Below are 57,032 nucleotides of genomic sequence, written 5' to 3'. Positions count from 1 at the left end.
GCTTTCTGAGCGTTGTAAGCCCTCACTCTTCTTCTTCATCCCATTTGCCCTGTTCTTCGCAATATTGCGGGGTTTCTATAGTGGTCCCGAAGGAGATCTAATTGTTGCGGTATTGCCCTTCAGCGTTCACAAGGTGCTACCATTCCTTGTTGGATGGATTGGGTTTCCAACAGCTGCAGGATTTGGAATGACCTTCTGGGGATTTTATCTGCTGTCAGGACTTGGACTATCGTCAATCCTTCAACGGATTATGGGAACTCGAGTGATGTAAGACAAACTTGCTCTTACTAGAGGCAATGTCACAGCTTACCCACTTCAAAGAAAAGAGCTGTGGACCATTGCCCTTAAAAGATGAAAACAATGCTCGTGAACAAAACGAATAACGGTGATTAATCATGCCAAGACCAGGAGAGTTGACAAGAGGTAGAGCAAACAGGAAAAAGACCACGCCAGGCGGACGTCACGTAGTGCATAGAGAGAAATTCTATTCACCAAAAGGTCGTTGTCCAATTACCGGGACGAAACTGAATCTTCCAAAAGAGGCCAAACACAACCTGAACAGAAAATCAAGCAAGTCATCAAAGCGACCAAATAGACCCTATGGTGGTGTCTTGAGCCCCAAAGCATTACGAAGACTGATCAAAAGACAGGTAAGAGAATAGTAGAATGGCTCTTGTAGTAACTCTTGGTGGCCTTCATGGTACCGGCAAGAGCTCCGTTGCAGACAGACTAGCCAAAGAATTCAATCTTAGAAGAGTCTCTGCAGGGCAAATTTTCAGGGGATTAGCTGCAGAGAAAGGAATGGATCTTGAGGAATTCAGTGCTTATGCAGAAGATAACAAGAAAGTGGATATGAAGCTGGATGCAAGGCTCAAGGCTGAAGCCAAGAAAGGAAATGTTATTCTAGACGGTCAATTGGCAGCATGGATGGCGGGAAAGCATGCTGATTTGCGCATTCTACTAACAGCGCCGTTGGATATTAGAGTGCAGAGAATAGCGGACCGAGATGAAACAACTTTTGAAGATGCAAAGGAAGAGACACTAACTAGAGAAGAGAGCGAACGTGAGAGGTACAAAGACTACTATGGAATCGACATAAGCGACCATTCTGTATATGACCTGATTTTAAACACAGAAATATATCCTCTTGAAGGCGTTGTTTCAATTCTCTCAACGGCAATTCGCCACTTGGATTCATATAAGTAGCCTCACATCCGGGCCTAGCACAAAGCTGATATTTGCCCAGTAAACTAGCCACATAATTCTCCCCTTCCAACGGAATGAATCCCCGAGGTGACTTTGGATTCAGATTGACGAGGGAGGGGTCGAGGATTGGTGAAAACAAATGCAATTATACGAAACAGGCAGAATCTGTGTCAAGACTGCTGGCCGAGAGGCTGGCAGCTACTGTGTTGTTGTTGATGAGATGGACGAGAATTATGTAATGGTCACTGGGCCGAAGCATATATCCAGCGTCCGAAGACGGGCCTGTAATATCAAGCATTTGGAGCCCTTGGAAGAAATGCTAGATATCGAAAAGGGAGCAGATGATGATGAAGTCCTTGAGGCCTTAGAGAGTGCCGAGCTAATTGAACAGTTCCGTAGCAAGATCAGAATGCTCTAAATGGAGTCAGATTCAGGACGGGAAACATATGGGCATCCTGCCGGCAGATCGCCCAAGGGACATCATAGTCAAGGCGACTGATTCTACAAATCCAGCATATGGATTCGAGAGTCCGAAAGACATACCAATTGAACATCTATTGGACAAGGGAGTTGTCAGTCTAGACAAGCCAGCGGGACCAAGCAGTCACGAAATAGCAACGTGGGCACGAAAGATACTCGGATCAGACAAAGCTGGCCATGGTGGAACTTTGGATCCAGCGGTAACAGGGGTGCTTCCATTGGGAATTGGAGATGGCACCAAAGCTATGCAAGCTCTACTTTCAGCTGGTAAAGAATACATTACAATACTGGAGCTCCATGCAAGCACACCAGAAGCGGAAATCAAACGGGTTATCGAGGAATTCACTGGTAAAATATACCAGAAGCCGCCATTGCGATCTTCCGTGAAAAGAGTACTGCGGGTTAGAGAAATATACTATAATGAGGTCCTTGAAATCAAAGGGCGTCTTGTTCTTATGAAAGTAGGATGTCAGGCAGGAACATACATCCGGAAGCTCTGCCACGATTTGGGAGACGCTTTGGGGACCGGAGGTCATATGAAAGAACTCCGAAGAACCAGAGTTGGACCCTTCAAAGAAGAGAAACGCACTTGCTCACTGTATGATCTCAAAGATGCCTATTGCTTCTGGAAAGATGATGGTTACGAGAAAGAACTGCGCGAGTATCTTCTCCCAGTTGAGTATGCTCTTCAACATCTTCCATACCTAGAACTCAGAGATAGTGCTGTTGATGCCATATGTCACGGAGCTGATTTGGCTGCAAACGGCATTGTCAGGCTTACAACAGGAATCAAAGAGGGAGACATGGTACTTCTCAGGACGATGAAGGGTGAAGCTGTTGCCCTTTCCCGCAGCCAAGGGAGTAGCAATGAGATAGCAAAGAAGAACACGGGAATTGTTGCAGTGACGGAGCGCGTATTGATGGAACGAGGGCGGTATCCTTCAATGTGGAAACGGGACTAGGCAATGTAGAATCGTTCTATGCATAGATAAGATTAGCAAGTGCTACTAGGTCAAACCCTTTATGTTCAGATTACATCATTACCAATAGCCTTGGAGCGAAAGAGCGACTGACGGTGTTCGTCCATTGGACAGAACGCTGAGGAAACTCCCAACTCCGTGTCGATGCCAGTCCTGCGAAAGCAGGGAGGTGAGAGCCTCGCTCTGGGAGCAGAAACGACACGTCCAAGCAAGAAACGACCATGATGCGGAGCTTCATTGCTCTGCTGAGGATCTACTTGGAAACGATGAAACGGCCCAACACTGGGGAGCAATCTCAAGAGTGCGCCTGTGACGAGTCGACCTGAGGCGCCGGGTAGAGAGCGATAGTTCGATGTCGCGAGGTCAATCGCTGGTAACATGATTGACGGAACAGAATTGGGGTTACTGCTTCGGACCAAGGCCATTTTTCTTCATGAAGTTGATGAGTTTTCTTTGTCGAAAGCCAATCTATGTCGAAGGGTACGACATGATTTGTCAGAAAAATCCTGAAAACTGAACCGAATCTGGCCACTCTTCAAAATTAGTAGGTCATTTTTTATGAAATTCCATGATTTCAGATTGAACCTCCACAACCTCTGAGCTGGTACGGCATTCAGCATAAGCATCCAACCATTCTTTGTTCAGAACTATGAAGTTGGGACCCCACTTGAAAACAGATAGCAAATCTTCAGCTCTTTCCTTCAGACCTGCTATATATAGGGCTGCAGCAAGGGCCTCAGCTGTTGAAAGCTTGATTGGCTTGTACGTATTGATGGGATTAGCTGCAAGAAGATAGGGCAGGGCGCGCTGGATACCCTGGCGTGCCTCACGAAAAATCGATTCTGCCTGACGCCACGAACAATCAAGCGCTACAAGGCCACGACGAAACATGGATTGACGGTCTGCGACTGAGAATGCCACTTCGGAAATGGGATTAAGGACAACTGACCCATGGGGAATCTGACGTATGTGATTGAGGGTCTTCGCTTTCTTCATCCGCTCAAGCCTCAAACCCGTGCATTTCTTCGGATCGCATTGTCCGGTGTGATAGATGAGCACTTGAGGGCGCCGCTGTTCAACTTCTGCCATGATACATACAACCCATTCCACAACAAATTTCAGGTTTGTCATTCAGCTTTTCATTTGTGAATATCATGCTGTTTAACCCGGGCGAGTCATGTGAAATCTGTGGAGACTCTGACTCCACACTAACACAATGCAGCATGTGTGGAGCCTATGTCTGTAGAGATGATGTGTTGGAACAAGAAGGGATTTGTCTGGTATGCATGGAGGCCCGTTGCTATATCTGTGAGGAATACTTGGCTTCACGAGCTTGTGATGTTTGTGGTCGACTTGTATGTGAAGATCACGGGGTCAAAGATGGTGAAGCCACCATTTGTGACAACTGTCGAGCGGATGAATAATGACTCGCAAAACGCTGCATATAGGTTTCGATGACATTGATAGTCCCCGGGGAAGATGTACGACTCATTTTGGTAGTATCATTGTCGAAAAGCTAGATGCCCTCGAAGTAGAGTGGCTCGACTACCCTAATCTCATCAGGTTGAATCCTAACATACCCTATCGCACACGAGGGAATGGTTCGATTGCGCTTCGATTCAAGACAGAAGAAAAGCACATTGATAGCATTCAAAATATCCTCCAGAAGGCCATCGAGGAATACATAGATGAGGAATACTTGAATACAAACCCCGGAATTGTGCTTGTAAAAGGGGAAGTACCATCCATGCTCGTAGCTCTATCAAAACGGGCACTCTGGCGAGTAATTCCAATAACCTTTGTCCGCCGCCTCATTGAGGAACTGGAAGTGGATGTTCATGCCTATGGGAACAAACGTGGACTCATAGGAGCCCTTTCCGCAATTGGGAATCAACTCTTTGATGATTACACTTACGAATTCATAGCCTACCGGAGTCAAGAGGATCACTCCCGGGATAGAGGTGTCGAACCCAAATCTGTAAGAAAGATGGACAAGAAAATGGACAATACTGTTTTTTCCAACATTGATCGTCGAACAGGAAGGGTCCTAATCGCTCCTCATGGTCCAGATCCCGTTGTTTATGGCGTACGAGGTGAGAATGCCGTTGACACAGTTACAGCTGGGAAGATGGTGCAGAGTACTCCAAATAGAGAAAGATGGTTGCTTTTTAGAACCAATCAAGGAACGGGTGAACACCTCCAACATAGGGTCGAAATCGAAAATCTAAGACCCTATATGGCTGCAACCGTTTTCTGTGAGGTCAAATCAAAACCAGAAATGATAGAGGGAGGGCATGCTATATTCCAAGTGTCAGATGCTACTGGAACTATCGATTGTGCAGCATACGAACCAACCGGGGATTTCAGGAAGACCGTGCTGAAACTGATACCCGGGGATAAACTGATACTGCATTCAGGGATACGTCCCGCTTCACGAACTCATGGTATGACTGTTAATGTGGAAGGAATGGAAGTCATTGAACTAGCAGAAAAAGCGAAGTATCACAATCCAATATGTCCGGAATGTTCTCGGCGAATGACAAGCGCCGGACGCAATAAGGGCTACAAGTGCAAAAACTGTGGTTTCAGGGCTCGTGATGGGAAGAAAATCAAAGAAGTGATACCTCGAGAACTCTCAAAAAAGCTATACTTACCGCCGCTCAGAGCCCAACGGCATCTAACTAGACCTCACGCCAGAGTAGGAAAGCAAAACAGCGGTAGACCTAGTGAGCTTATCAAGAAATGGCACATGCCCTAATGTAGGGACTGCAAGCAATTGAAAGCTTGATCAGACTCTGCGGCCTCGTCGGCCACCTGGTTTTCGTGTACCATCGTGTGGAATGGGAGTAACTTCGTCAATAATACCAATCCTGAGCCCTGCTCTGCTTAGGGCACGAATAGCTGCCTGTGCACCAGGTCCAGGAGTTTTTGGACCGTGTCCCCCAGGAGCACGTACACGAATGTGGATACCATAGATTCCTTTGTCCTTTGCTTCTCGAGCAGCTTGGAAAGCAGCCTGCATCGCAGCATGAGGCGAGGATTCGTTTCGGTCTGCCTTAACAACCATTCCACCAGATTTGCGTGAAATAGTCTCGGCACCAGTGATATCCGTGAGATGTACAATAGTATCGTTGTATGAAGCATAAATGTGGGCAATTGCCCATTTATCCCGATTGTCTTTCTTGCTCATTTCTTATTATCTCCTAATCGGGTTGACCCGGTTCATTATATCTGTCGCGTGAAGGCCCCCCTGTCTCAGCCATCATTTCGGCTGTTTCAGCAGCTGCCACTCTAGCAGGATGTGACTCATCATTGAGTGGTGAGCCGGGGGCATAGTCAATTAGCTCTTGCTCGGAGGTTTTAATGATTCTGCTCGGGGTCATTACCCTTGCTCTATCGAGAGCAATATGACCATGAGCAACTAGTTGCCTAGCATGGTGCAATGAAGAGGCCATTCCCTTCTTGAAAACAATTGTCTGAAGCCTCCGCTCTAGGAGATCTTCAACTGTAAGATCGAGTACCGTGTCGAGTGTAGCTTCGCCCGACAGAACACCAAGACGCTCTAGTTTCTTAATCAATTCTTTTGTCGGTTCATGTCGCTCTTCTGGTGGAAGAGCTAGGATATTCCGAGCTTGTCGTCGGTAGTCCGAGAGCTTTGTTCTATGAATCCAAAGCTCCTTCTTATTTCGCAAGCCATATGTTCCAATTAGCTGTAGTTCGCTTTCGAAGCGATCCGAATCAAAAGGTCGCTTGGGTATCACATAGTGCTTCTGTTGTCGTCTTGGATCTCCCATAGCTTATCTCTCCTACTCTTCTTCCTCGGCTTCTCGTCTCTCTCGCTTGATTCGCTTTCTGGATACACCAACAGCCATACCACCACGACCGGTAGTCCGTGTTCGTTGACCACGTACCTTGAGGCCCAACTGATGACGTACACCTCTCCAGCATCGAATCCGCTTCAATCGCTCAATATCTGTTCGCTGTGCGAATCTCAAATCAGACCCAAGAAGATGTAGATTCTTTCCGCTGACTCGATCCCGTTGTCTGTTCACATACCATTTGGGAAAACCTTTGCTAACTGGATCGTCGAGCATGTCCTCTATCTTCTCAACTTGTTCTTCGCTCACAAAACCGATCCGTGTTGATCCATCAAGTCCTAGGCGGCGAGTTATACCTTTCGCCACTCTAAGACCTACTCCGGTAATCTGGGTTAACCCTTGGAGGATATCCTCCTCTCCAGGAATGTCTGTACCGGCCAATCGGACGATGTGTCTATACTTCTGTTCGGACATGGTCTACAGCCTCATTATTATCTGGTCTGATTCACTCCGGGGTGAATGAAGTGACCTTATAATAGTTATCATGAAGCGGCGCACTTTTGGTAAGAGAAGCGCCCGGAGTGCGATTCGAACGCACGCGTCCACAAAGGACAGCAGCTGCCCGTAGGGGTTGTATATTGAAGACACCCGTTCCAGGCTGCCGCCGTTTATGGACCTGCAACGAAATGTGACAGGCCAACCACTTGGCTATCCGGGCTTACTTCCATACTGTGAATGCGCTACGCATCCATTGAACAGGCAAAGGTCACGGTGATGGCGATTTAAAACTGACGTTTCACCGTTTTTCTTGATTAGGTTCCGCGAAGGCCAACCGCCCCTGAGAAAGAAATTTCGCCTACATAATTGGTGGTCATCATTTCTTCAATCTCCTCTAGGTCTTTTGTGTGACCAAGCACCCACATGAGTTTGACAACAGCGGCTTCCGAAGTCATATCATGGGCACTCAAGGCTCCTACTTCGAGTGCCGCTTTACCAACTTCATAGAGCGACAAGTCGGCTTGTCCAAATGCACATTGGCTACTGATAAAAACCGGATAGCCGCCTTGAACAACCTCTCGAATGGCACTAGTAAGAGAATTCTCTTGTGTTGGAATGTTTCCGGAACCGAATCCTTCTATCACAATGCCCTTGTAGCCAAGCTCTACGATTTTTGAAAAAACATCAGGATTCATGCCCGGGAATGTCTTCAACAGAAATACACGCTCATCCAAGGCGAAATCATACTGTGGAGAAGGATCTGTTCGTCTCATACGAGATTCGTAGAGCACTATTTCCCGTGCCAGCACACCTAGTGGGGTTTGGTCGAATGTATCGAAGGCGTCAAGAGCACGTTCCCGGATTTTCCTTGTTCGGGTTGCACGGTGTATCTCGCCATTGAATACGATGCAAACTTCACCGATATCACCCCAAGCCGCTACCCTAAGTGCATCAAGAAGGTTCCTTGGACCATCACTCCAAGGTACACTGGCCGCAATCTGAGAGCCAGTAAAAACAATTGGGCGGCCGAATTCTTGGATGAAGAAGCTTGTTGCTGACGCTGAGTATGCCATAGTATCAGTACCGTGAAGAACTACAATACCATCAAGGTTCTCAATGGACTCATCAGCTTCCTTTATGGCAGCAGCTATCTCAACCCAATGATGAGGTTGAGCATTTGCTGAATCAAGCTGAAACAAATCCTGTTTGATTACTTTGATATCACTCGTTCCCTCAGGAAGGGCTTCAAGCAGTTTCTCAGCAGACAATCCCGGGCGATATGCCATAAGCTCTTCATCGTATATGCTAGAGATGGTGCCTCCAGTAGAAATAAGGCAGACGCGCGATTTTTTCTTTGAATTGATTGATACCAACTCCGAGTTGCAAACTCATGAATGGGTTTTATTGATTCCGAAGAGGTTGTCTCTGCGATAGCCAGTTTAGGGATGAAGGGTGGAATAGTAGTTAAGTTCCGATGTAATCTCCAATCAATGTACACATCTATACAACAATGCTTATATGTCGTCATACGCCCGCAGAGTTCAGGTGAAGTGCATAATGAGGTATTGTGTTCATCTGTGGCGATTGTGTTCATCTGTAATGCACAGGTCATAGACGTCAACAGCAGACAACCTCTAGTGGCTTCTCCGCGAGTATTGTTTTTCAGGACAGACAATTTGAGCTTCAGAGCAGAATATACTCCACATGTTGAGTTGCTCCGAACCTCTAAAAATCCTGACGTAATTCTAGGTGATTTCTTATGGAACAAGTAAGACTTGCATTGCCAAATGGACACTTGATGAAAGATACAATGAGAACAATGGAACGCGCCGGCTACAAGATATCTGGAGAAAAGCGCACGTACAGTCCATCAATAAATGATCACCATATCAAACTGAGAATTCTACGACCACAAGAAATCCCAATCTATGTGGAAGAGGGGTTGCAGGATATTGGGATAACTGGTAAAGACTGGGTTATCGAAACCGAATCTCAGGTAGAAACCCTATTGAATCTTGAATACAGCACCATTTCCCTAGTAGTTGCAGTACAGAAGCGAATGGATGATGTGTCATCGCTGTCAGATCTTCTCAAGAAATATGGAAAAGAAAAGAAATCTCTGAGAATAGCTACCGAATACCCCAATATCGCTACGAGGACAATACAAGAGAACGAGGTATATCGGAAGCATTTTGGGGACAAGAAGCCTCTGGTGGTGACTCCATGGTGGCGAACAGGGAATAACCCCAATGTATCTATCTACCTGTCGTTTGGAGCAACTGAAGCCAAGCCCCCAATTGCTGCAGAGGCCATTGTAGAGGTGGTTGATACAGGTACTTCTCTCCGGCGAAATGGTCTCAAGGTCATCGAGGTAATCATGGAATCCTCTGCAGTACTGATTTCAAATAAGGAATCTCTTGAAGATTCAGTGAAAGCCTCAAAAATCATGGATATTATGACTCTACTGCAGGGGGTCATTGACGGGAGAAAGAAACTTCACGTGTTTGTGAACGTGAAAAAAGAGAACCTCGATGATCTCTTAGAACGGCTACCTGCTCTCAAGAGACCCACTATATCCCCTCTTTCTGATCAGGACTGGGTGGCTGTCAATACCGTGATTGCTAGACAGCAGTATCTCAAATTCATTCCTATACTCCGGGAATTGGCACAGGGTCTTGTTGTGTATGAACCCAGGCAGGTTTTGCCTCTTGATGCGATTGGAGTTGGTGGAGGCGGTAGCCAATGACTGGTAGAAGACTGAATATCAGAAAAGTGAATTCTATTCCGCAGGATTTGCTAGAATCTAGATGGCCCTACATAAAAACACACAGAAGCGAATTGTATGGAAATGTCAAAGAAATTGTAAGCAGGGTCCGAAAGGAAGGTGACAGAGCAGTTTCTCGATATACCCAAAAATTCGATGGAATTGACCTAGATGGAAGGTTTCGAATTACAGGCCAAGAAATCGAAGATGCATACAATCAAGTAACCAAGAAGCAAGTAGCCGCCATCGAGGTTGCAATAAGTAGACTAGCCGCTACTAGCAGAAGATACCTCCAGCGAGCGGAATTCAGTTTCAAATCAGACGGTATTAGAACGTGGAGTAGAGTATGCCCAATCAGCCGTGTGGGTTGTTACATACCTGGTGGTCTTGCCGCATATCCAAGTTCGGTTGTGATGGCAACAGTTCCAGCAAGAGTAGCTGGTGTCAAGAGAATCGTTATCTGTACGCCCCCCAATGAAAAGGGGAACATACACCCGTTAACACTTGTAGCAGCTGACAGATGTCAGGTTGATGAGGTGTATAGCGTTGGTGGGGCTCAAGCAATAGCAGCACTAGCATATGGGACCGAGAGCATCAAGAAAGTTCAGAAGATTGTAGGGCCAGGAAACAAGTATGTCACATTGGCGAAAAGGATCGTCTCAGCAGATGTTCAGATAGATTTGCCTGCAGGCCCCAGTGAGCTTCTAGTGCTTGCAGATAACTCAGCGAAACCAGAGTTTATTGCCCTTGATTTGATTTCCCAAGCGGAACACGATATTGACGCCTCAGTTCTATTGGTAACTTCATCGAACGAGACAGCAAGCAAAGTTGAATCACAACTGCGAAAGAGGCTTTCTTCTGTAGCTAGAGCAGAGACCATTTTTGAAGCACTACAACAAAACGCCCTCATATATGTGTGCCAGAATATGGAGGAGGGAGTAGAGTTTGCCAACAAATATGCTCCTGAGCATGTTCAAATCATGGCCAAGAATGCAAAGGGAATAGCTGAGAAAATCACCTCGGCAGGAGTAGTTCTCATTGGAGATTATTCACCTGTTGCTGCAAGTGACTACTGCTTAGGAACAAATCATATTCTCCCAACTGGGGGGTTTGGGAATGCATTCTCGGGATTATCTGTAAACGACTTCATGAGATCATTCATGATTGTGGAAAGCAGCCGTTCCGGGTTAAAACAGGTTGCACCGCACATCCAAATTCTTTCTGAAAGCGAGGGTCTTCCTAATCACGGAAAGGCAGTAGAAGGGAGGTTCATTGAATGACATGCGGTAGTTCATCATGGCGAAGGAGGTTAGGTGATATATCTCGCCGAACACCAGTTTATCAACCTAGCAAGGACACTGGTGTCCTGTCGACACACAGAAAGGCAATGCTTTCCGCCAATGCAAATCTCTTCCTTAATCGCGAAACACTCAACGAAATCATGGTAGAAGCTGCAAGTAGTGTAGATCCGAGGATATACTTTTCACAGTCAGTACGTAAATTGGAGAAGCTGCTAGCAGAGAAGCACAATTGCAGTCCGGAGGGTGTTCTAGTAGGAAACGGGGGCGATCAACTGATAGACCTTCTTGTAAGGGCCATAGCCGGGCCAGGCAGTACGGTCGTTTCTGTCACCCCAACATTTTCCATGTACAAGAGATATGTGCGGGCTAATTGCGCCACATACCGAACAGTTCCTCTCAAGAACGATTTTACACTAGACGTCAAGAAGCTGCTTGCAGAACTCAATTCTGTATGTCAATTGGTGTTTCTTTGTTCTCCAAACAATCCAACTGCACGCACATTCGGCCAAAGCAGCGTTGAGAAGGTATTATCACAGACAAATAGCTTGGTTGTTATTGATGAGGCATATGCAGACTTTGCAGGTACCAGTTTCGTGGACTTCATTGAATCCTACGAGAACCTTGTAATCATTCGAACCTTCTCCAAGTCCTTGGGGTTAGCAGGACTCAGGATTGGATATGCTCTAGGAGAGAAGAACATCATCTCCACTATCAAGACATCAATGCAACATCCCTTTCCAGTTAGTTCTCTCGCTACAGAAATTGCCATTCGGCTTCTAAAACGGGATGAGTTGGTAAAGAAGGCGATTAGAGAGGCAATAAGAGAACGTAAGCATCTAATTTCGAGATTGAATGACCTATCGACAGTCAAGGCATTTGATTCCGAGACCAATTTCGTGTTATTCAAAACCGAGCAATCTTCAAGTAGAATCACTGCAGAACTGGCACAGAAGGGAGTAGAAGTCCGTAACATAGGGCGTGTTCTTGAACACAGAAACTGCATCAGAGCTACAGTTGGGCCTCAAGCAGTCATGGATTACTTCGTCAATGCTCTCAAGGAGGCTATTTCATGAGAAGGACAACACGGACAAGAGACACCCGCGAAACCAATATCTCCGTTGAAGTCAATCTCGATGGGACTGGAAAGCATGACCTCCAGGTTACACCTGCATTCTTCTCTCATATGCTAGCAACCTTCTCCACTCATAGTTTGATAGATATTACCATGAGTGCGAGTGGTGATCTCACACACCACATCATAGAAGATGCTGCCTTGGTCCTGGGGCAGGCAATGAACGAAGCCCTCGGTAAGAGGAAGGACATAGCGAGATTCGGCTTCGCTTTCACGCCAATGGAATGTTCACTTGCACGAGCAGCCATTGATTTGGCTGAACGGCCTTATGCTGTTGTTGATTTAGGATTCAAAGGCGAACGGATAGAGAAGACTGCAACAGAGGATTTGGTACATTTCATCAGAAGTTTTGCTTTCTCCATGAAAATCGACTTACACGTGAACATAGAATACGGTGAGAATGACCATCACAGAGCTGAAGCCGCATTCAAGGCCATTGCATTGGCCATCCGCCAAGCAATTGCGGAAAGGGGAACAGAGCAGTTGCCACAGAGTACAAAGGGGTGTCTATGATTATCGGCATCATCGATTATGGCGCAGGCAACTTGTTCAGCATGCGGAATGCGCTGGTGCGTCAAGGTTGCAACGTGAGAATCTGTTCTAAGCCCGAGGAAATAGGCAATGCAAAAGGGCTTGTGATTCCAGGCGTCGGAAGTTTCTCCGTTGCAGCTGAACGAATCAAGCGATTCAGTTCAGCCATCAGGGCGTATCTGGAATCCTCTATACCAGTACTTGGAATCTGTCTCGGTTTGCAATTGGTCTTCGAATTTAGCGAGGAGGGGAACAAAGAAGGCCTTGGTTTCATTCCAGGAAGAATTCGTAGGTTTCCAAGAACGATACGGGTGCCTCATATGGGATGGAATCAAATCAAGACGTTGACTGACAGCCCTATCTTGGAAGGGCTAGACGAATCCTCATGGTTTTACTTCGCACATTCCTACTTCGCCGAACCAAATGCTGACTCAGTAGTATTGGCGGAAACAGAACACGGAGTAAGATTTCCATCTATTGTAGAACATGGTACCTTTTTCGGTACTCAATTTCATCCGGAAAAATCAGGATCTGATGGTAGAAAAATCCTGTCCAATTTTCTTGACATTATGGAGGGATGAGATGATGGAAGTTATTCCTGCAATTGACATAATGGATAGAAAGGTTGTAAGATTGCAGAAGGGTAAGGCCAGCAAACGGTGTAACTATTCTCATTGGGGCACACCGATAGAAGTAGCGGCTAGTTGGGCTGACAGTGGTGCTGAGACGGTACACATAATCGACTTGGATGCAGCAACAGGACATGGGCACAACCGAGACATAATAAAAGAAATCATCGAAGAAATTGACTGCAAATTTCAAGTTGGGGGAGGCATAAGATCACGGGATATTGCCTCAAAACTGCTACAGAATGACAATTGTCGAATCATCTTAGGTTCTATGATAATCGGAAACATGCATGAAGCCATAGGTTTGTTGAGAGAATATGGTCCAGACAGTATAGTAGCAGCTTTGGACTATCAGCAAGAATGTGTTTGCATTGATGGATGGAGAGTAGAAACGGATACAACGGTTCTTGAGGCTATGGATTATCTCTCAGAGATTGGTTTCGTATGGTTTCTCCTCACTGCAATAGACAGAGATGGTACTCTTGAAGGGCCAGATATTGCAGAACTTGCCAATATATGTTCACGAAATGATGTCAATATTATTGCGGCTGGTGGCGTATCCTCTGTGAAGGATCTTTCATCACTTTCCCGCATAGGTGCAAATGCAGTAGTTGTGGGAAAAGCATTGTATGAAGGGCGATTCTCGCTCCGAGAGGCGATAAACACTCAGGAGGTGCAGAAATGACGCTTGCAAAGAGGGTAATACCCTGTTTGGATGTAGACCACGGAAGAGTTGTTAAAGGCATCAATTTTGTTGATTTGAGAGGCGCCGGAGACCCAGTAGAACTAGCTATAAGATACAGGGACAATGGAGCAGATGAACTTGTATTCCTTGACATAACTGCGTCGGTAGAATCCAGACAGATTCTTGGTGAAACGGTTACCGCGGTCGCATCCGAGATTGATATCCCGTTCACAGTTGGAGGGGGTTTAAGGAATCTTGATGATATCAGATCGATTCTGAAGAGTGGGGCAGACAAGGTCACGCTGAATACTGCCGCTGTGAAGGACCCCAATCTTATTGGGGCAGTAGCACGAGTTTTCGGTTCGCAGTGCGTCGTTGTTGCAATTGATGCCAAGCGGCTCGCGCCGGCGGATAGAGATGTAGAAAAGAACCGCCAACCAGCAGCGGAGGTTTACATCCATGGTGGACGGGAAGCAACTGGCATGAACTGTATTGAATGGGCAAAAAGGGTCGAGCGTTTGGGGGCGGGAGAGATCCTGCTTACCTCTATGGACAGAGATGGAACAAAAGAAGGGTATGATCTGGAACTAACTAAGGCAATCGTCGATTCAGTAGGAATACCTGTAATCGCCAGTGGTGGGGCAGGAGAACCCAATCATTTTCTTTCAGTTCTTAGAGAAGCTAATGCAGATGCAGCTTTGGCAGCATCAGTGTTTCATTTCAGCTCATATCCCATTCCCGTCATCAAGGAGTATCTGCATGAGAATGGAGTAGTGATACGAATATGATTAGAATCGAAATAGAAGACTTGGATTTCGCAAAAGGTAACGGTCTGATTCCTGTTGTTGTTCAGAACAACGAAAACAGCGACGTTCTCACCCTAGCATACGTCAACAGAAAGGCCTTAGAGAAGACGATCGAAACAGGCTATGCGCACTATTACCGCCGATCTCATGGTCGAGTTATGAAGAAAGGCATAACGTCAGGAAATATACAAGAAATAGTGAGGATTCTCGCTGACTGCGACAACGATTCTATTGTTTATGTTGTAAATCAAACGGGGGTCGCCTGCCACCTTGGTGAGGAATCGTGTTTCCACAAGGAAATCGCGATATGAAGCCCTGAATGAAGAGCTGAAATCTGGTATGTTTCATTCCAATTATCAATGCTAAAGCTACATAATACAAAAACGAGTTGTATGTTGTACATAGAGTAATCTAGTGCCTTAGCGTTGTTATTCTGGGAGCGAGAAGGATGTACGATTTGGTTGTAGTAGGAAGCGGTCCTGCAGGAAGCACATGTGCTAGAAAGGCAGCTCTTGCAGGGCTGGATACTGCAATCTTGGAGAAAGAGAAACACCCACGTGAGAAAATCTGTGGTGGAGCAATTGGTCCGCGAGTAGAACAAGAATTGGGTGTTCCCATTGACAAAATAGCGGAAAGGAAGTTCTACTCTGCAAGCATCCTTGGACCTGAAGGGGACAGTGTTGAACTAACTCTACAGAAGAAGAAGGGATACATGGTGAAGCGTTCCCGTTTTGATTCTTCCCTATTAGAGAGGGCTAAAGAAGCAGGTGTAGATGTTTTTGAAAATGTCAAAGCCGTAGCTTGTGAGCAGCTTCGAAGGGCGGTACGGGTTCTATGTGAAGGAGATTCCTTCAAAGCAAGGCTAATAGCAGGTGCAGACGGTTTTGAAAGTGTTGTTGCCAGAAGTATGAAGATACGGGACTGCTGGCAGCCAGATGAAGTAGCTATAGGGTTTGCCACCAATATACCTCTAAAAGAAAGGGTTATTGAAGAAATCAGCTACAAGGATTCAACCGGTCGGTTGGGCCTTGAGATTTATCCCGGTGCCATCAAATGGGGATACGGCTGGTTTTTCCCAAGGCGAGAGGAAATCAGCATTGGGCTTGGATGCAGATCAGACAAAGCTGAGAATCTTAAAGCTGAATGGGAATCATTCCTTCAACAAGTGCAGAAGAACAAGAAGATTGAAGTGGAAAAGCCAAATCAGCAAGGATTCAGGTTACCTTTCTACACTAGAAGTACGAAACTGGTCAGCCGAAGGACTATGCTTCTAGGTGACGCAGCCGGATTAGCATCACCGATAACAGGTGAGGGTATCTATTATGCCATACGCTCAGGCACAATTGCGGCTGAAGTAGCCAAAGAGGCTGTTGATATGAAACGGGCCGCACATGTCATATCATATCAAGAAAGAATAGCAGAAGAATTAGGAAAACAGCTGGAAATTGAAAGATTCATAGCAGAAACCCTGTTTCAATCTGAAGACCGTATCTCGCGGCTTATCAGATTACTCTCAGAGGACAAGGTCCTCCGCGGCTATGCAAAACAAATCATTTTAGGGAATAGCGGTGAATACTTGAAACGTAAAATCATACAGAGAATGATAACACGGCACCCATTGGAAGCAATTCGTTTCACCATCTGAGTATCCGTATCACGGACGAATGATTTGCTGATTGCCCTCGGTATCCATCTTGATTCGCATCAAGTCTTCAGCAACAATCGAATTGGAGAATATCGTTCTAGCATCATGTGCGATTTGTCCACCATCTTCGTAGCGTGGACTGTAATGAGTTAGCACCAATAGATCTACATCTGCTTCTACTGCTAGCTGTGCTGCTTCTGTAGCGGTCATGTGACCACGAGGCTCGGCTAAATCAGCATGCTCAGAGGTGTACATAGCTTCAGAAATCAGTACATCTGCGTTTTGAGCCGCTTCTACAAGTGTGTCGCAATATCGCGTATCACCGGAATAGACGATTTTGATAGGCGGGGGCTTTGGACCTGTAACCTCTTGTGGTTCAATAATCTGGCCGTTTTCCAGTTCAACAGCCTCACCAGAAGACAGCTTGCCCCACAAGGGGCCTTCAGGGATTCCTAAATCCCTTGCAGTTTCAGGAATGAAAGGGCCAGTTGGCCGCTGATAGGTGAGTGAATAGCCCAAAGCGAATCCGCGATGGTCTACCTCAAAGGCTTCGATAGACAGATCATCAACATCAAGAAGAGGGCCCTCTTCGATTGCATACACTGTTGTCTCAAAGGGTGTACCCAGGTGAATAGTCTCTTGACATGATTTTACGTATTGGACTAACGGTGGAGGTCCGTAGATAGAAAGTGGTTTGATTCTGCCAAGCAGAGAAAACCTGAGTAAGAGTCCTGGTAAACCAAGGATATGATCAGCATGCATGTGGCTTATGAATACAGCCATGTTCTTGTTAAGACCTAAGTTGGCCTTCTGAAATTGCCGCTGAACGTCTTCGCCTGCGTCAAGGAGGAAAATCCACCCTTTGAACCGCACAGCTACAGCAGGAAGATTCCGGCCTTCAGTAGGCATGGAGCCACCTGTTCCAAGAAACACTATTTCAAACATAGCCGGACGCCCTTTCTGCAAAACTGAATCAGTTCAGGCGCCCAAATATGGATTTTGATAGCAAGGTTACCAAGACAAGTCAAGAGGAATGCTGTCCCGTGACGCACTTCGTTTGATCGTGTTGTACCCGATAGCGTCGAACAGAGTGTTGCTGTAAATCCATTCCCCCTTCTTGGTATCATACATGGTCTCAACAGGGACGCAATCAGATATTCCACACTGCAGTCTGTGAACCACGACGTTATCAACAAGCGAAGTAGCACGTAATGCCAAGTCTTTCATCTGCTTTGTCAATCCGCCTCTGCAGTATGCTAGAAGCAATATCCTCTGTTCGGAGGTCTCTAGATTTTCAAGTTTCGAGCTGTAGGTTATGGGTAGATAACGAGACGTAGCAAACAAATCCCCAGCTGCATCAGACATATGAAAAAGAAGCATTTCCCGTAATGTCGGAATGCGTAAATGTGGGCGAGGGAGCACAATACGATCATTGAATAAACACAGGCGTGTTTCTACCACTGTAGTCTCTGAAAGGCCAGTCTTAGATGCAATCTGTGAAATGGACATGTTATAGGACTGTTGGAGAACATGAAGTATTTTCGGTTCAGAATTCGCGAGAATAACTTCGGTTTCATCAGAATGTCGTATTGGACGACCAAACACTAGCTCTTCACCTCCTTGTCGAAGCATCATGCCAAAGTGTAGTGGTTCGATTTCCCATGATCGTTTTTCCTCCGAGTAGTAGGCTGGACTGAAATGGAGAGAGCCTCTCGACAGCGAGTAGGCTGTTACACTTCTTGCATCTGTCCGGAGTGATCGCACCATATTTAGAAAATCAGCCTCCTTTTCTTTAGGAAAGGTGGCTACAACATACACTTTCTGAGCTGTAGTTGTGAACAAGAATTTGTGAAAATATGGTCCTGTGGGAATAAGGTTCGGCGAATCGAGCACAATGAGGTATCGCCGTAGTCCCAACAAGGACGCATTCAAAAGACCACGTACAGTATAGATGCCATTACTCTCTAACCTGGACATCGCTCTTCGTACTTGGTTATAGCTTAAATCTGTAATTTCCGTACTCATTCGTTTCATAGACATACCAGGTTTTTCTACTGCTACCGAAAGGGTGCTTAATTCTGGTTTCCGTAAGATTGACGCATTTGTCCTCACAAGCTCATTAACAATGGACGAAAGGTCGCTCTCGGTAACGATTTTCACACCGCCCGGTCTCAGTATTTCTTTAAGCCTTTGAACCAGTGCTTCATAGAGATTCCCTCTGAAATTCTCAACTATTTCGTAAAGGTGTTGGTGTTCATCTTCCACGCTGGCAATACCATTAGAAATCTGGAAATACTCTACTTTATCGAGAAATGCTTGGGCATTAGGCGTGAGCTTAGCTTCCAATCCATCCATTCTACAAACCCCTGAGATCCTCCAATAAACGGACCTCAGAGAATGGTCTTTGTTAGGTCTAAAAAGCTCCTGTATCACCCGAAATCAGTGCTTTCATCCCATAGCGAATCGAAGTAAGCATTCGCAATAGCTGCGAAAACGGCATGAGACGAATAAACGCCAACAAAACTGGTTTCATCCTCTCCGCCTGCAATGATAATCAGTGTTTGTTCAGAATCAACAACCAAGCCAGCACCAAAAACTCGATCCCTTGTCCGGACTTCATATTCCGATGGTATGACGGGTTCAATTGTTTCATCAACATCCGCGGTTAGAATCCGCACCCGTTTTGCCTTGAGCTCTAGAACCCTTTCAACAACAGCATCGAGATCTTCTAGTGACAAGTCAAGCCTCGGTAATGATAGCTTAACTTCATCTCTTGCTTGTTCTAGCATTTCCATTGCTTTTGCAAGAATTGCTGCTCGTCCGTGAAGTACCCAGACATCACGGGTTGTTGCCTGTGTATCCTTCTCAAAACGTGGCTGTAATTCTTCTACGACACGATCCCCGTGTTTCTCCAAACGTCGTTCCCACTCCAGTTTCACAAGGCGAACCACTTCAGTAGGGGCCTTGGCAACATAGATAGTAGGACGTCCACCTCGAACTTGAATGAATCCTTTGTCCTCCAGCCGATTCAGCACATCATACACTCTGCTGTACGGAACTTCAGAAGCAGAACTCACTTCAGAGGCGGACATTTCGCCACCGGATACCAGCGCCACATATGCTTGGAGCTCGTATTCAGTAAGACCGAGCTCCTTCAGCGCCTTTTTCGTAGCTTCACTGACAGACATATACCACCACTACTGATGGTGATAATTCTGGTGCTTTTAAGTTGTATACCATTTCAAGAATTTCTTGAAAGCGCGGGTACGATGAGAAATTTCTACTTTTTCGGAAAATGCAAGCTCAGCATATGTCTTCTCGAAACCTTCAGGCTTGAAAATAGGATCGTATCCAAAGCCGCCCCCTCCTGCTTCTTCATAGCCTATTTGGCCCTCCATAACACCTTCGAAGGTCCTACATTGATGGCTATCGCAATATCCAACCCCCGTAATGAATCGTGCCGTTCTGTCAGTGGCATCTTCCATGAGCTTGAGGATTCCTGCAGTGCCGATTGTATCGAGGACATAGGCTGCATAAGCTCCTGGGAAACCATCAAGATGCTCAATGTAGAATCCAGTATCGTCTAGGACTACCGGTCGGTTCAGTGAGTCATACGCGATTTGTGCAGCTTTCTTAGCAATAATCTCAACACTCTGAGAGCGGACCTCCGTTTTCTCTATTGGGGAGGTTTCGAAATTCACATCATATCGTTCGAACAGAGGAGTGAGTTCCTTGAGTTTATGTTTGTTTTGCGTAACCAAGATGAGAGGGGTGTTATCCTTTGACATAGGACAGAATTTGTTTCAATATGCTGTAAGAGTTTTTGGTCCGTTCCAAATCAAACATCCCGGTAGAATTCCAGAGGATGATGTGCTCAAGGCCTTTTTCCTGATAGTCTTCGAGCGCAGATATGATGTCCTCGGCTGAGCCGTACAGATAAAACTCCTTGAGAATGTCCATTGGTACTTGTTCAATCGCCCTGAGTGCAGTCTCGCGATCCAGCTCTTGGGGTACATAGTCCCTCAACGAGTAGAAATCGTCACCCAATGGATGAGAATATCCAAGCTTCTTCCATTCAGTTGCGGGATACAGAAGAGCAAATGCTTTGGCCAATGGAGTATCCATCATCTCTTCACAAATCGTCGGGTCCTGATCGAGGATACACCAGCTCCACAAAGCTGGCGTAAAATTCCCCTCTTTGTCCATTCGATCCCTATGATTCTCGATAATTCTCAACCGTTCACCATAATCGTGTGGCTTAAGCAATGTGGGTATCCAGCCATCCCCAAATTCAGCTGTTAACTCTAGCATCTTTGGTCCATGCGCTCCAATCCAAATTGGCGGTGGGTGACCTTCTCTAGCGGGTCTCAAAGACATTACTGCATTCTTCAGGTTCCAAAAGCGACCCTCAAAGGTGATAGGTTCGTGAGTTTCCCAGATCATCTGAATGATTTCTAGTGCTTCTCGAAGTTTCCCAACTTGGGCGGAGTACGATAACCCGTAGGGCTCGATATTCTCAACCTCCCCTGCACCAATGCCCATAATGGTGCGACCGTGGCTAATATGGTCCAGGGTCAAGAACATTTGAGCTAGTAAGAAGGGATGTCGTCGAATCGGTTCGGTAACAGCAGAAATCAACTTGACTCTCTCGGTTACGACAGCACAGGCAGACATTATGCTCCCCAGCTCGAAGTACGTATGAGGGGATTGTTGAACAAGGGCCAAAGGGGTAACATCAGGCGTCCATATGCTATCAGGTACAAATCCTGCAAAATGATCTGGGAATGCCATACTGTCATAACCCAATGAATCAATTAATCGAGCATTCTTCTCAACATTCTCCCATGGAGGAAGAAAGGGGCCCGGAGCCCCAATTTTTAGGTCTGAAAGCGAAGACATCAGGCACCAGTCTCTGCAAATCGGATAAGTAGGTTCTTCACTTTATCAAAATCAGCTAGCCGCATGAATTCATCAACTCCATGAAAATTACAGTCTCGAGCTATAACACCATAGCAAACAGTAGGTATGCCAACTTTCCTGAAGTAGGTTCCATCATTACCACCAAGTTCGCCACAAAGTGCAATATCTGGAGACACTACTTCTTTTGCAGCAGCATGGAAAGAAGTAACCATCGGATGTTGTGGATCCGTTGACCAGCCGTCAATCTTGTGCTTGATTTCCAAATCAGCATCGACAAAGGTTTCTTCTTTTACACTTTCGAAGAACGTCTCAAACTCGTTAATGATATCCTCAGATTTCTCCTCTGGAATCAAGCGCAAATCGAAACAGATCTGGGCCTTACCAGGAATCACGTTGGTTTTTGTTCCTGCGTTATACATGGTTATACTGAAACGACCCCAGAGATTTCGATGCGGTGACCCCGGAGGAGCAGGAACCATGGATTCGACATTTTGTCTTGCATCGGAGAATCGCATTATTTCATCCAGAAAAGGTAGTGACAAGTGTATTGCATTTCTGAACATAAAGGGATAACCAGCATGTCCTTGTTTACCCTTGATAGTGATTGCTCCTGCAACTACACCGCTAGCTCCTATGCTCACATATTCTGGACCACTATCTACAACTACCGCAAAATCACCACGGATGGTTGGCGGACCATTGATCAAATAGTCAATACCATATTCGCCGCCGACTTCCTCATTTGGCGAAATAAGTATCTTGAGATTCACTTTTGAAGTGCCATTTGCTATAAGCTCTTTTGCCGCACTGACAGCAGCAACAACGTTACCTTTGTCATCACTAACGCCTCTACCGTATGCCTTTCCCTTCTCAACAGTTAAAGCAAAGGGATCTCTAGTCCATTCTTCTCTCTCTCCAGCAGGCACAATGTCATAGTGAGTACATAGCAAAACCGTCTTCTCGGCGCCTACATCCATAGTGGCAACAACATTTGGTTGGGATATGCCCCCGTCCTCGGAATCGAATACTTCAACCTCTAGACCGGCATCCTTACAATAATCCATCAATACTTCTGCGCACTGAGGGTAATTCAGTTTCTCAACGCTGTTGGTATCCAGTTCAACCAATTTGCGGAGGAACTCAGTTTCCCACTTATTCATCCGTCTTTTCAACCCCCTGAATGGTATATAATATGCAAGCCGGGCATAAATTAGTTGTGAGAGTACACTTGACTATCTTCGATTCCTACGAAGGGCTGTAATAGTACAACCAAGAATCATAATATGTGACATCTTCATTCATCCAATGGCCACTAGTATAGAATTTGTAGGTATAAGCCACAGTAACATTGTATTGAGCTGTGATATCAGGGTCCAGTGACAGCTCTAAAGTGACTGTCAATGCTTTGTCGTACTTCGTTGGCCAACCGTTAGCATCCCATGAATACCACTCGGAAGAAATTCTCCTCAGAAAGGCTCTTGCAATCATACTGGATGTTTGAATGTGAAGAAGTGGCAATTTGGAAGCTGAACATCTCATCCAAGGATGCGTCAATCGTATCTTGACCATAGTATACATCATCTACCATAACTTCTGGTGAGCTAGGTCCTTGAACTCTAACATGAAGCTCGAGAGCCGCATATGCGAACCAGGGCTGTTCTCCACCATCCACATTCATGGATACGCGGAATCCTGGATCGCTCTGATCAAGAGGACTACTAGCACTAGTTGCGGGGTATCGCATGTTGTAAGATACATTCGCAAATGGGGTTTCTTCATCCCACCAGAAGTAGTACTCATTCAGATGGTCGCTTTTGACACCGGTGTTTTGCCATCCGAGAACCGGGTGAATCAATATGAGCGCAATGGTACAGAAAACAATAATGCCAACAAGCTTTTTCTGTTGCATGCCATTCCCTCAATGAATTGTAGAGAGTTTTTCTTATCAATTTGCTGCAATTCTGGCTCCTAAGAAACAGAATACATGCATAAGCAGTTTTTACCAAGCAATCTATGGGATATAGCGCGGTTCACTTCACGATTCGTTTAGAATAAAACGAGTAGCAAATACTAATCAACGAAGGCAATCTTGAAGGGAATTGTTCATATATTCGTCCAATATCCGGACCATAAACAAAAGCCAGAAGATTGCAAATTTCAAAACGGGGATTCGAATGTCGGAAGCAGTTGTTTACTACATCATCAAGGGCAGGCTCATTCGCATGCCCAGAAAAGGAGCATTCGGAAAGAGAGACTGTTACTTGGTAGATGCAGATGACGAGCTATATCTCTGGGTTGGGTCTGAAAACGAAGTAGAAGAACATACATTGGGCCAAGCTGCCAGAGTGCTCAAACAGACAAAGGAAGAAGAAATCGAACTGCTTCGTCTTCCAGCAGGACATGAACCCCGAGAATTTCGTGAGCTATTTCCCAACTTTCGAGTGACTCGAGAAAGCGCAGAAAGTTTTGTACGAGAAGTTGCTACTCGAAGGCATGAACACAGACTATGGAAGGTCCACAAGGTAGAAGATGAAATCTGGTTTCGAGAAGTACCCGCACGAGAAGATTCACTAAAGAGTGACGGGATATTTGTTCTCGACACTTGGGAAAAATTCTACATCTGGAGGGGGAAAGACGCGGACAAAGCGAATTTAGACCCCATGGTTATAGTTAGAGGGTACGACGCTCGAAGAATAGGGCCCCGTGATGTGTCTATAGTGGAAGAGGGGGAAGAATCTGAAGAATTCAAGCACGGTCTAGTTACGGATCAGGAAGATAAGCTCTATTCCAATATGTGAAATTCGCTAGACTAGCCGGTAATGACCTGAGCGCGGTTCATAGACTACTGCGTCTTTCTTCATCTCTTCTAGTGTTCTTGCAGCCTTTTGAACCTCAACACCAGCCTCCTCAGCAATCTCCTGCAAAGTCGGTCCAAGTGAAGTGGCTTTGCCAGTATCCAGTTTTCTCAGAGCCCGGTGTACTTTCGTATTGTATCGATGCAAAGGTCTGCCTTTGCCCCAATCAGCTTCAGCCCCTTCCCTCAGGGCAGCAATCTCAGCGAATTCTTTCAAGGCTGGTTCAAGGACATTGTCCCAAGCTCGCCTCAAATCCTTCGCAGTCACATCGGTATCCCACTTAGCCCGTGCTGTCGAACGTGCTAGACGTATTGTGCTAAGTGGGCGTCCCATACGGTCTGCATCTAGAAGATGACCTCTTCCAAGTACAGATCTGTCAAAACCAAAACTGTCTCGCAATAGCTGAAGACGTGAAACTATATGCTCAGTCGCAGATTCTATCGCATCTTCGGAAATCTGCGGGGTAAGAAGCTGGTAGGTGATAGCGGATTTGAGGATTGGCAAGCTCAATGTCTCAGCATTGGTACTTTCAACCCAGAAATCCTCGGTGGCTAAAGCCAGAGGTACATCAGGCAGTGCTGCGGTCTCGCGATTAGTAAGGGCACCAATGGAAACTTCACGAAATCCAGAGGGGTCGACCCGTTCCACACAAAGCTTCTTGATTTTTGATTTATTCGTAGTACCAACATCAAGGCGCCAACGGTCAGGTGTTGCTACACGCAAACCGCGCACATTCTTGGTTACAGGCCAGCTCCCGCGAAGAGTACGCGGAACAGCTTTTTTCATGAATGAAAATAGACGGCGTACCTGTTTCTTCTTAGCGATGGCTTGGATTCCTGTTGCCAATCCACCAACCGCATCTTGATATGGGGGACTGGATACGAAGAGACGGGCAAAAACCCGTTTGCTTGCCTCTGCCATTCCGACGTCTTCGAAAAGCAATCGTGAGAGATTCTTGAGTGACATTGGTGGCTCGATTTCGGAAAGAAGATCGAACTCTACCTTTTCTAGAGCATCAGCAGAAATCGCCCGCACAGTCTCATCAGAGCGCTGGAGCAGAGATGGGACGGCTATGTTTCTCCCTTCAATCTCTACTATTGCTCCATCTGGCGGGAGCTCTTGATTCTCGTAAAGATAGACGAAAACTCCACCAAGCATGTAGGGACTGGGAGAAAGTAGGAAAACAGAATCATTGGTCGTATGCCGTACAAAACCTTTGTATCGCATCCTTTGACCGCTAACTCTTTGCCTGAATTCTTGATGGAAACGATACTCCCAGGCTGTGAGTTGTGAGCCAAATTCCCGATTGAAAACATCAGAATCAGCCGAAACATCAGCTAGTCTATCCCGGGACTTCCCGTAGTCTTCTAGCAGGTCACTTGGCTCCAGACTAATCACCTTCTTTCTGTTATCTCACTTTCTGGTTCTCACGTTCTCTATAAACCTCATACGCCTTCGGGTATTTCTTGGCGAGCTCTTCTATTGAAGGAAGCCTATCCTTGTAAGGGACATAGGATTCTCCAGTATCTCTATGAGAAAGCTCATCCTCAATAATGGGTTGTAGTTCATCATTGATTTCATACCCGAGGTAATGCCGGTAGTTTGTTTTACACGCAACAGCAGTGGTACCATTGCCCATAAACGGGTCCAAAACAAGGTCTCCAGGACGAGAAGAGTAGTCGATGCATCTCATGACCACTTCAAGAGGGAGTCGAGTCCCGTTCTTTGCACGACCTGCACGATATCGTCGTTTAATATTCCAAACGTCTAGAGGATAATGCTCAATTTTGTTGAAAAAATAGGATTCTGAGTTCTTGACAAAAAGCAGTACATGATAGTGACTTGTTACGAATTTCTTTCGTGTAAATACGCCGAAGGGGTATTTCCACACAATATGGTTGAGGACGGAAAGCCCTGCTAGGCGACCACCCTTAAGAACTGATTCCAAGTTACTCCAGCCGCTGAAAACATATGCAGACCCGTGATCTTTGAGTAAACGTGGTAACTCAGCCATCCAACGGAGTGTAAACTCAGAATACGACCCGTCTATTTCCTCGTAACCATCTACTACATGATTCTCATTTCTATTGTAGACACTACTTTTGCCATCAAAATCTATCCCAAAGGGTGGATCCGCAACCACGAGGTCAATGCATTCGTTAGGAAGCTCATTCATCCCGGTGATACAATCTTGATAATATACTTGATTACAGAGCTCTGATGGAATCTCATTCCCCTTTTCTTCGTATAGTATATGGGCCTCTTTTGCTGACCAATCATGAGTTGGTTCAAAATAAAACTCTGCAAGATTTGGAACATAGCCTGAGCTACTTGCGCCAGAACTACTGCTATCACTCTTGCCATCATTCACAGTCATCTTGCAAGCCGCTGAATTCACCTTAGAATTTGTGCTTTAAAATATACGTAAGAAATAGGGCATTTGGTTTACTGCTAGCGTTTTCTCAGGCCCTCTACCCTTGTTCGAAGAGGTTCAATAAAAGGATAGATTACGTAAAGAATCGCAACAAAAGACCATAGAATCCATAAGCCGCCATAAATGAAGACCGTATAGATGAAAGCATCAAGTGGATTGAGTGGACTAAACACCGGAGTCCATGACCCGAAATCCATGGGTATTGGAAAGAGTACCATATTTGGCCGCGGCCAGTAGAAACCGTCTAGTGGATTACCTGTTATCACTCTTCCAAACCAAACCATAATTATCAAATCAACCAGTAAGATCAGGATAACAAGTCGCCGAACCTTGGCCCAACGGCTCAAGCCCTTCTCCGAGACGAGCCACGCATCCTTGGTGGTAGAATCATCAGTCAAGTTCTCTCAACCTTTGTGTAGATTTGATTCGCTTTAGAAAATAAGACTTCACTTCAGCGCTGGTCTTCATTCCGAGGATTGGAAAATCCATGTCATGTTTCTGATGGTTCCCTATCGTCAAGTAGAATGCGTTGGAAATCTTCAATTGAAATTCTCTTGAGACCCATCTGCTTTCGACGGGTACTATCCAGCTCGTATCCTTCCTTTAGAGTCACTTCGATTAGGTCTCTATCATCAGCTCGGTTCCTTGCTTCATCCTTGACCAGATAGAAATTCCACATAATGCCGCATCCTTCATAACCCCAAATTCGCCGATCGGGGTCTAGCTTCACGAGATCATGTTCACGACTGGCTATATCCAAATTCTCCATATTCCGGTTTTCTTCATGAGACAAGGCGCATCACCTCGTAATTGCGAGAATATAGTAATAAGAGCCGTTATGCATGATGTATCTTAAGGGAATTCCAGCCATACAAGGTTACGAGAGGATAGCAATGGGAAAGAAACAGATGTCATCGTTCCAGCCAGAACCCCTCGATTTAGTCATAGCAATCATTGCAACCGTTGGATTACCAATACTCAGCTGGTATCTCTATACATCTATCGGAGCGCTTCCTGTTCTAATAATTTACTACGGGATCTTCTGTATCGGAGTCAGAAAATGGCGATACGGAAACACAGGGTACGAAATAGAGGATAGTAACATCATTGGTCAATTCAAAGGCTATGTCACAATTCCGTTTATTATCGCACTTGTAGCCCAAATTGGGCTGATCATCGATAGCTGGATTGTTGTTGAACGAGTGACAAATAGCACCCTAGTGGGATTTCTGGGAACATTATTGCTCTGGGCACCAATAAACGCCTTCTCAGAACAGCTTTCATGGCTGTACGTCTTTGAATCCTTCTCCGAATTCTGGGATGAAAAAACGAAGAGATGGTTGGGTATAGCTATTGGGGTTCTTCTGTATGTGACATATATTGGACTGATACACGCATTGTTCTGGGGGCGATTTCTCCTCGGGAGTGCAAGTGTCTCTCCCTTCACTGAGATTTTCTTCGTGCTACAGTTCGTTGTTTCACTCTGTTACTTGATCATATACAGGCAATCAAGGAGTATGTGGCCCATTGGTATTATTCATTTTCTCCTAAATTTCACCAGTGTACTGTTCTCTGGTTACTCAATGTTACCATACCTCATCAGGTAGGAGTGGGAAAGGCCATGAGTTCAATTATTGTTACTAATGGAACTGTTGTGACGCCCAGCTCGAAGGGAATGAAAATCGTTGAAAACGGTGCTGTCGCAATAGAGGGGAGCCAAATCGAGGCGGTTGGAAGGACCTCCGAAATTGAATCGAAATTCTCAGCAGAAATCGAAATTGACGCCACGGGAAAGGCGATTCTTCCAGGTTTCGTGGATGCGCACATTCACACACCTTTGAGCTTATTCAGGGGGCTCGCCCAAGATGTGCCTGAATCTGAATGGATGACCAAAGCAATCGATCCCCTAGCAAACAAGATGACTAAGAAGGCGGCAATTATCGGTTCCAAGCTAACCGTTATTGAGGGACTCAGGGCTGGGACTACATGCTTCTGCGACTATGCTACATCGATGGCAGATTTAGTAAAGAATGTCTATCTTGTCGCCGGAGTTCGTGCACATGTTTGCGCTACCATCAATGAAGTAGGTACAAAGAAAGAGGGGAAAGGCATCTTGTACCCATTTGACCATGCACTGGGAGAGAGAAGGCTCAAAGAGAACATCGAATTGATAAAGAAATGGCATGGAGCGGAAAATGGGCGGATTACTTGTCTGTTTGGCCCACAAGCTGCGGATATGCTAAGTGAGGAACTTCTTTTACAGGTAAGAGATGCTGCAATCGAACATGATTTGCCCATCCACATGCATGTGGCTCAAGGCGAGAGAGAACGGCGACAGATGATGGAGCGATATGGTAAGTCTACTGTGAATTATCTCGATGAGATAGGATACTTGGATGACAGACTGATAGCTGTTCACTGCCACGATACCACCAAGAAAGAACTGTCTTTACTCGCAAAGAAGAATGTGAGAATGGTGGGTTGTCCAGGATCAATTGGGATGATAGACGGGATAGTACCACCATTGGCGAGCTTCAAAAAGCTTGGAGGAGTGGCAGGGCTTGGCTCGGACCAGTGCCCACCTGATGGGCACAATATGTTCATGGAAGCGAAATACGCCTCAATCCTTTCAAAAACTGAGCACAAGGACCCTACCGCACTACCAGCTTGGGATGTCCTTCGAATGGTAACTATAGGTGGAGCCATGTGTCATGGACTTCATAGGGATATAGGTTCAATCGAAGCTGGAAAAAAGGCTGATTTGATACTCGTTGATATGGAACGGCCTAATTTGGTACCGATAGTGCAACAACCTATCAGGAATATCATTCCAAACCTAATATTGCACGCGAGTGGATCTGAAGTAACTACCGCGATTATTGATGGCAAAATAGTATTGCAGAATGGCAATATCACAACGATGAACGAAAATGCAATTTTGAGAGAAGCTCAGAGGATTGCTTCCAAACTGGCTGAAGCGGCAGCTGAGGGCTTTTTGAAGGCTGGCTCGTAGTTACTGAAATTGGAAAACATTCTCAGTACATCTGAAGAATGATAATCTAAGCGGATTTAGGCGAGAACCCGGAAAGAAGTATGCTGTCTTCTGGAAATCAGCAGCACAAGAACCCGTTTCGATTGCACGAGGGCTTTATCACAGAATATTCAGATTATATGAGCGCATACCATAATCGATTCTTATTCCGAAGCAGGAGGATTTCAAGTGGTCAAAGTCCTGAAAGAAACCAGCTTTCCTTATCTCTCAGGCAAGGCCAAATTCTTCCGCAATGGAGCGATAGTTCTTCTCATTAGTGGAGCTATTATCATGTTTGCAGTCCCACAGGTTGGTTTTCTGCTAGGTGTCCTCATACTGGCACTCGCCATGAAGTACTGGAAAGAGTATTCGGACTATGACGCAGGCATGGTAGGAGAGCGATTGGTGAGTGAAGTACTGAAAGAATTGGATGACAGCTACTACCTTCTTGAAGATGTCATCTTACATTCGCGGGAAGGGAATATTGATCATGTTCTGGTCGGGGCCAACGGCATTTTTGTGATAGAAGTGAAAAACTATAGCAGTAGGCTATCTGTTCACGGGGACAAGTGGTATCATACAAGGATATCGGGAGCCAGTAAGAAAGAGATTCGAAGTATTAGCATGCAAGTTAAGAAAAATGCAGCTAATTTGAACAAGATTCTGACAGATACTCTTGACGCTCGATTCAAAAACCGCATTTTTGTTGAGCCGCTAATCGTTTTCAGCAATGAAAAAATGAAACTCGAGGCCAAGGAACCTACAGTGGTCGCTGTTAGGTCGAACAAGCTGATTGATACAGTACGAACACATCAGGTGAACCATCACTATAGTTCAAAGGAAGTTGCTACTATAGCGAGAACTATACAACAAGCCTGTGAGGATACCTAAGAGATAGTATTAGTGAAGCCATCTAGAAGAGGAATCTATCATGATTGATGACAAATACAAACGGGAACTACTTGACTTCGCAGTGAGGAGCGCTGAAGAAGCCGGAGAGTTAACACTTGAGTATTTTCGGGGATCCTTCAAAGTGGAAAGAAAAGAGGACAAAACTCCTGTGACGGTAGCAGATAAGAAAGCTGGAAGGATGATTAGGGATACCATAGAAATGACATATCCGGACCATTCGATTCTTGGAGAAGAGTATGATGACAAAACGACGGCCTCCCCCTTCAGATGGATTATTGATCCTATTGACGGAACACAGTCATTTGTTCGTGGGGTGCCTCTGTATGCGGTTCTGATAGCAGTTCAGTATGAAAACGAGCCGCTTCTAGGGGTCATTCATATTCCGCCGCTCCATGAAACCGTTGCAGCCGGGATAGGTATAGGGTGTTTTCATGACGGTGAAGCATGTCAGGTATCAAACACAGATTCGCTTGCAGATGCGTGGGTACAGGTAACTGATGTAGTCTCACTTGCAAGACATAGGCCTGTCCTCTTTGACAAGCTCTCAACAAAGGCCGGTTTCCTTAGGACATGGGGAGATGCCTACGGATACTTGCTTGTAGCAACTGGGCGTTCAGATGCTATGCTAGACCCGGTCATGGAACTGTGGGATATTGCTCCGCTAATGCCCATCATAACAGAAGCAGGAGGTCATTTCGGAGATCTTGATGGGAATCAGATTGCCTTCGGAGAATCAGCTCTGGCGTGTACTCCCAAACTCTGGGAGGAATTCTTGGAACTTACATGAACAATTAGGTGGAGCAGAGGATTCAGTTAGCGATATTCGATATGCTATTGAACCGGAAGCATCCGGGGAGAACCTCTACTGGAGTAACAGAGGGGGAACTGGAGATTTCAGCTATACACACAGCCTCGCAGATATCGATGAGGACTTCGATGGATTATCAGATTCTCAGGAGGATACTCTTGGCACAAATTCAACAGCCCGTGATTCGGACGGCGATTCCATACCCGATACATGGGAATACTGTCACGGTTTCGATCCTTTGGATTCCTCAGTTTCGTTATGTGAATTCGTCATTTTCAATAACCAGCAAATTGCGATAGCCATACTAGGAGCCGTTGTGGTTTCAGTTGTTCTTGTCATTCTAAAGAAAAAGGAAAGGCTGAAACAATCAATAACAACAGATGAGAAAAATGAAAGTTGAAGGAGGGCATTGCAGCCCGTCCTTCTGAAACTATTTGCCTTGTATCAGATACAGCGGTGGATGACTTCCGGTCCAGCTTCTTCGAACTCTTTCTTGCTGACCCACATCTTCTGGAAGGTCTTCAGAGAAGCAAGGATGGAGCCACCAATCCAAACTGAGTACTGTCTCTCAGGAGGTGCAATGATGCGAACCTCGAGGTTCTCAGGTAGCTGTTCGGAAACCTCCTTGTGGAGTCGCTCCTTAAGACCTGGGAACATGGTTGAACCACCAGACAATACGATGTTGGCATAAAGCTCACGTCGCAAGTCAACGTCACACTGCTTGATTGACTCGACAATATGATCATCCATCGGGATGGTGTCAAGTCCAATTGCGCTCGGATTAAAGAAGAGCTCTGGTGCCTGGAACCGCTCTGCGCCGATGGTAATAGTCTCACCGTCAGGCAGCATGTACGGTTTGTCTACGCCGGCCTTATCAGCAACCTGTCTTTCCTTCTCAGGATCAAGTGCGACGTAGCAAAGCTTCTCCTTGATATCTCTCACAATCTCTTTTTCTGCACCACTTACGAAGGTGTAACCACGCTGTCTCAGGAGTCTCCGGAGGTATTCCGTTATGTCACGACCTGCCAGATCGATTCGCCTGATTGCATGAGTAATAGCAAAGCCCTCGTAGATAGGTACAATGTGAGTAACACCATCTCCCGAGTCAATAACGAGTCCTGTCGTTCTGCCCGATGCGTAGAGTGATAGGACAGCCTGTGTTGCCACATAAACTGCAGGAACTCCAAAATTATCAAACATGACAGATGCCATGCGCTCTCTGTTTTCTCGTGGGTTGAATGGTGCTTCAGTAAGCAGTACCGGATTCTCGCTGGGGTCGACCTTCAAGTCATTATAGAAAGTGTAAGACCATATCTTCTCAATCGCATCCCAGTCATCAATCACACCGTGGGTAATAGGATATACCAGTCGAAGGACACCACGTAGGTTGATTGCCTCTTCACCGATGTAGTAGTCCCGAGTGTAATGGTCAACGTCAGTCATTATTGACTCGTATCGGGGGTAGCCAATCAGTGTAGGCCAAACACTACGGGGTTGGTCTTCGCCCGCGTATCCGTTCTTACTCAGGCCTGTACCGTTATCAATCACAATGGGCTTCGCGCCCAAGTACTCGTCTTCCGCCAAATTCATCAGTCTCCTTATTTCGCTTTTTGATATGTTCTAGAACAGGATTTCCAAAACCATTTGCGAGTAAACAGTCTGTAATGCCGTATTTAAGCCTTGTTTGCATGCTTTCGATAAATCGCCCATTATTTACAATATCTATATGATGTATATATACATCACAGAACCAGTAAACACTTCGTGATGCGTCCATCTCGACAACATTCACAGAATGCTCCTAGAGCCCCTCTAAAACCCGTATTTGCCGGGTATTACTCCTAGTAATACCAGCATACGTGCGTCGTGTATTTCCTGAGGACATCGCAATATCATATATAGGTAATATATTTGTTGTAAGAATGGGCATCCATTATGTTCGTGGAAACTGCAGAAGCAGCTATTCGCCAAGAAATAGAGAGTGTTCCCGTCAGAAGAATCATTCTAGAGCAGCTAGAAGGGGGAAAGAAGACAGGAAGTGAACTCAGAGAGGCAATAAGGAGAGACATAATTGCCCGACAAGGTGATAAAGATGATGAAGTGAAAGTCACGGATCCCAAACTCTACTTCAATACCAAACATCTTGAGAAAAAGGGAATGATATCCAGTTCCAAGGAGGGGCGAAAGAGAGTATACCAGCTTTCTCCCGAAGCCATTCACCCAGTTAGGAAAGTCCTCAGGTCTCCCAGGCCCAATATTCTCATCACATCTATTGCAATGCCAGATGACCAAAGGCCTCTTGCCAAGTGGCTAAGCAGGGATGAAAGAATAAACGTTGAGATAGTCAGGATTTTCGTCAGCGAGCGTCGTTTCTCCAGAGGGGTCCAAAGGAGCTTGAGTAGATTCATTCCCAATGATTGTGATGGATCGTGGGAAACTACATGGCATGAAATACCAGACACCCTTCTACACAGTACCGTGGTAGAAGGACACGGGAATCTGGAAGGCATCTACGAACATATAGAAAAGATTGCTCTCCAAGACATGAAGAAATACAATTTGATTGTCGACGTGTCCATGGGCCCGGCTGTCATCGTATTAGCTCTTTTTATGCTTGCATCAGACTATTCACTTGAAGCTGTATACCTAGATAGAACAGAAAGAGGGGAATTCCGCACATTTCAGTTAATTCCGAGAGGATAGCCTTGAGTTCGAAGCAACCGATTCACCAGCTCGATTGGATACAGATTGGCCTTAAACAGAAGATACACACAATCCAAACGATGATTCACGAGAAGCGAAAAGAAACACCTGGAAGAAACACTAGAACTCTCGACAAGCTTGATCGGTGGGATGAATCAATACAGCAAGTTGAATCGAAGCTTGTTGAGATAGAAGAGATACTTGGACCAAGGCTGGAGAATGAGCTAGACATCGATTTCAGGGATAGTGAACTCCTTCAAATTGGCATGTTTCAGCCCAGTACAAAGAACATATTCCTCGAGCTCGAAACCGAATATCGCTATGATAGGAATTGCCCCTTGTCAAACCAAGATTTCGAGAATCTAATCAATCTCCCCGAAATGGCACAAGCACTTGCACTGGTAGGAGATGCTGCTATAGATATGGCGGTACTGCACTACTTATGGGAACCCATTGCTGCTGACGTAGGAATGCTGACACAACGCAGAGCAGATATCGTTTCGAATGAGCATCTCGCCGACATCTGTGATGATTGGGGACTCTATGAATATAGAATTCATTTCGATCCCGGATATCCTAGTGATGCAGAAATGCAACATGACAAAGGCACATTGCTAGAGGCGGTATATGGTATCATCTATGTTGAACATGGTTTTGATACGGTTGAAAGAGAAATAACACATATTCTTCGATAAGCTAGTTTTCATGCACCAAGAAACGAGCATATGCTTCTCTTATCTAGTATTGCGTGGCTTCTATTCAAGTTTCATACATATCATACTCATCCTGTCGATGCATGTTCTTGTTAGAAACAGGATATAATCGATCAAACCTGTTTCGTATCTCATCAATCATATGAGGCGAAGTATAAACTCGTACTGAGGGAATGGTTCGTTCTTGCTGAGCAATAGCGTGTGCTAGGGGTTTTCCCTCCTCTGTATCTTCCAAATCCAAGATTTCAAGGCCTGTTTTCTCTCCTCCAACTAAGAGGGGTATGTTCCGCAAAGTCTTCTCTCCCAATTCGGGTTTAACAACATCGAGAATAACAGACCCCGGCTCTTCAGATAGCTGCTGCTCAGCTTCAATAAGTGCGTCAATATCCTCATTCAGAGACAAGAGATTATCTTCGATATGGGGTGCAAAAGCACTCAAGGGCCTAGCCACAGCAACTTTGAACAAACGACGATAGCGAAAACGTGCAGCATATTCTCGAACAAAGTCAATCTCAGATTCTCTAAGCCAACGATAAAGATCCTCATCGGTCATTCTGGTGAATAGACCCACACACTCATTCAGTGAAAAATCCTCCTCCTTCATTCGGAAGTAGGTTGCCTTTGACAATAAGGCTTCAGCAACTCTTACTGCATGATGCAGATACAGGTCGCTAAACATCCAATTTCGACTGAGTATGAGCGCTTCCAAAGAGTGAAGCGCCTTGAGCATGAAAGCCCGGAGATAACGCCCTTCGCGATTCTGTACTACCCGATTGGTTAGCATCACTCTTTCAGCCGGGAATACACCTAACTGCACACCACTGAAATGAGCGTCACGAATTAGATAATCGGTTTTGTCCAGGTCCAGTGGGCTATCCAAGAAATCAGCAATCAACAACATTTTCGGGTCGTTGGTTCTTCGCTGTAGGATATCAACAATCTTCGATGGCTCAATATCGTGGTTCTCTAGAATCTCCGTGATGCTGCTGTTTAGAACAAGGTACTCACCAAGATCCACATGAGTCAGATTAGCATAGGATTGTAATGCAAATTCAATGGTATGTGATGCCGGTGGGTGGCCTATATCATGAAGCAGAGCTGTTGCCCGGAATATCTTTTGATGATATTCATCTAAAAGGCGAGAAAGTGGATGAAATTTGGCAGTATCCAAATCATCACAATAATTGACAACCCCGATGCATTTCTGGGCAAGGTAATTTGTACCTAAACAATGTTGGAAGCGTGTATGTGTTGCTCCTGGATAAACCATGTGTGCTGGCCCAAGCTGCTTTACAAAACGTAGTCGTAGCATTTCCCAGGAAGAAATTAGGTCCAGTTCCCAAGGCTCGAAAAGTATCGGCCCATGAACAGGATCTTGGATAGCTTTCTGTCGTGTATGTGATTCGCCCATGGCAATCAGCTCGCTATGGGCTTCCAACCGATTCTGAACCGCTTTCCATTTCTCACCACCGGATGCCTTAGCGGAGGTGATAGCCTTCCCTCGCATACCCGTGATTCGAATGAGTCGTGTAAGATCCCTATCTACACTGTCACGCATAATCATTTCTCCGGCAAATGCAGGCATTCGAGTAAGCTGAGTAGAAGAGAGATGTAGTGAGGTGATATTTAAGACGGTATGTTTTGCATGGACTTGAGAAGAAGATTGCAGCAAGTGCTACTCTTCAATTGCCCGATTATGTTGTACTTTTGTTCTTGCTCTTTGATATTCCAGGGTATTATCTGTCGTCATCGCTCGGCAATAACGATTCGGATTACAGTACCCCCACCTCCGTAGGCTTTTGCATGAGGGAGCAGACCGTACCGAGTAAAAAGGGGGGTCAATTAGATTCGCCGCAGTTAGAAAATTGACAACGGTTCGTATGTTGTTCTTTGCATAAGCCAATCGGATGCAAGGTGGTGCTTTATGAACTATTTTCCAAGTTACAAGGTCAAAGAGCTGATACCATAATTTGCACTTTTTTGCTTTGTAGAGAAGATCACAATTCTTGCAGAATTCCCCATGAATTGATACATCGCACAGCTCGTCTCTTGTAGTGGAAGTCAGGCCCGAGTCTTTCAGAAGATGGAACTTCACCTCAATAAACCATTCGGGAGTAAACGAGCCAAACTCCTCAATGAAAGATTCCAGCTCCTTACTCAACTGTACAGGGGTTGTATTCCACTCAGAGCTAAGATTCGGATTTGTATTGTTCATTTTTGATCGTCTGTTTCAGATTCTCTATCTGTAAGGCAAGAACTAACGGAGATTGCGGGGTTTGCCAGACAGAAAGCATCCCGAGGTTGAATGTCTGCTAGAAACTTATAAACACACAACAAAAGGAATAACGATATCAGAAAGCAAAGAGTAGATTCATAGCAACGGTCCGGACAATTCTTAAATTGGAGTCCACAAGACCTGATAACCAGCCGATCTTGAGGTTTTCACCATATGCCCAAGTTGAATATCTTAGCCAAGATTCCATTTAAGGAAGTTGTGACTGGTATCGAAATAGCCGACATACATGGTGATGGAGTACAGTCACTTGTCATGTCAACTATGGGCGGGGATATCAGGATAATTGATTTTCAAGATATAGAATCCAAAGCATACGATGAGAAGTACAAGGCCCATGATCTCCCACCACACTCAGCATTAGCCTTGGGAGATGTGGATGGCAATGAGACTACAGATTTCGTCATCGGTAGTCTTGATAATCAACTGCGGGTTCTATCGATCATAGATGGTGAGCTGGATCTCCGGGCAGAAACACCAGTGGGGACACTACCAACAGGTATCTGTATCACGAACCTTTCAGGAACACCAGCAGAAGAAGTTCTTGTGAGTTCCAATGACAAAGCCCTCAGGTGCTATGGTTGGTTTGACGGCTGTCTAGACAAGCTTGCACACAAGGTAGTTGACATGCCTGTTTTCTCTATGGTTCCGCTACAATCTGAAGGAATGCCATACAACAGGTTCGTTTTTGGAGATGAATCCGCAAACATCTATGCGTACAAATACGCTGACGATCGATTGCATGAATTGCTCAGAAGAGAAACCAAAGGGAGTGTAGAACTGGTTGCCACCGGTGATATCACTGGGAATGGCACAGATGAGATAGTTTCTGTGTCAGAGGAGAAATATCTTGGTCTTTATGCCATTGCGGAGAAGGGGTTTGACAAGTTTGACGGGCTTACTGCACCTCAAGCAATAACCTCATTGTACATTGGCAATCTTCTACCAAACACTGAAGGTACAGGGCATCTGGTAGTCAGCCACGCTGATTCTCTGATTACATTATTCGAATTGGATGGACGAAGATTGGTTCAGAAAGCTTCGATCAAGGCAATGAGCAAATGTGCTGATTCCATGGTAAGCTGTGGTGATCTCTCTGGTGATGGAAAAATCGAGATAGCTCAAGCAGCCGGTCATCACTTGAGTATTATCCAAATTGAGGATGGCTAATTCAAATCAGGCATGTATACATCTGATGGCTGTTGGACATGTATTTTCTTCACATCGACGTTCTTCTCAATGTGTGGGACGATCTCTGTTTCAATCCAGTTCTTTACCTTCTCTCTGGCTGCATCGATTGTCTCAGCTTCAGCGTTCACATCTACTCTGACAAAGAGATTATAGGGTTCTCTATCAGTAACCTCCTTCTTTATCATTCCCCAGAAAGCCTTTGATCCCTCAGGAATTGCAATACGACCTGATATCTCAGCCCAGCGTTTACCTTCAAATTTCCGTGAGACTAAAGCAAGATCCTTGATTTCAGGTATGGCTTCTAAAGCGTCCAAAACTTTTTTGCCATCGGTCTCCAAATCTGTTTCCTTTAGTTCCGCGGTAATGTAGTGATCTGCTCTGAAAATTGCCATTGTAGACGGGGTCTCCACTGATTTCTGGCAACGGCTATCTGACGGCGCTCTTAAACGTGATGGTAGGTGTGTCAAATGAACTGCGAAAATCAGATTTCAACTGGAGGGGCTTCCAGTAGAGATGAATAATGATGGAAACGATAGGCTGCAGTCAAGGTTCCTAGCAGCGTTACTGCAACCAATCCGTATAACAACAATTGCAGAACTGCAAAGATAACCAGAAGCATAAGGCGTTCTGATCTGGCCCCAAGCCCGACATCAAGATCTTCAATGCCTAAAGATTCTGCCCGGGATCGGGTGTAGCTCGTCATTAACCAACCGACGGTAGCTAGCAGCACCCACAATGGGACGGACAGTGCGAATATCGTCTGAGAAGGATATGCAATGGCAATTGTAAGAAGAATAATGAATTCAGAAATCTTATCGCTTACAGAGTCAATGAAAGCTCCTTGGGTTGATGCCCTTTCTTCCAGTCTAGCAACTGCACCGTCCACACCATCAAGAAATCCAACTAGGAAAACCAGAATGCCATACAACCACTGTATTTCATTCAAGTTTAGAGACAGAAAAGCCATAATGGACACGAAAAGCGCGAGATAAGTAATTGAATTCGGGGAGATATTCGCCCTAGCTAGGGGTCGTGCTGCAGCAAGTACAGGTCTTCTGAATATTTTTCGTAATCGCCACTTGCTGGGAGACACATTTATTCCTCCGAATAGAGTACTTCAGAATCAAATACTACTGCATCTTGTATGTTCGTATTTTTCCTTATCTTTGCATTCTTAAAGAGAGTTGTATTCTCTATTCTGCAATTTGCTCCAATTTCTGCACCTTTTGCTATCACAACATCTGGGCCAATTATAGTATTCTTGGCGATTTTGCAGTTCTCTTGGACCAATACTGGCCCATGCAATGAAACCCCACATTCTACGAATACTTCAGCAGGAAGTGCGATTGATTGACCGAATTCCATGGTGTCACCAAGACGAATAGAGATTGGTGCATTCACAGACTCTTGCATGTGACGAAGCACAAACCGATTTACCTGCAGTATGTCATGAACGGTATCAATGTCAAACCAGGTTCCTTCTATGGGGATATGGCCTACCTTTGCGCCTTCAGTGATGAGTTGATTCAATGCCTCTGATACTTTTGGAACTCCCTTGTTAGCAGACTCAATGAATGTGCGGTATCTGCTCTTCGAAATAATCATCAACATAGCAGAGCACGCCGTCGAATCGTAGTCTCGTAGAGGGGTGCCAAGTCCAACAACTAATCCAGCCTCGTCCAAAAACACCTGAGTTCCTTTCTTGGTCGAAAGGTCAACTAGGAGAATAATGTCTTCAGGCGACTTCTTGTCATGATACTGTTCTAATGCATTACTCACGAGATTGTCATCCATGAGCTGATCTACAGGTCCAACAATCACGGTTTCGTCTTCAACGGTCCTCAAGGTCGTTGTCAATGTTCTTAGAGGACCGTCTTCATAATCAGGAACATCAACAACTTCAATATCCATTGCGGATTGTCGTTCCTCCAGATGACTCCGAAGCACATCTCCCTGCCAACCTACTCCCACAGTAAGAGACGTAATCCCTGCCGCTTCGTAGTTCTCAACCAATACATCAACCAAGGTCTTATCGCCAATCTGAACAAAGGCCTTAGACAAGTCATTTGTAAGAGGTCTTAGTCGTGTTCCTTTTCCTGCAGCAAGTATTACCGCTCTGATTTCTAAGCCCCCTGAAGGTATGTCGGACAAAGCATTCTAACACAGAACACTCTTGAGATACTGGGTAGCCTTCTTATAAGACATATTTTTTATTTGAGTGTACGATAATAGCAAACCAGAGTGATTCAGGTCGAAACATCACTTATTGCTGAAATACAAATGTCCATCATAAACACAAGCGCCATATACCAATTTGTCACTGTACAGGCAGGGATTTTCCTTGACAACACGAACCCTAGATGTATCAGATGTGGATGATATAGATTCCGCCATAGAAGAAGCAGCTTCGGTTCTTGAATCAGGAGGGTTGGTAGTGTATCCTACCGATACATGCTACGGCCTGGCGTGTGATCCAACAAACGAAACTGCGCTTGAAAAGCTAATTGATGTCAAGCAAAGAGACCCAGACCTTGGCGTTCCGCTACTATTCTCGGATTACGAACAAGTGAAAGATTATCATAATTTTGGTGATCTTGAGCATATTATCGCCAGATTCTTCTGGCCAGGAGCACTTACACTTGTGGTTACTGCTAAGAAAGAAATCCCTGAATACGTCTCAGGGAAAAGGACTACGATTACAGTCCGTGTGCCAGATCACGTGGTTCCGCGGGGTATTGCCAAAGAGCTTGGGGGACCAATTGTGGGAACGAGCGCTAACAGGCACGGAGGCGAAACCCCATTCGATATTTCAGTGGCACAAGAACAACTTGGCGATGATATCGATCTTTACTTGGATGGGGGAGAATCCGAAGCAGGCGAAAGTTCAACCATAGTCGGTGTATCTGGCAGTGATATCAAGGTCTATCGTGAGGGGGAATTGAGTATAGAGGAATTAAGTAATAGTCTTAAAGTCGATACAGACGCATTGAGATACTGGACGGCACGTATCATTCACCCAGAAATGTGAGGGATTGTTTGCAAGATTTCAATCTGTTAGTCAGCACTCCCCGAAACAGAGAGCGGGCTGCGATTTCTGAAGTCAAATATTTCATTGGTGACTTGCTCGAAGACGAGAATCTGGATATAGAAAAGACTAACGTATCTGGACTTGTAACATGCAAGACATCATTAAATCCGTTTCAAGTAGTACACAAGCTGGAAGAATTTGCTGAACAGAACCCCTTCCAGTTCCGTTTCGCTATCAAGTTCACCCCCCTTGAAATCTGTGTTGAGTCTGAAATTGAGAAAATGGTACAAGCTGCAGAGGAACTGCAGGACAAAATGGAAGAGGATGAAACTTTCCGCGTCACTGTGAGGAAACGGCATTCTGACTTAGATCATATGGAAATCGTCAATGAAGTGGCAAAAGTCTTCAATAACGAAGTTGACCTAGAAGAACCAGACAAGATAGTGTGGCTCGAGGTCATCGGAGAGAAAACAGGAGTTTCTATTTTGAAGGAAGAGCAGGATATATTGTCGATAATGCCAATGCGGGAAGAGGAATGAAAGATATCTGCCGATGCATTAGGCTATGCTTCAAGGGCAACCATTGAAACTCTGCTCACGACAGCTGCGATAACCGCCTCATATCTATCCTGTAAATCCCTTGAGGTTGTAATTGCTTCTATTTCCGTTTCGGTAATGCCGAAATGCTCACGAACTCGCTTGATTCTTTTCTCACTCAGTTTGAATGGCGGACTGATTTCTGGGCCCACAGCTTCCTGAGCTCGGCTAATACAGTCATTCACATTTTTCTCTGACTCGCCCATTATGACCAGGGCAACGGTTTCCAGCCCATCAATAGTCCCCATATCCTGTAAGGCGTCATCTATTTGCCGTTGAGCAGACGTATAGAGTACAACCTCGATATCCAAATTTCTGCTAATCATATACCCTCCTTTCCAAGCATTAAGAGCGTTCTGTGATGCCGAAAGAAGATGTTCAGTTCCCGCAACAAAGTCGGGTCTCATGAACTGGACAATCAAGAGATTATCAACCAATCTAGACGCCAAATTTACAAAATCATCTTTAGAAAGACTGTGCTCATTCTGTAGCTCGGCTATACCAATCGTACATTTCCAGTCTTTATAGTCAAGAATCTCAATCAACAGACCATTCAACTCCATTACGAGTCAGAGTCGCTTGATGAAGTAATCAGCCGTAGTTGGTTCAAAACCTACTTCGAATACGAGTTTCTCGCGAATCTCCTGCATTGAGAACTCGGGTTCTTCTTGTTTGAACTTCTTTACCAATGCGATAATAGATTCACGGTGCTCCCAAGGATACACCGTCCAAGCTTCAACTTCTCGCATGAAGTAATCCGGCCTGATTTTCGAGCCAGGTTTGAGATGGAGTACAGCCGATCGTACTTCTTTGACACCGAGGGCTTCGATATGCTGAATAGCATGCTCAAGAGTGTCCCCCGTATCAGTAACCTCATCGACCAATAGGATATTTTTGTTCTCTATGGATACTGATATAGGCTGAGTTATCTTTGGTTCTCGACCAGCAACTCCAACATCGGAGTAATATTCGATCCGTACATTCCACATTGTATTTGTATAAAGAACATCTGAGAGTATCCGGGCAGGAATCCAGCCCCCTCTGGCAATACCCACGATAACATCCGGTTTGAATCCACTATCAACAACCCGCTCAGATAGCTGTAGGGTCAGGTTGTATACTTCTTGCCAGCTAAGAATGAGATATTCCATTGTATTTGGTCCACCTGGGATAATATGTTAGGGGATTTCTAGTAATCTTCCTTTAACACTATTGGTGGAAAGCGAGCGTAATGCTCATCTAGGTCCTTTTACAAACACAATCGGATGAGTTGAATGAAGCCCGACCTTGTATTAACAGACATTGGCCAGCTTGCGACACTGCAAGGAAACAGCACAGAACCGAAAAAAGGCGAAGATCTCGAAGATCTCTCTATTATCGAAAATGGTGCAGTAGCGGTAAAGGATGGTAAATTCATTGCAGTGGGTTCAACGAAGGATGTTCTATCAGAGATTGAGGGTGACAACGTGGACAAGCTTGAATTCCCCAATATGCTAGCTCTACCCGGTTTCATTGACAGCCATACGCACCTAGTCTTCGGGGGGTCCCGTGAGAAGGATTTTGCGATGAAGCTCGCGGGTAAGAGCTACATGGAGATTTTGGAAGCAGGTGGTGGAATCCTCAACACCCTAAAAGCAACGCGAAAGGCAAGTCGTGCAGTATTGTGCAAGAATGGTTTCAGCTATGCCAATAACATGCTCGGACACGGTACTACGACAGTAGAAGCAAAAAGTGGCTATGGTCTCAACGTACAGGACGAGCTGAAGATACTCGAGGCTGTCAAAGACATAGATCAGAGAATGCCAATGGAAGTCATTCCGACATTCCTTGGAGCACACGCAATTCCACCAGAGTACAAGGGACAAACCGAGGATTATGTCGAATTGGTGGTCAATGAGATGATACCAGCTGTTAATGAAAATAATCTTGCTGAGTTCTGTGATGTGTTTTGTGAAAAAGGGGTATTCAATATAGAACAATCGCGACGAATTCTAAAAGCAGCAAGAGAAGCTGGAATGAAACTGAAAGTCCATGCTGATGAAATTGTCCACCTTGGTGGTGCAGGATTGGCAGCAGAACTTGGAGCTGTTTCAGCGGATCATCTTCTCCAAGCGGCTGAATCGGACCTAGAAGCAATGAAAAAGTCAGGGACAATAGCCACTCTTCTTCCGGCTACAGCATTCAGCCTTGATACCGAGTATGCAGATGCACGCAACATGATTGAAATGGAGCTGCCTGTAGCACTTGCTACGGATTTCAATCCGAATTGTGCAAATGAATCAATGTTCTTCACAATCGCCCTTGCTTGCTACAAAATGAAGATGCATCCACGAGAAGCCATATCCGCTGCAACAATAAACGCGGCTCATGCAATAGATCGTCAAGAAACCTTGGGGAGTATTGAAGTAGGTAAGACAGCAAATATGATTATCCTCGAATGCCCAAATCCTGAGTATCTATCCTATCGATTTGCTATGAATCTCACCCACACTGTACTTGCAAATGGGCAGATTGTAAACACAAAACTTGGTCCATGAGTATATGGCAAATCCGAGGCTTCTAGTCCCCTTCCTCACACTCAGAAGATCGTGTTCCTGTCTCCTGGTATTCCCGGAAGTGGGTCAGCCACTTGGGGCTTTTCGGGGCACCCTTAACCCATTCAGCGAATTGAGTTAGTTTCTGTACCGTTTCCGGACGAACTATATGTTCGATTTCACAGGCGTCTTCATCAGCAATCTCGTCATCAACACCTATAAGCTTCAAGAACCATCTAAGGATTTCATGTATGCGCTCAAGACGCTCTGCGATTTTCATTCCTTTGGGGGTTAATGTTACACTACGGTATTTTTCATAGTTGACAAGCCCAGCATCACCAAGCTTCTGGAGAACATATGTTACACTGGGAGCCTTCACGTCGCGCGCTTCTGCAATGTCAGTAACCGTGGCAAATCCGTCTTTCTTCTGCAAATCGTATATTGTCTCTAGGTATTGCTCCATGGTTTTTGTTAATTCATGATTTGCATCTTCAGGCAATACGGAACACACACCAATCAGTAAAGCCAATGTGTTGGCTCAGCTAGAAACAATTAGCAAGGGCAAGGCTAGGCAAATAAAGCTTCATGAATAGCAGACATCGCTACCTCCTAACCTAAGAGCGACCCAGTTTCGCTCTCCACAGCTAAAGCTATTTTCCTGGAATCCATAAGATTTCTAATCTGTTCTATGTCATTAGTGAGAGAACGATCGTCATGAAGACGATCTACGAATTTGCGGATGGTTTTATGTGCAGCTTTCAACGGATTAGACGGCTGAAGAGGTGCAAGGAGATCCAACCCTTGCGCTGCACACAGATACTCGATAGCTACCACAGTTTTCACATTATCCAGAATCTCATATGCATGCCTAGCTGCGATTGTCCCCATGCTGACATGATCCTCTTGTCCAGCACTCGTTGGAATTGAGTCAACACTTGCAGGATGTGCGAGTGTCTTGTTTTCTGAAACAAGTGCGGCGGCTGTATATTGAGCAATCATCATCCCCGACTGTAAGCCGCTGCCTTCCGTGAGGAAAGGAGCAAGACCACTAACCTTTGAGTCAGTCAGACGGTAAATACGCCTCTCGGAGATACTAGCAATTTCGGAGAGTGCAGTAGATAGAAAGTCCATTACCAATGCAATCGGTTGACCATGGAAGTTTCCCCCAGACAATACATCGTTATTCTCAGGAAAAATGAGGGGATTGTCTGTAGCGGAGTTAACCTCGGTATCCAGAACCGTCTTCACGTATTCAATTGCATCAAGTGAAGCTCCTAGAACCTGGGGGGAGCAACGCAGGGAGTAAGCATCCTGAACCTTTCCACAGTCTGCATGCGATTGGTTAATTTCGCTGTCTCTAAGCACTCTCATCAGTGCATCGGCAATTGCAATCTGCCCACTATGCGGCCTGATTTTGTGAATACGTTCATCAAAGGCGGTTCGAGTACCTCGAAGTGCTTCGAGACTCATAGCCCCAGCGATAACCGCATCCTTGACCAGAGTGAGAGCATCATGAACCGTAAGAACGCCAATAGCAGTCATTGGTTGAGTTCCATTGATGAGAGCGACCCCTTCTTTCGCACCGAGTTTGATGGGTTCTATTCCCGCCAATTCCAATGCCTTAGCTCCCTCCATTCTTTCCCCGTTGTACTCTGCAGCACCTTCCCCAATCAGCACAAGTGCCATATGAGCCAGTGGAGCCAAGTCTCCGCTAGCTCCTACAGACCCCTTTTGTGGTACTATGGGGACGACTTCACAATTGAGCATAGCCAACAAGGTCTCGATTACTTCTAGCCGTACACCTGAGAAACCTTTCGCCAATGCATTGGCACGCAAAAGCATCATGGCCCGCACGATATCAGTCGAAAAAGGGGGGCCAACCCCAGAGCTATGACTCCTGAGAAGATTGACCTGTAGGTTCTCCAAATCGGTTTCTTCAATCGCTACACGGGCAAGGTCACCAAAGCCGGTGTTTACGCCATACACAGTTTTCCCCTCTTGCACCGCTTTTTCAACCACCTCGCGACTTCGGACTACCCTTTGTTTTGCATCTTCATCCAAGGAAACTTCGACATGTTCCTTTGCCACTTTCACAACATCGGGAATGGTCAAACTTTCTCCATCAACATGAATTACCAATAGTAACTACCTCGTTAACTATGAGAATACATTCTTCTATGCTTCTTCCATGTCCAAGTGAACACAGCCCTCAACCGGAGAGCTATCTGAGCAGAAACCGCAATTCCTTTAGTAATTATCCCTAAGCCATTGCGGATTGCAATCGAGAGGTTATGTCGAAATAGTGGTTTATGAGCATCGTAGCCGCTATCACGACTGCACCGGCAATCGAAATCACAAATACTGTCAGATTTGACGGGGAGGCAGGTGAGGCATGGGTAATACTTAGTCCGATGAAAGCCCAGATTCCAACACCGGCGAATATGTAGTCTTTTCTAAACAAGAGGAATACCAAGTACACTACTAGAGCCAGAATGCCAAGGCCAATGGTCCATTGCAGTTCTGTAAATGGCAGGTTTTCAAAGCCGGTATAAACAAGACCTGTTGTACTATTCACAAGCGTAGCGACGGTTATCCATCCTGCATACATGCTCCAGCCAGAGGTGATAAACAATCGCTCTTTTCGAGTACGTTCATCAAGGTTTACACCAAGGCGAAAATAGGCGACAAGTATTGTGATGAGATAGACTATCATCGAAGCAACTGAAGCCCAGATCATTCCTGCTGCCCACGTGACAAACCATACTGTAGCCATCACCGAAGAAAGTAGGAAGAAAACGCTTACCTGGCGAATGAAAGGCATCTCAATCTCCTTCTTACCTGGAATCAAATCTCGAGCCTGATAGAAATAGAACAGACCCAACAAGAAGAAAATCGGCCCCCATATAGCGAAAGTGATGGGGGCGGGTGAGAGAAGCTTTGTGAGTGAATCATCTACAAATACATCTTCCCAATTCCCCGAACTTCCACCAAATATCATCGCTATAGCTCCAGCTATGAAAGGTGCTAGGAGATTGAGAATTTGGAGAACTCGTTTCTGTTGCAATCGTTCCAAGGTTTTATCCTCCTTCGCTTCCTACTCCCTTTCCCCCCATATCATACTTCCGAATCATAAGGGAAAACTGTAAAGAAGTGGCGGAATACGAAATTCTGATAGAAGATTCCCTATTATAATATACATGCAATTATTTTATTTTTGAAACGAAGGGCTTATCTCTCGGTTCCTGTATTAATTTTGTGAATAAGAACAGTATTGGTCATACCAACCTAACGTTGTAGCATTCCCAGTTCCCCCTGATGGAAAACGGGATAAGACGCTTATTCGAAAAATAGAGGGACTAAGATGGAGCATGAAACTGACTTCGAGCCAAGAATAGTAGCATATCTCTGTAACTGGTGCAGTTATGCAGGTGCGGATTTAGCCGGTACAAGTCGTGTGCAATACTCTCCAACTGTACACAATGTCAGAGTCAACTGTTCAGGGAGAGTGGATCCCGTCTTTGTGATTCACGCTTTGCTCAGTGGAGCAGATGGTGTGCTAGTTGCAGGGTGTCATCCGGGGGATTGTCACTACAAGGTGGGAAACCTCTATGCAAGAAGAAGGATGATGATACTCAAAGAAGTTATAGAAACGGTGGGAATACCGGCTGATAGAGTCCGCTTGGAATGGATATCCGCCTCAGAAGGTGGAAGATTCGGAGAGATTGTTGACGATTTCGCTGCACGAATCCAAAAGATTGGGCCAAATTCCCTCAATGGAGGTCCCTAGATGCTCAAATATGAGGCAACGATTTGCCCATATTGTAGCTGTGGCTGTGGACTGTATCTGGTGGTTAAGAACGGAAAAATCATTGGGCAAGAACCTTGGAAGGAACACCCTGTAAACGAAGGGACACACTGTCCCAAGGGAATGAATGCTTACCAATTCTTGTATGCTGAAGATAGACTGACTACTCCACTGATAAGAAGGAATGGCAGATTGGAGGAGGGCACATGGGATGAAGCTCTTGACCATATAGCCAGCAAACTAGGAGAGGCCAAGTCTGACGATTTTGGTATGTTGGCTTCTGGTAAGAACACTAATGAAGATGCATATGTATTGCAGAAATTTGCTCGAGTTGTGATGGGAACGAACAATATCGAGTATTGCGGTCGTTTGTGCCATTCACCTAGTGCAGCAGGTTTGGGTCCAACAGTTGGATCTGGTGTCATGCCGATATCAGAACTGGACATCGACAAGGCTGATTGCATTTTCCTAGCTGGAATCAATCCAAAAGAAACGTTCCCAATGATAACAAGAAGGATTCTGCGAGCGAAGAAGAAAGGAGCAAAAGTCATCGTATTGGACCCAAGAAAATCGGTTAGTGCAAGAGATTTAGCAGATCTGCATCTCCAGCACAAACCGGGCACAGATATTGCCGTACTCAATACTATGCTCAAAACGATTCTTGATGAGAATCTTGAGGACAAAGAATTCATCGTTTCGAGAACAGAGGGGATAGATAGGTTAAGGACCCAATTATCTTCGCTGCAATTTGATGATGTGGAAACGAAAACTGGTTTACCCTTGGAAAGAATGCAGCAGGCGGCGAGATGGATAGCGGAGTCGGATATTTGTACTATACTGTACAATCAGGGACTCAATCAACATACCTCAGGTTCGGACAATGTCAAAACCATTGCTACGCTTGCCTTGTTAACAGGGCAGTATGGTAGACCAGGGGCTGGAGTATGTCCCACTCGGGGGCAAATCAATGGTGAAGGTACCGGAGATATGGGCTGTCTCAATGTGTTTTATCCTGGCTTCAAGAAAGTAGGAACGGGAGCACATGAGGTATTCGAGAAGTTATGGGAGGTAGCCGATTTGCCTTCCAAACCTGGATTGCCTTACACCAAAATGCTCCAAGAAACCAATTGGCTATGGGTGATAGGAACTAATCCAGTAATGGCGGCCCCGGATGCTAACGCAGTAAGGAAGGCTCTACAGGAGAAGGACTTGCTCATCGTCCAAGATATCTTTCTCAATGAGACTGCTGAGTTAGCAGATATCGTCTTGCCAGCAGCAACGTGGGTGGAAAGGCAGGGAGTCCATGCCTATATTGACAGACGGGTACAGAAGATTAACAAAATAGTTAATCCGCCAGGTGAAGCGAAACCAGATTGGTGGATTGTTTGCCAAGTTGCAGAAAGGATGGGCTATGGTCAGAAATTCAGGTTCTCCTCTTCAGAGGAGATTTTCGAGGAGATACGGGAATGCGTTCCATCATACAGTGGGATAACATATGACAGGCTTGATGAAACAATTGGAGGTATTCAATGGCCATGCCCAAATGAAAATCATCCAGGGACATCAACCTTCTTCACAGAGAAGTTCAATACTCCAGACGGGTTGGGCCATCTTCAAGCAGTAGATTCCAACTCTCCTGCCGAGACACCGGATAATGACTACCCATATGTCCTGACGACCGGCAGAAGCATCTTCCATTATCATACCGGTACAATGAGTCGAAGAACGCCAAAGCTTGATACCGAGGTTCCGAGATGCTTTTGTCAAATCAACCCAAAAGATGCTAATTTGGAAGGAATCAGAGACAAAGATGAGCTTCTTGTGAGTACTAGAAGAGGCAGCATAACGGCAGTGGCACAAGTAACCGACTCGGTACCGAATGGCATGCTTTTTGTTCCCATTCATTTCAGTGAATCAAATGCCAATGAATTGACTAACTCTGTTGTGGATCCAGCTTGTGGTATGCCCGAGTACAAAGTCTCGGCAGCAAAAATCGAGGGGATAAAATGAGCGATAATATGTATTTAGTGTGTTCTTCAGACATCAGAATAGCAGAAAGTGGGGAACATGGTGGTGCTGTCACTTCTGTTCTTAAATTCGTATTAGACACAGAGAGAGTCGATGGCGTAGTTGCGGTAAAGGCCATGAACGGAGATAGATATTCAGGGGTTCCTGTTCTAATTACAGAATCAGCAGAGTTGAGTAATACCTCCGGCTCGCTTCATTGTTCCACACCGAATATTGCCCGTTTTATCAACACATATCTTGATGAATGTTCTGTCAGAAACCTAGCGGTAGTTGGCAAGCCGTGTGACATTAGGGCAATCATAGAGTTACAGAAAAGAAATCAAATTGAACTGGATGAACTATATCTTGTGGGATTGAATTGTACAGGTTCTCTTTCACCAACTGTAGCCAAAGAAATGCTCAGAAAGGAGTTTGAAGTTAGACCAAGTGAAGTCGTCATGGAAGATATTGATGATGAGACGCTGACCATCACTCTTGAAGATGGAACCAAGATTTCTAGGCCACTCTCAGAGCTTGAAAGCAAAGGTTACGGTCGTCGAGAGAACTGCAGAAGATGTGAATTCAATATCCCAACCATGGCTGACTTGGCCTGTGGAAAATGGGGAACCGAGAATGTAGGAGGCGACTGGACATTCGTTGAAGCATGTTCCGAGAAAGGGAAAACATTGATTCACGAAGCAGTAGAGGGCGGCTTCATTCAGATTGAATCTCCTGATCGAGAGAGCATTGAACTGCGTGAGAAGAAGAATCAGACAGAAATTCAGAATTCGCAACAATGGATTGAGCATGACCTGAAACCACTAGAGGAACTGAGTCAACAAGAGAGATTTAACTATTGGATGGAGGAGTTTGGAAAATGCGTGAAATGTTTTGGTTGTAGAGATGCATGTCCAATCTGCTACTGTGATAATTGTATTCTAGAGGCAAATAGAGACGTTTTGAAGAAAGGGGTAATACCACCAAATGCCCTGTTTCCACTTACACGGCTCTCGCATGTTGCTGATTCGTGTGTCAACTGCGGTCAATGTCAGGATGCTTGTCCAATGGAATTACCTTTAACAAAATTGTTCACTATAGTCCACAAGAGGCTCAGTAGTATCTTTGAATACACGCCAGGCATTGATGAGGAAGAACCCCCGCCACTACTGGCAATTACAGATGAAGAAAGCAACATAGATGATGTATTCTTGGATATTTCTTCGATAGATTTCCGTAAAGGGTAGTCATTGATTACAGTGCGAATATGATTCTAACTGCGAGTATTAGTACATTCCCAGCAACAAAGCAGAGGAAATACCCTATGCCTTTGGAGATACTCTCGCCATGTTTAACTTCAGGTATCAAGTCGGATGATGCGATGTAGATGAAATTGCCCGCTGCGAACGGTAAGAGGAATGTTGTTGGTAAGCTCGCTGACGCAAAGTAGGTAATCAATCCTCCAATCATGATAGTCAATGCGGAGAAGAAATTGAACGTGAGAGCCTTCATCTTGTCCCAGCCACTATGCAAGAGTATTCCGAAATCGCCTAATTCCTGTGGAATTTCGTGGGCCGCTGCGGCAATCCATGTAACTATGCCTATTGGGATGCTGACCAAGAAAGAACCAGCTATAGCTAACCCACCTATCAGATTGTGTAGACCGTCAGCAACCAAAATCAGATAGCTTACCGGCTTCTTGTGATTTGATGGGATGCGATGACAGTGGTGCCATTCGAGAATTTGTTCTAGGAGGAAGAAGATAGAAAAACCGACAAGGAGCCAGACGAAGATATCAATAGATCCACCGGTTTCCTTTACGGTTTCGGGGATGAGATGTAGAAATGCCCCGCCCAGCAATGAACCAGCTGAAAACGCCACGAGAGGGAGAAGAATCTTCTGTAGTAACTCTTCTCTGATTGACAAGGTAAGTAGGCCAACCCATGCAATCAAACTCATTGCAAAGCAACTTGCTATAATCCAAAAAAGAACCATTATAGATCATCGCCTCGTTACTGGGTTCATCTATTATTGTGCGGATTATCCTAATTATGCTTTGGAAACAGAACAATCTTCAGATATGGAGACCGAAACGAGAACGGCAGAGCCACTCTCGTAGCGATCTGTGGCAATTTCATTAGCCACACATTATCTTTAGCGTACACGGTAGTACCAATAGGCAATACCGGCTAGTACCACGATACCTAGGCCCGCTGTTATGACATAGATTTGCAGTTCACTTGGGAAAGGTGGGGTTGTAGTTGGTGTGGTAGTGGGCTCGGTAGTAGTGGTAGTAGTAGTAGAGGTAAACTGGTAGATTTGGCCTCCGAAATCTACAATGTAGAGGTTTTCGTCAGCGTCTACACCAAAGGATGATATGGAGAACGTCGTATCTGCTATCTCTGTGTTATTCGAGGAACTTGTATCATTGTACTCTAGCGACCAAATCTTTCCCGTGCCAAAATCCCCATAGATGTATTTTCCAGATAGCTCTGGTATTCGGTTTCCTCTATATACGAAACCACCAGTTATTGAAACTCCCACATCATGGCCGTACGTCCATACAGGGTCAGTAAGACCCTCATCAGAACAGCCACTAGGGGGACTGTAACAGCTGTCACCCTCCTTGATATTCCAACCATAGTTCTTACCATTTTCAACAATGTCTATTTCCTCAACACTGCTCTGTCCGACATCTCCAGCCCATAGACTCTCTGTATCATAGTCCCAGCTGAAACGCCAAGGATTGCGGAAGCCATAGGCGAAGATTTCATCAGCCCCCTCGGTGGAGCTTCCAGCAAACGGGTTATCCTCAGGGATTGCATAGTTCTTGCCGTCAGAAGTCTCATCAACAGAGATTCGTAGGATAGATCCAAGCAGGGTGGACTTGTTCTGCCCATGTTCATGTGGATCACCAGCGTCTCCCCCATCACCCAAAGCTATGTAGAGCAGGCCATCTGGACCAAATGCAAGCTGACCTCCGTTATGGTTTGAATACGGTTGTTCAACTTCAAGTATCACCTGTTCAGAGGTAGAGTCAGCTGAATTCTCGTCTGCTGGGCTTACGGAAAACCGTGAAACAACGGTTCGTCGGGGATTCGAAGCTGTGTAATCAACGTAGAAATACCCGTTGCTCTCATAGTCGGGATGGAAAGCAAGGCCAAGAAGACCCTCTTCATAGCCATCGTCTCTCACACGGGCGGATATATCCAGAAAGATTTCGGCGGATTGTGTAGTGGGAGAGTTCTCAAAGACGTAGATTACGCCTCGCTTCTCAACAACAAATAGCCGATTTGTTCCGTCATTGGCATGTACCAATCCTAGTGGCTGTTGAAATGAGAGATTGGGAAATGCCAGCTCCAGCTCGAGATCCAGTTGTTCGTTGGACGGTTCCACTGGAGTAGCTACGTTGTTTGATATGAAAACTGGGCTGAATAAGAAGAGTAAGAAGAATATGTACGTCAATTGTCTGTTCAATAACATAGTTATATCAGTCTATAGTTGGAGAGGTGTGTTTTTAACTATTGTTAAAGCCCGACAGAATAGCGAGAGTTCTTGGTATTAGAACACGTGTAACAAAATGTTTTTTCTGAAAATTCAGAACAGAGCCTTTATGACGGTTGAACGATGAGTACCAAACGGAAAGGTGAAGCCTTTGCAATTTGATGGCTCAGATGCGATGAAGATTAAGTTGTCAGATGACCTTCCAGAATACCCAGATTTTGATCCCCATATTCGACGGGCCCCTAATCGAGGATATGATCTCAAGTACAAAGATACAGTCACTGCCTTGAAGAATGCTCTACGATATGTGCCTGATAGTCTACATGAAACACTTGCTCCAGAGTTCCTTGAGGAACTACGGACTCGTGGGAGAATCTATGCCTATCGATACAGACCACCAGGTGAGATAAAGGCAAAACCAGTAGAAGAATACAAGGGTATCCTTGAAGCTCGTGCAATCCAAGTGATGATCGACAATAATCTGGATTTCGATGTGGCCCTATATCCCTACGAGCTTGTTACTTACGGGGAATCTGGACAGGTGTGCCAGAATTGGCTGCAGTACCGGCTTATCAAAAAATACCTAGAGAACATGACTGAGGAGCAGACACTTGTAGTCAGTTCGGGACATCCAGTCGGTCTTTTCCCTTCACATCGGAACGCCCCACGAGCAATTCTGACTAATGGTCTCATGGTTGGCATGTTTGATACACCCGAGGACTTCCATTGGGCTACTGAAATGGGTGTGGCGAATTACGGTCAGATGACAGCTGGAGGTTGGATGTACATAGGACCGCAGGGGATAGTCCATGGTACATACATCACCCTTCTCAATGCAGGGCGAATGTATCTTGGAGTCCCAGAGGATCAAGATTTGGCCGGTAAATTGTATATTTCGTCTGGCCTTGGTGGTATGAGCGGTGCTCAGGCGAAGGCAGTAGAGATAGCTGGGGGTATCGGTGTCATCGCGGAAGTCGACAAGAGCAGAATTGAGACCCGCAGCGAGCAAGGCTGGTTATCCAAGTGGTCTGATGACCTAGATGAAGTATTCAGCTGGGTTGAGGAGTATCGCAAGAAGAAAGAAGCGATATCAATTGGATACTACGGCAATATTGTTGATTTGTGGAGATATGTAGTCGAAAACGGTATCAACGTGGAATTGGCTTCAGATCAAACTTCTTGTCATGCGGTGTATGAGGGCGGATATACTCCGGAAGGATTATCTTTTGATGAAGGAAGAAAACTCCTCAAGAACAATCGTAGCAAGTTCAAGGAGTTAGTTGACGAGTCGCTTAGAAAACAGTTCGAATACATAAAAACGATGACCGAGCGTGGCACTCACTTCTGGGATTATGGGAACAGTTTCATGAAGGCAGTTTTTGATGCGGGCGTCAAAGAAATTGCCAAGAATAGCCAAGATACCAGTGAAGGTTTCATCTTCCCATCTTATGTTGAAGATATCATGGGTCCAGTATGCTTTGATTATGGCTATGGGCCTTTCCGGTGGGTTTGTCTCAGCGAGAAGCACGAAGACCTTCTCAAGACGGATAAAGCGGCAATGTCCTGTATTGACCCAGAACGCAGAGGACAAGACCGTGATAATTACATCTGGATACGGGACGCTGATGATAATGACCTAGTTGTTGGATCCCAAGCCCGAATCCTGTATGCCGATGGTGAAGGACGCCAAGAAATCGCACTAAAATTCAATGAGCTGGTTAGAAAGGGCGAGATAGGACCAGTTATGCTCGGCCGTGATCATCATGATACAGGCGCCACAGACTCTCCATTCAGAGAGACATCAAATATCTACGATGGAAGTAGGATTACCAGTGACATGGCACACCAAAGCTGGGCAGGAAACGCAGCTAGAGGTATGACAATGTGTGTGCTCTCAAATGGGGGAGGGGTTGGTACAGGAAAGGCAATCAACGGAGGCTTCGGTCTAGTGCTCGATGGTAGTGAGAGAGTAGACAAAATCATACAATCTGCAATAGACTGGGACGTTACGGGCGGCATCGCCCGCAGAGCTTGGGCACGTAACCCACATGCAATTGAAACTGCAATTGACTGGAACAAATCTTCAGCCGGGGCGGGGCAAATTACAATACCCTATGTACCGGAAGAAGGGCTGGTCGAGAAGCTCGTACAAAAGGAGCTCAATGAATAAGGAGAGTATGATATGGGCGGTATTGTCTTCTTCCGAACAGAACGGCTTAGCGAAATAGAGGAATTCTACGAAGAACGCATTGGCATGAATATCTGGCTCGAGCAGCCTGGTTGCACCATTCTCAGTTATGATAATCTCCTATTGGGTTTCTGTCAGCGGGAAAAGGCAGAAACCGAGGGTATGATAACGTTCTACTATGATACAACAGAAAAAGTAGATGATATGTATGAGAAGCTGAGAGACATCGCGGAAACAGAGCCACAAAAGAACCAGAAATACAGAATCTACCAGTGGTTCGCTAAGGATCCAGAAGGTCGTGATTTGGAGTTTCAAGCTTTTCTGCACGACTTGCCAGATATCAACTGTTGAGTCGTAGAACCAAATAGATTCTTAGGATAACATATCCTATGATTGGTTAGGTCAGAGCCTCTTTACATACAACTATAGGGCAACAATTTCTGATGTCTCTGCGTCCCAGCCAAGTTTACGGGCGTTCTTCATGGCTTTTTTGGCAGAATCATATTTACCCAGAACCCAAAGAACAAGGCGCAACTCATTCCAGGCATCAGGATCTTCGGGATGTTCCTCAACTTCGTTCCTAACAACTTCTTCAAGTTTGGAGTACTCTTCAAGTTCATCCTGACGAGCCTCGTGCGTGGCTACAAGCAAGTCGTAGATGTAATCGGCAGATCGTCCAATTGTCGTGTTTGCTAGTTCTGATGATAGCTGATCGATGAGATTGTCAATGACCGATGTAGGGGTCTCTTCATTTTCGGTCAATTCGCCTTTAATGAGCTTCTCCTCATACCCTTCTTCGAAGAAGTCAAGGAGTTCATTGAATTCCTTTGTAAGCGAGTCATCCTCTCCCCGAACTCTCTTGCAGCATGTCCATTCGTAGTATATGAGTTCAGCACCAATTCTATGGACAGTACCTGGTGTCGGTTCAACTTTTTTCAAGTCCTCCAAGAACTGTTCCACAGTGTACTGCGACCTCATCGGAATCTTGTCCAGCAAATCAATCATGAACAATCACCAACATTCCATTCTGCCCTGCAT

The 57,032-nt window shown here is 45.4% G+C and carries 63 protein-coding genes, 1 tRNA gene and 1 other RNA gene (1 of these 65 cut by a window edge); 34 read left to right on the top strand and 31 right to left on the bottom strand.

The features are described 5' to 3' along the window. The 6 genes from GF309_02855 to rnpB all read left to right on the top strand — a co-directional run. Positions 1 to 271, top strand: the final stretch of a protein-coding gene (locus tag GF309_02855) for a DUF106 domain-containing protein (protein MBD3157705.1). The gene continues 287 nt to the left of window position 1, outside the view; the window shows 271 of its 558 coding nt (coding positions 288-558); its start codon lies off the left edge, out of view; it ends in the stop codon at positions 269 to 271. Between the two features lie 124 nt (positions 272 to 395). Then, positions 396 to 662: a 50S ribosomal protein L34e gene (rpl34e, locus tag GF309_02850; GenBank protein ID MBD3157704.1), complete on the top strand. Its 267-nt coding sequence runs from the start codon at positions 396 to 398 to the stop codon at positions 660 to 662. Between the two features lie 4 nt (positions 663 to 666). Beyond that, positions 667 to 1,206 carry an AAA family ATPase gene (locus GF309_02845; GenBank protein ID MBD3157703.1) on the top strand — a complete coding sequence of 180 codons (540 nt, stop codon included), beginning with the start codon at positions 667 to 669 and terminating at the stop codon, positions 1,204 to 1,206. A gap of 139 nt (positions 1,207 to 1,345) precedes the next feature. Continuing rightward, complete coding sequence (locus GF309_02840; GenBank protein MBD3157702.1) at positions 1,346 to 1,624, top strand: 50S ribosomal protein L14e; 279 nt, start codon at positions 1,346 to 1,348, stop codon at positions 1,622 to 1,624. Between the two features lie 28 nt (positions 1,625 to 1,652). Beyond that, on the top strand, positions 1,653 to 2,648 hold the full coding sequence (locus tag GF309_02835; GenBank protein ID MBD3157701.1) for an RNA-guided pseudouridylation complex pseudouridine synthase subunit Cbf5: 996 nt from the start codon (positions 1,653 to 1,655) through the stop codon (positions 2,646 to 2,648). A gap of 91 nt (positions 2,649 to 2,739) precedes the next feature. Further along, positions 2,740 to 3,084: RNase P RNA component (gene rnpB / locus GF309_02830), an RNA gene on the top strand. A 131-nt stretch (positions 3,085 to 3,215) separates the two neighbouring features. On the opposite strand, the gene GF309_02825 is transcribed toward rnpB, so the two are convergent. Continuing rightward, complete coding sequence (locus tag GF309_02825) at positions 3,216 to 3,755, bottom strand: DUF367 family protein (GenBank protein MBD3157700.1); 540 nt, start codon at positions 3,753 to 3,755, stop codon at positions 3,216 to 3,218. Positions 3,756 to 3,820: 65 nt separating this feature from the next. Here GF309_02825 and GF309_02820 point away from each other — a divergent pair, with 65 nt between their 5' ends. After that, entirely contained in the window at positions 3,821 to 4,090 is a 270-nt protein-coding gene (locus GF309_02820; protein ID MBD3157699.1) for a hypothetical protein, read from the top strand. After that, on the top strand, positions 4,090 to 5,424 hold the full coding sequence (locus GF309_02815) for a DUF1743 domain-containing protein (protein MBD3157698.1): 1,335 nt from the start codon (positions 4,090 to 4,092) through the stop codon (positions 5,422 to 5,424). Before GF309_02820 ends, GF309_02815 begins: the two co-directional genes overlap by 1 nt. 30 nt (positions 5,425 to 5,454) lie before the next feature. Here GF309_02815 and GF309_02810 read toward each other — a convergent pair whose 3' ends face one another. The 5 genes from GF309_02810 to GF309_02790 form a co-directional block, all read right to left on the bottom strand. Further along, positions 5,455 to 5,856, bottom strand: a complete 402-nt coding sequence (locus GF309_02810; GenBank protein ID MBD3157697.1) for a 30S ribosomal protein S11 — start codon at positions 5,854 to 5,856, stop codon at positions 5,455 to 5,457. A gap of 13 nt (positions 5,857 to 5,869) precedes the next feature. Beyond that, the gene (locus GF309_02805; protein ID MBD3157696.1) at positions 5,870 to 6,460 is read right to left on the bottom strand and encodes a 30S ribosomal protein S4; all 591 of its coding nucleotides are present in this window, start codon (positions 6,458 to 6,460) and stop codon (positions 5,870 to 5,872) included. Between the two features lie 12 nt (positions 6,461 to 6,472). Next, positions 6,473 to 6,958 (bottom strand): 30S ribosomal protein S13, encoded by a 486-nt coding sequence (locus GF309_02800; GenBank protein ID MBD3157695.1) that lies wholly within the window; start codon positions 6,956 to 6,958, stop codon positions 6,473 to 6,475. Positions 6,959 to 7,057: 99 nt separating this feature from the next. Beyond that, positions 7,058 to 7,202, bottom strand: a tRNA-Ser gene (locus GF309_02795). Positions 7,203 to 7,296: 94 nt separating this feature from the next. Then, on the bottom strand, positions 7,297 to 8,355 hold the full coding sequence (locus GF309_02790) for a type I asparaginase (protein ID MBD3157694.1): 1,059 nt from the start codon (positions 8,353 to 8,355) through the stop codon (positions 7,297 to 7,299). A gap of 386 nt (positions 8,356 to 8,741) precedes the next feature. Here GF309_02790 and hisG point away from each other — a divergent pair, with 386 nt between their 5' ends. The 9 genes from hisG (at position 8,742) to GF309_02745 (ending at position 16,475) form a co-directional block, all read left to right on the top strand. Beyond that, a complete protein-coding gene (gene hisG, locus GF309_02785) occupies positions 8,742 to 9,728 on the top strand; it encodes an ATP phosphoribosyltransferase (GenBank protein MBD3157693.1) in 987 nt (328 codons plus the stop codon). Beyond that, positions 9,725 to 11,026 (top strand): histidinol dehydrogenase, encoded by a 1,302-nt coding sequence (hisD, locus tag GF309_02780; protein MBD3157692.1) that lies wholly within the window; start codon positions 9,725 to 9,727, stop codon positions 11,024 to 11,026. Before hisG ends, hisD begins: the two co-directional genes overlap by 4 nt. Next, positions 11,023 to 12,120, top strand: coding sequence for a histidinol-phosphate transaminase (gene hisC / locus GF309_02775; protein ID MBD3157691.1), 1,098 nt, complete (start codon positions 11,023 to 11,025; stop codon positions 12,118 to 12,120). Before hisD ends, hisC begins: the two co-directional genes overlap by 4 nt. After that, complete coding sequence (locus GF309_02770; protein MBD3157690.1) at positions 12,117 to 12,692, top strand: imidazoleglycerol-phosphate dehydratase; 576 nt, start codon at positions 12,117 to 12,119, stop codon at positions 12,690 to 12,692. The genes hisC and GF309_02770 overlap by 4 nt, the downstream gene beginning before the upstream one ends. Continuing rightward, entirely contained in the window at positions 12,692 to 13,291 is a 600-nt protein-coding gene (gene hisH / locus GF309_02765) for an imidazole glycerol phosphate synthase subunit HisH (protein ID MBD3157689.1), read from the top strand. The genes GF309_02770 and hisH overlap by 1 nt, the downstream gene beginning before the upstream one ends. Next, positions 13,197 to 14,024: a 1-(5-phosphoribosyl)-5-((5-phosphoribosylamino)methylideneamino)imidazole-4-carboxamide isomerase gene (locus tag GF309_02760; GenBank protein MBD3157688.1), complete on the top strand. Its 828-nt coding sequence runs from the start codon at positions 13,197 to 13,199 to the stop codon at positions 14,022 to 14,024. The genes hisH and GF309_02760 overlap by 95 nt, the downstream gene beginning before the upstream one ends. Next, a complete protein-coding gene (hisF, locus tag GF309_02755) occupies positions 14,021 to 14,812 on the top strand; it encodes an imidazole glycerol phosphate synthase subunit HisF (GenBank protein ID MBD3157687.1) in 792 nt (263 codons plus the stop codon). The genes GF309_02760 and hisF overlap by 4 nt, the downstream gene beginning before the upstream one ends. Further along, entirely contained in the window at positions 14,809 to 15,141 is a 333-nt protein-coding gene (locus GF309_02750) for a phosphoribosyl-AMP cyclohydrolase (GenBank protein MBD3157686.1), read from the top strand. Before hisF ends, GF309_02750 begins: the two co-directional genes overlap by 4 nt. 137 nt (positions 15,142 to 15,278) lie before the next feature. Beyond that, positions 15,279 to 16,475: a geranylgeranyl reductase family protein gene (locus GF309_02745; protein MBD3157685.1), complete on the top strand. Its 1,197-nt coding sequence runs from the start codon at positions 15,279 to 15,281 to the stop codon at positions 16,473 to 16,475. Between the two features lie 9 nt (positions 16,476 to 16,484). On the opposite strand, the gene GF309_02740 is transcribed toward GF309_02745, so the two are convergent. The 7 genes from GF309_02740 to GF309_02710 all read right to left on the bottom strand — a co-directional run bounded on the left by GF309_02740 (position 16,485) and on the right by GF309_02710 (position 23,304). Beyond that, complete coding sequence (locus GF309_02740) at positions 16,485 to 17,420, bottom strand: ribonuclease Z (GenBank protein ID MBD3157684.1); 936 nt, start codon at positions 17,418 to 17,420, stop codon at positions 16,485 to 16,487. Positions 17,421 to 17,486: 66 nt separating this feature from the next. After that, on the bottom strand, positions 17,487 to 18,830 hold the full coding sequence (locus GF309_02735) for a hypothetical protein (protein ID MBD3157683.1): 1,344 nt from the start codon (positions 18,828 to 18,830) through the stop codon (positions 17,487 to 17,489). Between the two features lie 74 nt (positions 18,831 to 18,904). Beyond that, positions 18,905 to 19,663: a hypothetical protein gene (locus tag GF309_02730; GenBank protein ID MBD3157682.1), complete on the bottom strand. Its 759-nt coding sequence runs from the start codon at positions 19,661 to 19,663 to the stop codon at positions 18,905 to 18,907. 36 nt (positions 19,664 to 19,699) lie between these two features. Beyond that, positions 19,700 to 20,263 carry an XTP/dITP diphosphatase gene (locus GF309_02725; GenBank protein ID MBD3157681.1) on the bottom strand — a complete coding sequence of 188 codons (564 nt, stop codon included), beginning with the start codon at positions 20,261 to 20,263 and terminating at the stop codon, positions 19,700 to 19,702. Then, complete coding sequence (locus tag GF309_02720; GenBank protein ID MBD3157680.1) at positions 20,250 to 21,374, bottom strand: LLM class flavin-dependent oxidoreductase; 1,125 nt, start codon at positions 21,372 to 21,374, stop codon at positions 20,250 to 20,252. Before GF309_02720 ends, GF309_02725 begins: the two co-directional genes overlap by 14 nt. After that, positions 21,374 to 22,555 carry a M20/M25/M40 family metallo-hydrolase gene (locus GF309_02715; protein ID MBD3157679.1) on the bottom strand — a complete coding sequence of 394 codons (1,182 nt, stop codon included), beginning with the start codon at positions 22,553 to 22,555 and terminating at the stop codon, positions 21,374 to 21,376. Before GF309_02715 ends, GF309_02720 begins: the two co-directional genes overlap by 1 nt. Positions 22,556 to 22,824: 269 nt before the next feature. Then, entirely contained in the window at positions 22,825 to 23,304 is a 480-nt protein-coding gene (locus tag GF309_02710) for a hypothetical protein (GenBank protein ID MBD3157678.1), read from the bottom strand. A 265-nt stretch (positions 23,305 to 23,569) separates the two neighbouring features. On the opposite strand from GF309_02710, the gene GF309_02705 reads away from it, so the two are divergent. Further along, positions 23,570 to 24,193 (top strand): hypothetical protein, encoded by a 624-nt coding sequence (locus GF309_02705; GenBank protein ID MBD3157677.1) that lies wholly within the window; start codon positions 23,570 to 23,572, stop codon positions 24,191 to 24,193. 6 nt (positions 24,194 to 24,199) lie between these two features. Here the strand turns inward: GF309_02705 and GF309_02700 are convergent, their stop codons facing one another. From GF309_02700 to GF309_02685, 4 genes are all read right to left on the bottom strand, one after another. Next, positions 24,200 to 25,648 (bottom strand): hypothetical protein, encoded by a 1,449-nt coding sequence (locus GF309_02700; protein MBD3157676.1) that lies wholly within the window; start codon positions 25,646 to 25,648, stop codon positions 24,200 to 24,202. A 10-nt stretch (positions 25,649 to 25,658) separates the two neighbouring features. Further along, on the bottom strand, positions 25,659 to 26,426 hold the full coding sequence (locus GF309_02695) for a site-specific DNA-methyltransferase (GenBank protein ID MBD3157675.1): 768 nt from the start codon (positions 26,424 to 26,426) through the stop codon (positions 25,659 to 25,661). 275 nt (positions 26,427 to 26,701) lie between these two features. Continuing rightward, positions 26,702 to 27,082, bottom strand: coding sequence for a hypothetical protein (locus GF309_02690; GenBank protein MBD3157674.1), 381 nt, complete (start codon positions 27,080 to 27,082; stop codon positions 26,702 to 26,704). 92 nt (positions 27,083 to 27,174) lie between these two features. Continuing rightward, the gene (locus tag GF309_02685; GenBank protein MBD3157673.1) at positions 27,175 to 27,477 is read right to left on the bottom strand and encodes a hypothetical protein; all 303 of its coding nucleotides are present in this window, start codon (positions 27,475 to 27,477) and stop codon (positions 27,175 to 27,177) included. A gap of 100 nt (positions 27,478 to 27,577) precedes the next feature. On the opposite strand from GF309_02685, the gene GF309_02680 reads away from it, so the two are divergent. The 5 genes from GF309_02680 to GF309_02660 all read left to right on the top strand — a co-directional run bounded on the left by GF309_02680 (position 27,578) and on the right by GF309_02660 (position 31,835). Further along, positions 27,578 to 28,291 (top strand): hypothetical protein, encoded by a 714-nt coding sequence (locus tag GF309_02680; GenBank protein ID MBD3157672.1) that lies wholly within the window; start codon positions 27,578 to 27,580, stop codon positions 28,289 to 28,291. Between the two features lie 14 nt (positions 28,292 to 28,305). Continuing rightward, on the top strand, positions 28,306 to 29,697 hold the full coding sequence (locus GF309_02675; protein MBD3157671.1) for an amidohydrolase family protein: 1,392 nt from the start codon (positions 28,306 to 28,308) through the stop codon (positions 29,695 to 29,697). A 207-nt stretch (positions 29,698 to 29,904) separates the two neighbouring features. After that, positions 29,905 to 30,606, top strand: a complete 702-nt coding sequence (locus GF309_02670; GenBank protein ID MBD3157670.1) for a hypothetical protein — start codon at positions 29,905 to 29,907, stop codon at positions 30,604 to 30,606. A 40-nt stretch (positions 30,607 to 30,646) separates the two neighbouring features. Continuing rightward, positions 30,647 to 31,414: a histidinol phosphate phosphatase gene (locus GF309_02665; GenBank protein ID MBD3157669.1), complete on the top strand. Its 768-nt coding sequence runs from the start codon at positions 30,647 to 30,649 to the stop codon at positions 31,412 to 31,414. Further along, entirely contained in the window at positions 31,335 to 31,835 is a 501-nt protein-coding gene (locus tag GF309_02660) for a hypothetical protein (protein ID MBD3157668.1), read from the top strand. The genes GF309_02665 and GF309_02660 overlap by 80 nt, the downstream gene beginning before the upstream one ends. A gap of 44 nt (positions 31,836 to 31,879) precedes the next feature. Here GF309_02660 and GF309_02655 read toward each other — a convergent pair whose 3' ends face one another. After that, a complete protein-coding gene (locus GF309_02655) occupies positions 31,880 to 33,025 on the bottom strand; it encodes an actin, cytoplasmic 2 (GenBank protein MBD3157667.1) in 1,146 nt (381 codons plus the stop codon). Positions 33,026 to 33,370: 345 nt separating this feature from the next. Between GF309_02655 and GF309_02650 the strand changes: the two genes are divergently transcribed. Both GF309_02650 and GF309_02645 read left to right on the top strand, forming a co-directional pair. Continuing rightward, the gene (locus GF309_02650) at positions 33,371 to 34,138 is read left to right on the top strand and encodes a hypothetical protein (protein ID MBD3157666.1); all 768 of its coding nucleotides are present in this window, start codon (positions 33,371 to 33,373) and stop codon (positions 34,136 to 34,138) included. Between the two features lie 2 nt (positions 34,139 to 34,140). Further along, positions 34,141 to 34,833: a hypothetical protein gene (locus GF309_02645; GenBank protein MBD3157665.1), complete on the top strand. Its 693-nt coding sequence runs from the start codon at positions 34,141 to 34,143 to the stop codon at positions 34,831 to 34,833. 64 nt (positions 34,834 to 34,897) lie between these two features. Here the strand turns inward: GF309_02645 and GF309_02640 are convergent, their stop codons facing one another. Together GF309_02640 and GF309_02635 are read right to left on the bottom strand one after the other, a co-directional pair. Continuing rightward, on the bottom strand, positions 34,898 to 36,436 hold the full coding sequence (locus GF309_02640; GenBank protein ID MBD3157664.1) for an HD domain-containing protein: 1,539 nt from the start codon (positions 36,434 to 36,436) through the stop codon (positions 34,898 to 34,900). Between the two features lie 90 nt (positions 36,437 to 36,526). Further along, the gene (locus tag GF309_02635) at positions 36,527 to 37,066 is read right to left on the bottom strand and encodes a hypothetical protein (GenBank protein ID MBD3157663.1); all 540 of its coding nucleotides are present in this window, start codon (positions 37,064 to 37,066) and stop codon (positions 36,527 to 36,529) included. Between the two features lie 234 nt (positions 37,067 to 37,300). Between GF309_02635 and GF309_02630 the strand changes: the two genes are divergently transcribed. Then, positions 37,301 to 38,314: a hypothetical protein gene (locus GF309_02630; protein MBD3157662.1), complete on the top strand. Its 1,014-nt coding sequence runs from the start codon at positions 37,301 to 37,303 to the stop codon at positions 38,312 to 38,314. Here GF309_02630 and GF309_02625 read toward each other — a convergent pair. From GF309_02625 to GF309_02615, 3 genes are all read right to left on the bottom strand, one after another. After that, positions 38,311 to 38,727, bottom strand: coding sequence for a hypothetical protein (locus GF309_02625; GenBank protein MBD3157661.1), 417 nt, complete (start codon positions 38,725 to 38,727; stop codon positions 38,311 to 38,313). The genes GF309_02630 and GF309_02625 overlap by 4 nt on opposite strands. 89 nt (positions 38,728 to 38,816) lie before the next feature. Continuing rightward, positions 38,817 to 39,428 (bottom strand): hypothetical protein, encoded by a 612-nt coding sequence (locus GF309_02620; GenBank protein ID MBD3157660.1) that lies wholly within the window; start codon positions 39,426 to 39,428, stop codon positions 38,817 to 38,819. A 2-nt stretch (positions 39,429 to 39,430) separates the two neighbouring features. Next, on the bottom strand, positions 39,431 to 40,486 hold the full coding sequence (locus GF309_02615) for an NTP transferase domain-containing protein (protein MBD3157659.1): 1,056 nt from the start codon (positions 40,484 to 40,486) through the stop codon (positions 39,431 to 39,433). A 163-nt stretch (positions 40,487 to 40,649) separates the two neighbouring features. On the opposite strand from GF309_02615, the gene GF309_02610 reads away from it, so the two are divergent. Together GF309_02610 and GF309_02605 are read left to right on the top strand one after the other, a co-directional pair. Next, positions 40,650 to 41,363 (top strand): threonylcarbamoyl-AMP synthase, encoded by a 714-nt coding sequence (locus GF309_02610; GenBank protein ID MBD3157658.1) that lies wholly within the window; start codon positions 40,650 to 40,652, stop codon positions 41,361 to 41,363. Continuing rightward, a complete protein-coding gene (locus GF309_02605) occupies positions 41,321 to 41,902 on the top strand; it encodes a hypothetical protein (GenBank protein ID MBD3157657.1) in 582 nt (193 codons plus the stop codon). The genes GF309_02610 and GF309_02605 overlap by 43 nt, the downstream gene beginning before the upstream one ends. Positions 41,903 to 41,925: 23 nt before the next feature. Here GF309_02605 and GF309_02600 read toward each other — a convergent pair whose 3' ends face one another. Together GF309_02600 and GF309_02595 are read right to left on the bottom strand one after the other, a co-directional pair. Then, entirely contained in the window at positions 41,926 to 42,522 is a 597-nt protein-coding gene (locus GF309_02600; GenBank protein MBD3157656.1) for a hypothetical protein, read from the bottom strand. Positions 42,523 to 42,528: 6 nt separating this feature from the next. Then, entirely contained in the window at positions 42,529 to 43,110 is a 582-nt protein-coding gene (locus GF309_02595; protein MBD3157655.1) for a phosphoribosyltransferase, read from the bottom strand. Between the two features lie 123 nt (positions 43,111 to 43,233). Between GF309_02595 and GF309_02590 the strand changes: the two genes are divergently transcribed. Then, positions 43,234 to 44,496 (top strand): imidazolonepropionase, encoded by a 1,263-nt coding sequence (locus tag GF309_02590; GenBank protein MBD3157654.1) that lies wholly within the window; start codon positions 43,234 to 43,236, stop codon positions 44,494 to 44,496. A 22-nt stretch (positions 44,497 to 44,518) separates the two neighbouring features. Here the strand turns inward: GF309_02590 and GF309_02585 are convergent, their stop codons facing one another. The 3 genes from GF309_02585 to GF309_02575 all read right to left on the bottom strand — a co-directional run bounded on the left by GF309_02585 (position 44,519) and on the right by GF309_02575 (position 47,566). Further along, on the bottom strand, positions 44,519 to 44,992 hold the full coding sequence (locus tag GF309_02585; GenBank protein ID MBD3157653.1) for a metal-dependent transcriptional regulator: 474 nt from the start codon (positions 44,990 to 44,992) through the stop codon (positions 44,519 to 44,521). Positions 44,993 to 45,102: 110 nt separating this feature from the next. Continuing rightward, positions 45,103 to 46,632 carry a histidine ammonia-lyase gene (gene hutH / locus GF309_02580; GenBank protein ID MBD3157652.1) on the bottom strand — a complete coding sequence of 510 codons (1,530 nt, stop codon included), beginning with the start codon at positions 46,630 to 46,632 and terminating at the stop codon, positions 45,103 to 45,105. Between the two features lie 121 nt (positions 46,633 to 46,753). Then, positions 46,754 to 47,566 (bottom strand): hypothetical protein, encoded by an 813-nt coding sequence (locus tag GF309_02575; GenBank protein MBD3157651.1) that lies wholly within the window; start codon positions 47,564 to 47,566, stop codon positions 46,754 to 46,756. Between the two features lie 288 nt (positions 47,567 to 47,854). Here GF309_02575 and GF309_02570 point away from each other — a divergent pair, with 288 nt between their 5' ends. The 3 genes from GF309_02570 to GF309_02560 are packed head-to-tail and all read left to right on the top strand — an operon-like array spanning position 47,855 to position 51,549. Further along, complete coding sequence (locus GF309_02570; protein ID MBD3157650.1) at positions 47,855 to 48,280, top strand: hydrogenase iron-sulfur subunit; 426 nt, start codon at positions 47,855 to 47,857, stop codon at positions 48,278 to 48,280. Then, the gene (locus GF309_02565; protein MBD3157649.1) at positions 48,281 to 50,308 is read left to right on the top strand and encodes a formate dehydrogenase subunit alpha; all 2,028 of its coding nucleotides are present in this window, start codon (positions 48,281 to 48,283) and stop codon (positions 50,306 to 50,308) included. Then, on the top strand, positions 50,305 to 51,549 hold the full coding sequence (locus tag GF309_02560; GenBank protein ID MBD3157648.1) for a formate dehydrogenase: 1,245 nt from the start codon (positions 50,305 to 50,307) through the stop codon (positions 51,547 to 51,549). Before GF309_02565 ends, GF309_02560 begins: the two co-directional genes overlap by 4 nt. 7 nt (positions 51,550 to 51,556) lie before the next feature. Here GF309_02560 and GF309_02555 read toward each other — a convergent pair whose 3' ends face one another. Then, positions 51,557 to 52,300, bottom strand: coding sequence for a ZIP family metal transporter (locus GF309_02555; GenBank protein ID MBD3157647.1), 744 nt, complete (start codon positions 52,298 to 52,300; stop codon positions 51,557 to 51,559). Positions 52,301 to 52,456: 156 nt separating this feature from the next. Further along, positions 52,457 to 53,785 carry a glucose sorbosone dehydrogenase gene (locus tag GF309_02550; protein ID MBD3157646.1) on the bottom strand — a complete coding sequence of 443 codons (1,329 nt, stop codon included), beginning with the start codon at positions 53,783 to 53,785 and terminating at the stop codon, positions 52,457 to 52,459. 196 nt (positions 53,786 to 53,981) lie between these two features. Here GF309_02550 and GF309_02545 point away from each other — a divergent pair, with 196 nt between their 5' ends. Continuing rightward, positions 53,982 to 55,976 carry a urocanate hydratase gene (locus tag GF309_02545; protein MBD3157645.1) on the top strand — a complete coding sequence of 665 codons (1,995 nt, stop codon included), beginning with the start codon at positions 53,982 to 53,984 and terminating at the stop codon, positions 55,974 to 55,976. Between the two features lie 12 nt (positions 55,977 to 55,988). Beyond that, positions 55,989 to 56,345, top strand: a complete 357-nt coding sequence (locus GF309_02540) for a VOC family protein (protein ID MBD3157644.1) — start codon at positions 55,989 to 55,991, stop codon at positions 56,343 to 56,345. A 72-nt stretch (positions 56,346 to 56,417) separates the two neighbouring features. Here GF309_02540 and GF309_02535 read toward each other — a convergent pair whose 3' ends face one another. Then, positions 56,418 to 56,999, bottom strand: a complete 582-nt coding sequence (locus GF309_02535) for a hypothetical protein (protein MBD3157643.1) — start codon at positions 56,997 to 56,999, stop codon at positions 56,418 to 56,420. Between the last annotated feature and the right edge of the window lie 33 nt (positions 57,000 to 57,032).

It is taken from the genome of Candidatus Lokiarchaeota archaeon (genome assembly GCA_014730275.1).
Lineage (GTDB): Archaea > Asgardarchaeota > Thorarchaeia > Thorarchaeales > Thorarchaeaceae > WJIL01.
The sequence above is the reverse complement of the archived record's forward strand: the minus strand, read 5'-3'. Positions and strand labels throughout refer to the sequence as shown.

Excerpts from the sequence above, each read along its gene's own strand:
- rpl34e (MBD3157704.1), top strand. The coding sequence starts at position 396 with ATGCCAAGACCAGGAGAGTTGACAAGAGGTAGAGCAAACAGGAAAAAG.
- GF309_02845 (MBD3157703.1), top strand. The coding sequence starts at position 667 with ATGGCTCTTGTAGTAACTCTTGGTGGCCTTCATGGTACCGGCAAGAGC.
- GF309_02840 (MBD3157702.1), top strand. The coding sequence starts at position 1,346 with ATGCAATTATACGAAACAGGCAGAATCTGTGTCAAGACTGCTGGCCGA.
- GF309_02835 (MBD3157701.1), top strand. The coding sequence starts at position 1,653 with ATGGGCATCCTGCCGGCAGATCGCCCAAGGGACATCATAGTCAAGGCG.
- GF309_02825 (MBD3157700.1), bottom strand. The coding sequence starts at position 3,755 with ATGGCAGAAGTTGAACAGCGGCGCCCTCAAGTGCTCATCTATCACACC.
- GF309_02820 (MBD3157699.1), top strand. The coding sequence starts at position 3,821 with ATGCTGTTTAACCCGGGCGAGTCATGTGAAATCTGTGGAGACTCTGAC.
- GF309_02815 (MBD3157698.1), top strand. The coding sequence starts at position 4,090 with ATGACTCGCAAAACGCTGCATATAGGTTTCGATGACATTGATAGTCCC.
- GF309_02810 (MBD3157697.1), bottom strand. The coding sequence starts at position 5,856 with ATGAGCAAGAAAGACAATCGGGATAAATGGGCAATTGCCCACATTTAT.
- GF309_02805 (MBD3157696.1), bottom strand. The coding sequence starts at position 6,460 with ATGGGAGATCCAAGACGACAACAGAAGCACTATGTGATACCCAAGCGA.
- GF309_02800 (MBD3157695.1), bottom strand. The coding sequence starts at position 6,958 with ATGTCCGAACAGAAGTATAGACACATCGTCCGATTGGCCGGTACAGAC.
- hisG (MBD3157693.1), top strand. The coding sequence starts at position 8,742 with ATGGAACAAGTAAGACTTGCATTGCCAAATGGACACTTGATGAAAGAT.
- hisD (MBD3157692.1), top strand. The coding sequence starts at position 9,725 with ATGACTGGTAGAAGACTGAATATCAGAAAAGTGAATTCTATTCCGCAG.
- hisC (MBD3157691.1), top strand. The coding sequence starts at position 11,023 with ATGACATGCGGTAGTTCATCATGGCGAAGGAGGTTAGGTGATATATCT.
- GF309_02770 (MBD3157690.1), top strand. The coding sequence starts at position 12,117 with ATGAGAAGGACAACACGGACAAGAGACACCCGCGAAACCAATATCTCC.
- GF309_02760 (MBD3157688.1), top strand. The coding sequence starts at position 13,197 with ATGGTACCTTTTTCGGTACTCAATTTCATCCGGAAAAATCAGGATCTG.
- hisF (MBD3157687.1), top strand. The coding sequence starts at position 14,021 with ATGACGCTTGCAAAGAGGGTAATACCCTGTTTGGATGTAGACCACGGA.
- GF309_02750 (MBD3157686.1), top strand. The coding sequence starts at position 14,809 with ATGATTAGAATCGAAATAGAAGACTTGGATTTCGCAAAAGGTAACGGT.
- GF309_02745 (MBD3157685.1), top strand. The coding sequence starts at position 15,279 with ATGTACGATTTGGTTGTAGTAGGAAGCGGTCCTGCAGGAAGCACATGT.
- GF309_02740 (MBD3157684.1), bottom strand. The coding sequence starts at position 17,420 with ATGTTTGAAATAGTGTTTCTTGGAACAGGTGGCTCCATGCCTACTGAA.
- GF309_02735 (MBD3157683.1), bottom strand. The coding sequence starts at position 18,830 with ATGGATGGATTGGAAGCTAAGCTCACGCCTAATGCCCAAGCATTTCTC.
- GF309_02730 (MBD3157682.1), bottom strand. The coding sequence starts at position 19,663 with ATGTCTGTCAGTGAAGCTACGAAAAAGGCGCTGAAGGAGCTCGGTCTT.
- GF309_02725 (MBD3157681.1), bottom strand. The coding sequence starts at position 20,263 with ATGTCAAAGGATAACACCCCTCTCATCTTGGTTACGCAAAACAAACAT.
- GF309_02720 (MBD3157680.1), bottom strand. The coding sequence starts at position 21,374 with ATGTCTTCGCTTTCAGACCTAAAAATTGGGGCTCCGGGCCCCTTTCTT.
- GF309_02715 (MBD3157679.1), bottom strand. The coding sequence starts at position 22,555 with ATGAATAAGTGGGAAACTGAGTTCCTCCGCAAATTGGTTGAACTGGAT.
- GF309_02710 (MBD3157678.1), bottom strand. The coding sequence starts at position 23,304 with ATGCAACAGAAAAAGCTTGTTGGCATTATTGTTTTCTGTACCATTGCG.
- GF309_02705 (MBD3157677.1), top strand. The coding sequence starts at position 23,570 with ATGTCGGAAGCAGTTGTTTACTACATCATCAAGGGCAGGCTCATTCGC.
- GF309_02695 (MBD3157675.1), bottom strand. The coding sequence starts at position 26,426 with ATGAATGAGCTTCCTAACGAATGCATTGACCTCGTGGTTGCGGATCCA.
- GF309_02680 (MBD3157672.1), top strand. The coding sequence starts at position 27,578 with ATGGGAAAGAAACAGATGTCATCGTTCCAGCCAGAACCCCTCGATTTA.
- GF309_02675 (MBD3157671.1), top strand. The coding sequence starts at position 28,306 with ATGAGTTCAATTATTGTTACTAATGGAACTGTTGTGACGCCCAGCTCG.
- GF309_02665 (MBD3157669.1), top strand. The coding sequence starts at position 30,647 with ATGATTGATGACAAATACAAACGGGAACTACTTGACTTCGCAGTGAGG.
- GF309_02660 (MBD3157668.1), top strand. The coding sequence starts at position 31,335 with ATGGGAATCAGATTGCCTTCGGAGAATCAGCTCTGGCGTGTACTCCCA.
- GF309_02655 (MBD3157667.1), bottom strand. The coding sequence starts at position 33,025 with ATGAATTTGGCGGAAGACGAGTACTTGGGCGCGAAGCCCATTGTGATT.
- GF309_02650 (MBD3157666.1), top strand. The coding sequence starts at position 33,371 with ATGTTCGTGGAAACTGCAGAAGCAGCTATTCGCCAAGAAATAGAGAGT.
- GF309_02640 (MBD3157664.1), bottom strand. The coding sequence starts at position 36,436 with ATGCCTGCATTTGCCGGAGAAATGATTATGCGTGACAGTGTAGATAGG.
- GF309_02635 (MBD3157663.1), bottom strand. The coding sequence starts at position 37,066 with ATGAACAATACAAATCCGAATCTTAGCTCTGAGTGGAATACAACCCCT.
- GF309_02630 (MBD3157662.1), top strand. The coding sequence starts at position 37,301 with ATGCCCAAGTTGAATATCTTAGCCAAGATTCCATTTAAGGAAGTTGTG.
- GF309_02625 (MBD3157661.1), bottom strand. The coding sequence starts at position 38,727 with ATGGCAATTTTCAGAGCAGATCACTACATTACCGCGGAACTAAAGGAA.
- GF309_02600 (MBD3157656.1), bottom strand. The coding sequence starts at position 42,522 with ATGGAGTTGAATGGTCTGTTGATTGAGATTCTTGACTATAAAGACTGG.
- GF309_02595 (MBD3157655.1), bottom strand. The coding sequence starts at position 43,110 with ATGGAATATCTCATTCTTAGCTGGCAAGAAGTATACAACCTGACCCTA.
- GF309_02590 (MBD3157654.1), top strand. The coding sequence starts at position 43,234 with ATGAAGCCCGACCTTGTATTAACAGACATTGGCCAGCTTGCGACACTG.
- GF309_02570 (MBD3157650.1), top strand. The coding sequence starts at position 47,855 with ATGGAGCATGAAACTGACTTCGAGCCAAGAATAGTAGCATATCTCTGT.
- GF309_02565 (MBD3157649.1), top strand. The coding sequence starts at position 48,281 with ATGCTCAAATATGAGGCAACGATTTGCCCATATTGTAGCTGTGGCTGT.
- GF309_02560 (MBD3157648.1), top strand. The coding sequence starts at position 50,305 with ATGAGCGATAATATGTATTTAGTGTGTTCTTCAGACATCAGAATAGCA.
- GF309_02550 (MBD3157646.1), bottom strand. The coding sequence starts at position 53,785 with ATGTTATTGAACAGACAATTGACGTACATATTCTTCTTACTCTTCTTA.
- GF309_02545 (MBD3157645.1), top strand. The coding sequence starts at position 53,982 with ATGAAGATTAAGTTGTCAGATGACCTTCCAGAATACCCAGATTTTGAT.
- GF309_02540 (MBD3157644.1), top strand. The coding sequence starts at position 55,989 with ATGGGCGGTATTGTCTTCTTCCGAACAGAACGGCTTAGCGAAATAGAG.
- GF309_02535 (MBD3157643.1), bottom strand. The coding sequence starts at position 56,999 with ATGATTGATTTGCTGGACAAGATTCCGATGAGGTCGCAGTACACTGTG.